The 57671-nt window shown below is 58.5% G+C and carries 48 protein-coding genes, 1 tRNA gene and 1 pseudogene (2 of these 50 cut by a window edge); 23 read left to right on the plus strand and 27 right to left on the minus strand.

The features are described from left to right. Positions 1–605: the 3' portion of a hypothetical protein gene (locus AV929_RS09665; protein ID WP_064288109.1), read on the plus strand. It extends 115 nt beyond the left edge of the window; the window shows 605 of its 720 coding nt (coding positions 116–720); its start codon lies off the left edge, out of view; the stop codon is at positions 603–605. A 4-nt stretch (positions 606–609) separates the two neighbouring features. Here the strand turns inward: AV929_RS09665 and AV929_RS09670 are convergent, their stop codons facing one another. From AV929_RS09670 to glyA, 4 genes are all read right to left on the minus strand, one after another. Further along, a complete protein-coding gene (locus AV929_RS09670; RefSeq protein WP_064288111.1) occupies positions 610–1092 on the minus strand; it encodes an NUDIX hydrolase in 483 nt (160 codons plus the stop codon). Further along, on the minus strand, positions 1093–1986 hold the full coding sequence (locus AV929_RS09675) for a bifunctional methylenetetrahydrofolate dehydrogenase/methenyltetrahydrofolate cyclohydrolase (RefSeq protein ID WP_064288112.1): 894 nt from the start codon (positions 1984–1986) through the stop codon (positions 1093–1095). Positions 1987–2061: 75 nt separating this feature from the next. Further along, positions 2062–2649, minus strand: coding sequence for a hypothetical protein (locus AV929_RS09680; RefSeq protein ID WP_064288114.1), 588 nt, complete (start codon positions 2647–2649; stop codon positions 2062–2064). An 83-nt stretch (positions 2650–2732) separates the two neighbouring features. Next, a complete protein-coding gene (gene glyA, locus AV929_RS09685; protein ID WP_050038115.1) occupies positions 2733–3980 on the minus strand; it encodes a serine hydroxymethyltransferase in 1248 nt (415 codons plus the stop codon). A 153-nt stretch (positions 3981–4133) separates the two neighbouring features. Here glyA and AV929_RS09690 point away from each other — a divergent pair, with 153 nt between their 5' ends. The 3 genes from AV929_RS09690 to AV929_RS09700 all read left to right on the plus strand — a co-directional run bounded on the left by AV929_RS09690 (position 4134) and on the right by AV929_RS09700 (position 9152). After that, complete coding sequence (locus AV929_RS09690; protein ID WP_064288116.1) at positions 4134–6221, plus strand: hypothetical protein; 2088 nt, start codon at positions 4134–4136, stop codon at positions 6219–6221. Between the two features lie 371 nt (positions 6222–6592). Further along, entirely contained in the window at positions 6593–7411 is an 819-nt protein-coding gene (gene tbsP / locus AV929_RS09695; RefSeq protein WP_008309020.1) for a transcriptional regulator TbsP, read from the plus strand. A gap of 31 nt (positions 7412–7442) precedes the next feature. Further along, entirely contained in the window at positions 7443–9152 is a 1710-nt protein-coding gene (locus AV929_RS09700) for a YcaO-like family protein (protein ID WP_064288118.1), read from the plus strand. Between the two features lie 42 nt (positions 9153–9194). Here the strand turns inward: AV929_RS09700 and AV929_RS09705 are convergent, their stop codons facing one another. The 3 genes from AV929_RS09705 to AV929_RS09715 all read right to left on the minus strand — a co-directional run bounded on the left by AV929_RS09705 (position 9195) and on the right by AV929_RS09715 (position 11558). After that, entirely contained in the window at positions 9195–10343 is a 1149-nt protein-coding gene (locus tag AV929_RS09705; RefSeq protein WP_014040450.1) for a DUF63 family protein, read from the minus strand. Between the two features lie 102 nt (positions 10344–10445). Next, positions 10446–11285, minus strand: a complete 840-nt coding sequence (locus AV929_RS09710; protein WP_064288120.1) for an inositol monophosphatase — start codon at positions 11283–11285, stop codon at positions 10446–10448. A 72-nt stretch (positions 11286–11357) separates the two neighbouring features. Beyond that, positions 11358–11558 (minus strand): hypothetical protein, encoded by a 201-nt coding sequence (locus AV929_RS09715; protein ID WP_004518094.1) that lies wholly within the window; start codon positions 11556–11558, stop codon positions 11358–11360. A gap of 119 nt (positions 11559–11677) precedes the next feature. On the opposite strand from AV929_RS09715, the gene AV929_RS21860 reads away from it, so the two are divergent. Together AV929_RS21860 and AV929_RS09720 are read left to right on the plus strand one after the other, a co-directional pair. Then, positions 11678–11857 carry a hypothetical protein gene (locus tag AV929_RS21860; protein WP_129755198.1) on the plus strand — a complete coding sequence of 60 codons (180 nt, stop codon included), beginning with the start codon at positions 11678–11680 and terminating at the stop codon, positions 11855–11857. Positions 11858–12452: 595 nt separating this feature from the next. After that, positions 12453–13667, plus strand: coding sequence for a glycosyltransferase family 2 protein (locus tag AV929_RS09720; RefSeq protein ID WP_014040453.1), 1215 nt, complete (start codon positions 12453–12455; stop codon positions 13665–13667). 28 nt (positions 13668–13695) lie between these two features. Here AV929_RS09720 and AV929_RS09725 read toward each other — a convergent pair whose 3' ends face one another. Next, entirely contained in the window at positions 13696–14682 is a 987-nt protein-coding gene (locus tag AV929_RS09725) for a hypothetical protein (RefSeq protein ID WP_050007609.1), read from the minus strand. Positions 14683–14908: 226 nt separating this feature from the next. Between AV929_RS09725 and AV929_RS09730 the strand changes: the two genes are divergently transcribed. The 3 genes from AV929_RS09730 to AV929_RS09740 are packed head-to-tail and all read left to right on the plus strand — an operon-like array spanning position 14909 to position 17804. Continuing rightward, positions 14909–16354, plus strand: coding sequence for a DUF58 domain-containing protein (locus AV929_RS09730; RefSeq protein WP_064288122.1), 1446 nt, complete (start codon positions 14909–14911; stop codon positions 16352–16354). Next, on the plus strand, positions 16351–16851 hold the full coding sequence (locus tag AV929_RS09735; protein WP_014040456.1) for a hypothetical protein: 501 nt from the start codon (positions 16351–16353) through the stop codon (positions 16849–16851). The genes AV929_RS09730 and AV929_RS09735 overlap by 4 nt, the downstream gene beginning before the upstream one ends. Beyond that, entirely contained in the window at positions 16848–17804 is a 957-nt protein-coding gene (locus AV929_RS09740) for a hypothetical protein (protein WP_050038121.1), read from the plus strand. Before AV929_RS09735 ends, AV929_RS09740 begins: the two co-directional genes overlap by 4 nt. Positions 17805–17818: 14 nt before the next feature. Here AV929_RS09740 and AV929_RS09745 read toward each other — a convergent pair whose 3' ends face one another. The 7 genes from AV929_RS09745 to AV929_RS09775 form a co-directional block, all read right to left on the minus strand. Next, complete coding sequence (locus tag AV929_RS09745; protein WP_064288124.1) at positions 17819–18829, minus strand: MoxR family ATPase; 1011 nt, start codon at positions 18827–18829, stop codon at positions 17819–17821. Beyond that, entirely contained in the window at positions 18822–19916 is a 1095-nt protein-coding gene (locus AV929_RS09750) for a DUF4350 domain-containing protein (protein ID WP_064288126.1), read from the minus strand. The genes AV929_RS09745 and AV929_RS09750 overlap by 8 nt, the downstream gene beginning before the upstream one ends. Next, the gene (locus AV929_RS09755; RefSeq protein WP_014040460.1) at positions 19916–20191 is read right to left on the minus strand and encodes a hypothetical protein; all 276 of its coding nucleotides are present in this window, start codon (positions 20189–20191) and stop codon (positions 19916–19918) included. The genes AV929_RS09750 and AV929_RS09755 overlap by 1 nt, the downstream gene beginning before the upstream one ends. Positions 20192–20275: 84 nt before the next feature. After that, the gene (locus AV929_RS09760; protein WP_064288128.1) at positions 20276–23341 is read right to left on the minus strand and encodes an FtsX-like permease family protein; all 3066 of its coding nucleotides are present in this window, start codon (positions 23339–23341) and stop codon (positions 20276–20278) included. A gap of 7 nt (positions 23342–23348) precedes the next feature. Continuing rightward, positions 23349–24050 carry an ABC transporter ATP-binding protein gene (locus AV929_RS09765; RefSeq protein WP_014040462.1) on the minus strand — a complete coding sequence of 234 codons (702 nt, stop codon included), beginning with the start codon at positions 24048–24050 and terminating at the stop codon, positions 23349–23351. Between the two features lie 99 nt (positions 24051–24149). After that, positions 24150–25832, minus strand: coding sequence for a hypothetical protein (locus AV929_RS09770; protein WP_064288129.1), 1683 nt, complete (start codon positions 25830–25832; stop codon positions 24150–24152). A gap of 157 nt (positions 25833–25989) precedes the next feature. Then, complete coding sequence (locus tag AV929_RS09775) at positions 25990–28068, minus strand: hypothetical protein (RefSeq protein WP_064288131.1); 2079 nt, start codon at positions 28066–28068, stop codon at positions 25990–25992. A 209-nt stretch (positions 28069–28277) separates the two neighbouring features. Between AV929_RS09775 and AV929_RS09780 the strand changes: the two genes are divergently transcribed. Both AV929_RS09780 and AV929_RS09785 read left to right on the plus strand, forming a co-directional pair. Next, positions 28278–29291: a DUF1616 domain-containing protein gene (locus AV929_RS09780; protein WP_064288133.1), complete on the plus strand. Its 1014-nt coding sequence runs from the start codon at positions 28278–28280 to the stop codon at positions 29289–29291. Between the two features lie 118 nt (positions 29292–29409). Next, positions 29410–29943 carry a metal-dependent hydrolase gene (locus AV929_RS09785; RefSeq protein ID WP_023843273.1) on the plus strand — a complete coding sequence of 178 codons (534 nt, stop codon included), beginning with the start codon at positions 29410–29412 and terminating at the stop codon, positions 29941–29943. A gap of 474 nt (positions 29944–30417) precedes the next feature. Here the strand turns inward: AV929_RS09785 and AV929_RS09790 are convergent, their stop codons facing one another. The 3 genes from AV929_RS09790 to AV929_RS09800 form a co-directional block, all read right to left on the minus strand. After that, a complete protein-coding gene (locus AV929_RS09790; RefSeq protein ID WP_080510068.1) occupies positions 30418–32082 on the minus strand; it encodes a PGF-CTERM sorting domain-containing protein in 1665 nt (554 codons plus the stop codon). Positions 32083–32408: 326 nt separating this feature from the next. Beyond that, entirely contained in the window at positions 32409–33686 is a 1278-nt protein-coding gene (locus AV929_RS09795; protein ID WP_064288135.1) for a hypothetical protein, read from the minus strand. A gap of 628 nt (positions 33687–34314) precedes the next feature. Further along, positions 34315–34398, minus strand: a tRNA-Leu gene (locus AV929_RS09800). Positions 34399–34604: 206 nt separating this feature from the next. Between AV929_RS09800 and AV929_RS09805 the strand changes: the two genes are divergently transcribed. The 5 genes and pseudogenes from AV929_RS09805 (at position 34605) to AV929_RS09820 (ending at position 37503) form a co-directional block, all read left to right on the plus strand. Continuing rightward, entirely contained in the window at positions 34605–35087 is a 483-nt protein-coding gene (locus tag AV929_RS09805) for a DUF309 domain-containing protein (RefSeq protein WP_008308981.1), read from the plus strand. Between the two features lie 45 nt (positions 35088–35132). Further along, positions 35133–35921, plus strand: a complete 789-nt coding sequence (locus AV929_RS09810; RefSeq protein ID WP_014040470.1) for a succinylglutamate desuccinylase/aspartoacylase family protein — start codon at positions 35133–35135, stop codon at positions 35919–35921. A 147-nt stretch (positions 35922–36068) separates the two neighbouring features. Continuing rightward, positions 36069–36182 (plus strand): annotated as a pseudogene (locus AV929_RS22860) (IS200/IS605 family transposase); the annotation flags it as partial. Between the two features lie 57 nt (positions 36183–36239). After that, positions 36240–36725 carry a YbaK/EbsC family protein gene (locus tag AV929_RS09815; RefSeq protein WP_064288137.1) on the plus strand — a complete coding sequence of 162 codons (486 nt, stop codon included), beginning with the start codon at positions 36240–36242 and terminating at the stop codon, positions 36723–36725. Positions 36726–36936: 211 nt separating this feature from the next. Then, entirely contained in the window at positions 36937–37503 is a 567-nt protein-coding gene (locus tag AV929_RS09820) for a hypothetical protein (protein ID WP_050038131.1), read from the plus strand. Positions 37504–37555: 52 nt separating this feature from the next. Here the strand turns inward: AV929_RS09820 and AV929_RS09825 are convergent, their stop codons facing one another. Together AV929_RS09825 and AV929_RS09830 are read right to left on the minus strand one after the other, a co-directional pair. Continuing rightward, positions 37556–38323 carry a hypothetical protein gene (locus AV929_RS09825; protein WP_175055158.1) on the minus strand — a complete coding sequence of 256 codons (768 nt, stop codon included), beginning with the start codon at positions 38321–38323 and terminating at the stop codon, positions 37556–37558. 58 nt (positions 38324–38381) lie between these two features. Then, positions 38382–38903, minus strand: coding sequence for a metal-dependent hydrolase (locus tag AV929_RS09830; protein ID WP_050007775.1), 522 nt, complete (start codon positions 38901–38903; stop codon positions 38382–38384). A gap of 369 nt (positions 38904–39272) precedes the next feature. Here AV929_RS09830 and AV929_RS09835 point away from each other — a divergent pair, with 369 nt between their 5' ends. Continuing rightward, positions 39273–39512, plus strand: coding sequence for an antitoxin VapB family protein (locus AV929_RS09835; protein ID WP_050007776.1), 240 nt, complete (start codon positions 39273–39275; stop codon positions 39510–39512). 712 nt (positions 39513–40224) lie between these two features. Here the strand turns inward: AV929_RS09835 and AV929_RS09840 are convergent. Further along, complete coding sequence (locus AV929_RS09840; RefSeq protein WP_050007777.1) at positions 40225–40812, minus strand: hypothetical protein; 588 nt, start codon at positions 40810–40812, stop codon at positions 40225–40227. Between the two features lie 1351 nt (positions 40813–42163). Between AV929_RS09840 and AV929_RS09845 the strand changes: the two genes are divergently transcribed. Continuing rightward, positions 42164–43381 carry a Cdc6/Cdc18 family protein gene (locus AV929_RS09845; RefSeq protein WP_050007823.1) on the plus strand — a complete coding sequence of 406 codons (1218 nt, stop codon included), beginning with the start codon at positions 42164–42166 and terminating at the stop codon, positions 43379–43381. A 94-nt stretch (positions 43382–43475) separates the two neighbouring features. Here the strand turns inward: AV929_RS09845 and AV929_RS09850 are convergent, their stop codons facing one another. After that, on the minus strand, positions 43476–44615 hold the full coding sequence (locus tag AV929_RS09850; protein ID WP_064288139.1) for a glycosyltransferase family 4 protein: 1140 nt from the start codon (positions 44613–44615) through the stop codon (positions 43476–43478). Between the two features lie 285 nt (positions 44616–44900). On the opposite strand from AV929_RS09850, the gene AV929_RS09855 reads away from it, so the two are divergent. After that, entirely contained in the window at positions 44901–46166 is a 1266-nt protein-coding gene (locus AV929_RS09855) for a sulfatase (protein ID WP_064288141.1), read from the plus strand. Between the two features lie 16 nt (positions 46167–46182). Next, positions 46183–47295: a glycosyltransferase family 4 protein gene (locus AV929_RS09860; RefSeq protein WP_255359474.1), complete on the plus strand. Its 1113-nt coding sequence runs from the start codon at positions 46183–46185 to the stop codon at positions 47293–47295. Positions 47296–47311: 16 nt separating this feature from the next. Here the strand turns inward: AV929_RS09860 and AV929_RS09865 are convergent, their stop codons facing one another. Beyond that, complete coding sequence (locus tag AV929_RS09865) at positions 47312–48919, minus strand: alkaline phosphatase family protein (protein WP_080510072.1); 1608 nt, start codon at positions 48917–48919, stop codon at positions 47312–47314. A 54-nt stretch (positions 48920–48973) separates the two neighbouring features. Between AV929_RS09865 and AV929_RS09870 the strand changes: the two genes are divergently transcribed. Next, complete coding sequence (locus AV929_RS09870; RefSeq protein WP_080510069.1) at positions 48974–49894, plus strand: glycosyltransferase family 2 protein; 921 nt, start codon at positions 48974–48976, stop codon at positions 49892–49894. Positions 49895–49926: 32 nt separating this feature from the next. Next, complete coding sequence (locus AV929_RS21400; RefSeq protein WP_230458874.1) at positions 49927–50844, plus strand: hypothetical protein; 918 nt, start codon at positions 49927–49929, stop codon at positions 50842–50844. Positions 50845–51136: 292 nt separating this feature from the next. On the opposite strand, the gene AV929_RS09875 is transcribed toward AV929_RS21400, so the two are convergent. Further along, the gene (locus tag AV929_RS09875) at positions 51137–52765 is read right to left on the minus strand and encodes a hypothetical protein (RefSeq protein ID WP_064288147.1); all 1629 of its coding nucleotides are present in this window, start codon (positions 52763–52765) and stop codon (positions 51137–51139) included. Positions 52766–53152: 387 nt separating this feature from the next. On the opposite strand from AV929_RS09875, the gene AV929_RS21405 reads away from it, so the two are divergent. After that, the gene (locus AV929_RS21405) at positions 53153–54331 is read left to right on the plus strand and encodes a glycosyltransferase family 4 protein (RefSeq protein ID WP_080510070.1); all 1179 of its coding nucleotides are present in this window, start codon (positions 53153–53155) and stop codon (positions 54329–54331) included. Positions 54332–54502: 171 nt separating this feature from the next. On the opposite strand, the gene AV929_RS09885 is transcribed toward AV929_RS21405, so the two are convergent. The 3 genes from AV929_RS09885 to AV929_RS09895 form a co-directional block, all read right to left on the minus strand. Further along, on the minus strand, positions 54503–55966 hold the full coding sequence (locus AV929_RS09885) for a flippase (RefSeq protein ID WP_064288151.1): 1464 nt from the start codon (positions 55964–55966) through the stop codon (positions 54503–54505). An 88-nt stretch (positions 55967–56054) separates the two neighbouring features. Further along, a complete protein-coding gene (locus AV929_RS09890; RefSeq protein ID WP_230458875.1) occupies positions 56055–57155 on the minus strand; it encodes a polysaccharide pyruvyl transferase family protein in 1101 nt (366 codons plus the stop codon). A gap of 393 nt (positions 57156–57548) precedes the next feature. Next, positions 57549–57671, minus strand: the 3' end of a protein-coding gene (locus AV929_RS09895) for a UPF0179 family protein (RefSeq protein WP_064288153.1). It continues 330 nt past the right edge of the window; the window shows 123 of its 453 coding nt (coding positions 331–453); its start codon lies beyond the right edge, outside the window; it ends in the stop codon at positions 57549–57551.

Here is a 57671-nt window from a genome sequence, read left to right on the forward strand (position 1 = left end):
AGCACACCGAACACACCGACTCACCGGCCACCCTCGACCTGACGCCGGTCCGGAGCCGGATCGACGCGGACCCGACCCGGGAGCTCGCTGACGCGGCCGCCGAGCGCTGTCGGGAGTACACACGCAAGCGGGGGTTCATCGACGCGGGCGAGCTTCGCTCGCTCAACCCGACGTTCGTCGCCGCGGTCGAACTCCAGCACGTCGGTGCACACCTCTCCCGGGAGTTGCGCAGCGGCGACCCGGCGGAGCGGTACTTCTACGAACTTCTCGGCAGTGCTGACGACGGCGACCGTCCGGCTGTCGAGTCGGTCCCGTCGGAGCTTCGAGTGCCGTACGGCCTGGCGATGGCGGCCGCCGTCGATAGCTATCAGCGCGACGTACGGACGTATCTGGACGCCAATTCGGAGCCGACTGCACGACAGCTCTCCGGACGGATTCGCGACCATCGAAAGCGGATCGAGGCGCTGGACGGCGATGTCGACCCCGCGGACGCCAACCGTCTCGTTCACGCGGCGCGGAACCTGGGGTCGTACATTACCGGCGACGAGAGCGCCTTCGTCAGAGCCGAGAACTGGCTTGCCGGAATCGAGAACGACACGGTCTAAGCGGTCACTGGAGCCGCCGTACGAGGGTTTCGTCCAGACAGTTTTCCGGAACCGCATCCCGCCACGCTACGGTCTCTATCGACTCGCCGTCGAGTCCGGGGTCCGACGCGAGGTCCGTGGAGTCAGCCGTCGCGCGATAGGTCCCGAAAAAGAACATCGCCTCTCGGCCGCCATCGGTCACCGTGACCTCGGTGACGGCACCCAGTTCGTCGACGGTACTCTCGACGCCCGTCTCCTCGCGTACCTCGCGGCACACTGCTTCCTGACGCGTCTCGCCGGTTTCGACGCCGCCGCCCGGGAGCTTCCAGATGTCGTCCTCGTAGACGAACAGCAGGCGGTCCGCCGGGTCGGTGACGAGCGCGCCGACCGCCCAGTGGAGCCCCCGGTCAGCACGGGCGCGGACCCCTTCTACACCCGCTGTGTCGGTCTCGCGAGTCACCCGACGGGTGAGCACGTCACGGTTCTCGAAGGCCGCAAGCGACGGCATTCAGGGCAGGTCGACGTCGATGTCGTGTTGCAGGCCCGTCGCTTTCACCGTGTTGTACAGGAGCATTGCGCGGGTCATCGGGCCGACGCCGCCGGGAACCGGCGTGATCGCGCCCGCGACCTCCTTCGCGCTCTCGTATTCCACGTCGCCGACCAGTTCGTACCCCTTCTCGGTATCAGCGTCGACGCGGTTGATGCCCACGTCGATGACCGTCGCGCCCTCCCCAATCATTTCGCCGTCGATCATCTCCGGGACGCCGGCCGCAGCGACAAGAATGTCGGCGTTGCGGGTCCGCTCGGCGAGGTTCTCGGTGCGGGAGTGACACACCGTTGTCGTCGCGTTGCCGCCCGGTGCCTTCTGGATGAGCAGGTTCGCCATCGGCTTGCCGACGATGTCCGACCGGCCGACGACGACGGCGTCCTTGCCCTCGGTATCCACGCCGGCGCTCTCGATGAGCTTCTGGATGCCGTGGGGCGTGCAGGGCTTGTAGCGGGCGTCACCGGCGACGAGTCGGCCGACGTTCTCCGGATGGAAGCCGTCGACGTCTTTCATCGGGTCGATGGCTCGCAGGACCGACCTGTCCTCGACGTGGTCGGGGACCGGCATCTGGACCAGGATGCCGTTGACGTCGTCGTCGGCGTTGAGGTCCTCGATAGTGTCGTACAGTTCGGCAGCGTCCGCGTCGGGGTCGATGTCGATGTCGATTGCCTCGATACCGACCTCCTCGCAGTCGTTCTGTTTCATCGAGACGTAGGTCTCGCTGGCCGGGTCCTCGGACATCAGGACCGTCGCCAGCGACGGGCGCTCGCCCGCGTCGGCGAGGTGGTCGATGGACGCGACCAGATCGTCCCGAATCGACTGTGCGACGGCGTTGCCGTCGATAATCTCTGTCATTGGGTACAACGGCGGCGCGGGGCGGTATGAACGTCCCGGATTTCGGCCGGCCGCGACAGGCAGGCGCGCGCTCGCTCAGGGACAGTCCGATTCGGTGACTGACTGGCGCTCCGCTCCCTGCTCGACGGCCCGCGTTTCGCCGTCCGGGACAGTTACGGTCATCGCCTGGCCGCCGTAGCCGTGGGTCTGGTCGTGGCCCCGGACCACGACACAGGTCGTATCGTCGGGAACAGTAATGGTCTCGGACCGGGTGAACGGAGCCGTCGAGTGAGCGTGCCGGAGATCACGGCGGCCGAGTCGGTCGCCCGCCAGCGTCTCGACCTGCCACCAGTTCGCGTAGCCGTCCTCGCCGTCGTCATCGTGATAGAGTGTTACGTCGAAGCGGTAGTCGTCGCCTTCGTCCGTGAGTTCGACCCCGACGACGTTGGCCTCCCGCAGGTCGAGTTCTGTGGCTGTTTCGGTCTGTCCAGCAGTCGACTCCTGGCCTGTGGGGGTAGCGGCGTCTGTCTCCGCCGCCGTAGCCGTCACTGTCGGCTCGCTCGCGCCGCCGTCGCTTTGCCCGGTTTCCGCCCCTGACTCGCTCTCGAACTGCGTACAGCCAGCGAACACCGACAGGGAGGCACCCAGTGCATAGAGCGTCCGGCGTCGGGTTGTGCGGGGCATACCAGTCGTATCGGAGAGAGATGCCAAAAAGGAGGATGCCAGTGGGCGGACAGCAGAATCCGCGCTCCAGGGCTAGCCTGTCGCTACTCGTACAGCGTGTACTCGTCGGTCATCTCGTCCACGCGGTCGCTGACTTCCGCCACGACATCGTCGTCGTGGGGGGCGTCGACGACCTTGTAGATGAGATCGGCGACCTCGCGGCAGGCGTCCTCGTCGAAACCGCGGGTGGTGAGCGCGGGCGTACCGGCGCGGATGCCCGAGGGGTTGAACGCCGAGCGGGTCTCGCCGGGGACGGTGTTGGCGTTGAGGACGATGCCGGCCTCTTCGAGCGCTTCCTCGACTTCCTTGCCAGTCGTATCCGGATGGGACGGACGGAGGTCGATGAGCACGAGGTGGTTGTCCGTGCCACCGGAGACCAGATCCAGACCGTGTTCCTTGAGTCGGTCACCGAGGGCGACGGCGTTGTCGACGGTCTGCTGGGCGTATTGCTCGAACTCGGGGGCCAGCGCCTCGCCGAAGCCGACGGCCTTGCCGGCGACGTTGTGCATCAGCGGGCCGCCCTGGGAGCCGGGGAACACCGCGCTGTCGATGTCGTCGGCGTACTCCTCGTCGCACATGATGATGCCACCGCGGCCGGCGCGGATGGTCTTGTGCGTCGAGCCGGTGACGAAGTCGGCGACGCCGACCGGCGACTCGTGGACGCCGGCGGCGACGAGGCCGGTGATGTGGGCAATATCCGCGAGGTGGTAAGCATCAACTGCGTCGGCAGCTTCCTGAATGCGCTCGAAGTCGACTTCGCGCGGGTACGCGGAGTAGCCCGAGACGATGATGTCCGGCTCGAACTCTTCGGCGTGGTCGTGCAGTCCCTCGTAGTCGATGTAGCCGGTCTCCTCGTCGACTTTGTACTGTTCGACCTCGTAGACCTGCCCGGCGAAGTTCGCCGGGTGACCGTGCGAGAGGTGGCCGCCGTGCGTCAGGTCCAGCGAGAGGATCTTGTCGCCGGGTTCGAGCACGCCGAGGTAGACGCCCATGTTGGCCTGCGAGCCGGAGTGTGGCTGGACGTTGACGTGGTCCGCGCCCCACAGTTCCTTCGCGCGGTCGATTGCCAGCTCCTCGACGTCGTCGGCGTACTCGCAGCCGCCGTAGTAGCGTTCGCCGGGGTAGCCTTCGGCGTACTTGTTCGTCAGTTCGGAGCTCTGTGCCTCCATCACAGCTTCGCTGACGTGGTTCTCGCTGGCGATCATCGCCAGCGTGTCGTTCTGCCGGCCTCGTTCGCCCTCCAGGGCGTCTGCGACTGCCGGGTCCGCTTCCCGTACGGTTTCGTAGCTCATGTATCCGAGTCAGGACCGATACGACAATAATCTACCCTTTGGCCCACGCATGTGTAATGTTATCGCACATTGTCCGGTGCCGCGGGTACAGTTGGGGTGACGACGTCCTGACACCCGTACGTATATATCAGATGACGTTCCACATGTCTATGCATGGTCACCTGGGGGGTGGCAGGCGAGCGGGTGGACCGGAACAGCAGTAACCCGCCGGAGTGGGATGGAGAAACGGTCGACCCGAGCGCACTGGTGCGCCAGTTACACGATCGAGAAGTTACGGACGGCGAACAGTTACCACATCGTGTCGACGACTGCTACAGCGGGTCCGTCACCGAGTTAGCACTGCCGGCGGTGGATGCCACGGTAACCCGAGTCGCTACTGACACGAATACTGGAGCAGTTGATTCACCGACGACCCTAGAGGAGGGGGAGTACCTGCTGACGATGGAGGCCCGTGCTGCGGATAGCGACCGAGGGTCGCCGTTGGGCGTCGTTGACGACATTCGGATCCACGTCCGCTTCGACGGGCCGGCGTCGCTCCACTCGGCCGGCATTACCTCTGTCCTCGGTTTCCAAGAGCCGACGAGTATTACCGTCGGGTTCGTCTGGGAGACGAGCGCGGAGCGGCCGCATCTGCAGGTCCCCGCGACACCTGCCGGACTCGCAACGGCGATTACCCATCTGAGTGGGGCCCATCATACGATGCAGCCGTCCCGCTCACATCCGGAACTCCGCGGCCATCCGCCGATAGTCACGACCGGCGAGACGACCCGTATTCCCGAACCGGTTCGGCAGAACCGTCCGGAGACTGGCATCACGCTCCGTGTTCCGGAGTGCGAGGCGGAACTGCTCGTCAGCGCCCCGCTGGCGTACTATCTCGGGGCCGAAGTGGTAGTCGAGTCACGGGATGCAGCACTGTTGACGGCCGACGGCACGTCGGTACACCGCTCTTTCGACGCGTGGCCGTCGCTACAGGCCGGCGTCGCGGCGCTGCTCCGGAAGGTGTTCTACCTCGACTGTCTGGTCAGACGCGTCGATCCAGCCGAGAGTGGCGCTCGTATCACGTCCGCGCTCTCGCTCGACCCGGACACAGTTCGGTCGCTGTCGCCGGCTGGACGGCTCGAGCGGTACATCGATGTCTCCGACGAGGCCGTGAACTCGATTCTGCCGGAGTGGCCACTCTCGACGTACGTCTCACCCGAACCGGAACGGGTCCGATGCCTGCCGTTCCTGCTCGACCGACTCAGTCTCATCTACCTGCCGGACAGCTCCCGGCTCGACCAGGATGAGCTTCTCGACAGGACGCTGTCGGATTCGTATCTGAGCCGCGGTTCGGCCGAGCGCCCACCGGTCATCGAGCCGAACCTACGCGAGGGCCAACTGCACTCGTGGCTCGCTCCGGGGAACCCGATAGACGCCTGTAAAACGCCGGCGGAGGCGTACGTGAACCGCTACCGGAGTCAGAACCGGGATGCCGACAGCCAACGGGTCGCGGTCGTCCTCAACGACGAGGAGATGGCCGGCGAACACACGGAAGTCACAGAGATATACCGGGCCGCGGACCTGCCGATGGACGTCCAGGTCAGCGAACTGCTGTCGGTCAACGAACTGGCCGACGTGTTCGAACAGCCGGCCGATTTCGTCCACTTCATCGGCCACTGCGACGAGGAGGGACTGCGCTGTCCCGACGGCAATCTGGCGCTGTCGTCGCTGTCGGAAGCCCGAACGCAGACGTTCTTCCTGAACGCCTGTGGCTCCTATGACGAAGGGCTTGACCTCGTCAAACAGGGCGCGGTCGCCGGTGCGGTGACACTTACCGACGTGCTGGACAAACACGCCGCCCTGGTCGGGACCGCCTTCGCGCGCCTGCTCAGTAACGGATTCAGCATTCAGCGAGCGCTGGAACTCGCTCGCCGACGGATAATGATGTGCAAGGACTACGCGGTCGTCGGCGACGGGACCTACTCTATCGTTCCCAATCCCGCACACCCCGCGGTCGTCTGGGTCTCCAAAGGGGAAACGGGATTCGACGTCCAGTGTACGGTCGTGTCCCCGGAACGGCCCGGTGAGAGCTACCGCCTGCCGTTCGACGACAGCGCCGCGCTGAACGGCGAACAGACGAGCCACTCGCTCGGCGCTACGGAGTTGGCCGACGCGCTGGGCCAGACCTCACTGCCCGTCATCTTCGACGGGGAGTTTCACTGGTCCGACGACCTCGCTGCGCGTCTCCGGACGGACTTCTGACGAGCGCGAAGCTGTCAGACTCCGTGACGGAAGCCGAGACGGCCGTCATCTATTTTCGAACCGGCCACCCGAGGAGCCGTATTGATGCGACACTCTCCGTACGCACTCAGGTACAGATTTGATACTGTGCTCCAGTCGTGGCTTCCGGCGGGTAGGAGACAGTGACAGTAACCACTGATTCGAGCGAATTCGCGTGACGACGACGAGCAGAACAGATGGTTCAGTCCGTGAGACGAACGGCTTCTGCTTAGGACAGTTGACCAATATTTTATCGCCTCTCATCGGTGGGTGTTGTCGGATTGTTGGCGAAATCAACACAGTATGGCCGGTAAAATTAAATATAATAATACACTATATACTTGGAAGGGACAATGACTGAAAATCTCCTGCAAGACGACGTTGGGTCTATGTTGACCACGGTGTTTGGGGCAACTGACGAGCCGGTGTACGTCGTGAACCCGTCGCGGCGGACCATCTCTGAGCTTGTATCGACACTGGACGCGGATTCGGGCGCTCCCGAAGTTCGGCTGCTCGCCGACGAGCGCGCACTGAAAGACGTCATGGACGACTTCCTCGTTGCGAGCACCGCGGCCGACCTCATCGACGAGGAGCGGCTCACGATGCGACTGCTCGACGACGTGCCGAACCACTCGGTCGCGGTAACTGTCGATACGGTGTACGCACTCGTCACCATCAGCGACACGGTCGGCGGTCTCGGGACCGACGACGCGGCGTTCGTCGACAACGCCTACGACTACTACGGCTCGACCTGGGAAGACGCCGACGAGTACTCGCTCCGGACGCCGCCGCTCAACCGCGTCCAGAGCACGCTGGAAGCCGACATCGGCCCGGAAACCGCGTCGGACTTCAACGACGTTCTCAGCTCTCTGTCGACGGCTCGTGGCGACGGCGACGGTCTCGACGAGGTCACCATCAGCCTGCTCGTGGCCGCACGGAACGGCGAACTGCTGTACGACATCAGCAAATGGGGCGAAGACGTCGGACTGGCGAGCAAGGCGACGTTCTCGCGGACGAAGACGAAGCTCGAAGACATGAACCTCATCGACACGGAGAAGGTCCCGATCGACGTGGGCCGACCGCGGCTCCGCCTGATGCTCGGTGACGACCGGCTCAAAGACGCCGAGCCGGACGAGCTGGCCTCCGTGGCTCAGTCGATCCTCGCCGCGTAGGTTTTTCCCGCTCCACCGCGAGGGGTTCGGCATGCAAACTGTCGAAGTCGTCGGGCGTGGACCGGCCGTCGACGCACTCACTGCGTTTCTCGCTGATATCGACGTTACAGTAGCACAGCCGTCGACACCGGCGAACAGTAGTGGCGACCTCGCCGTCGTCGTCGATACTGTCGGGTCAGAGACGTTTGCGGCGTGGAACGACCGAGCGAAAGGCGATGACGTCCCGTGGGTCGCCGTCGAACTGGGCGGCGTCGGCGGCGTCCCGGTGACTGACGCCGCGATCAGCGGCTTCGGACCCGAAACGGGCTGTTTCGACTGTCTGCGGACTCGGGTCGAGGCGACGGTCGACGAGACCGAGGAGATCACAGAAGCCCCGGCGGCGGCCACGCAACGATTCACGGGAGCGCTGGCGGGCCGACTGGTAACCCAGTTTCTCGACGGCGACACTGCCCTCTTCGGGACAGTTACGGAACTCCCACATACGCAGCGCCGGTTCCTCCCCGTCCCGGGCTGTGACTGCAGTGAGACGCCGAGCCGTACCCTCGGCGACGGTCGCCGAACGGCCCCGGACAGCGAGGCGCTCTCGCGGGCGGAACTGGGCCTCGACGACCGGGTCGGTATCGCCACGGAGGTCGGCGAAGTCGAGTCGTTCCCCGCCCCGTACTACCTGTCGACGCTCGCCGAGACTGCCGGTTTCAGCGACGTATCGGCCGCCGCCAAGGCCGCCGGTGTTGCCATCGACTGGGACACGGCGTTCATGAAAGCGCTGGGCGAGAACTACGAGCGGTACGCGGCCGGGGTCTACCGAGAAAGGAATCTGCGGCACGGGACGGTCGTCGATGTTCCGGATGCCGTCGCACCCGACGCGTTCGTCAGGGACGAGGCCGAATGGGACGACTCGACGGCGCTTCCCTGGGTCCCGGCCGAAAATCTGCTGACCGACGAACGGCGGTCGCTTCCCGCCGAGACCGTCCACTATCCGCCGCCATCGAACGTGGTTAGACCGGCAACGACGACCGGGCTCGGGCTCGGAAACACCGTCACCGAGGCGCTGCTGACCGGGCTCTACGAGGTCATCGAGCGCGACGCCGCGATGCTGTCGTGGTACTCGACGTTCGAGCCGCTTCGAGTTGCCGTCGACGACCACGAGCGGTACGACACGCTCCGGCGTCGCGCGGCGTCCGAGGGGCTCGAGGTGACGGCGCTGTTACTGACACAGGACGTGGACATGCCGGTCATCACCGTCGCACTGGAACAGGACGAGTGGCCTCGCTTCGCACTCGGCACCGATGCGGATCTGGACCCGGGTACGGCCGCCGTCGGTGCGCTGGAAGAGGCGCTCCAGAACTGGATGGAACTCGACAGCATGGGTCCCGAGGCGGCCATGGACGCACAGGGTGCAATCGGGCGCTACGCCGAATCACCCGGCGAGGGGGCCGACCTGACGGCCACCGAGACGGCGGTCCCGCTGGACTCGCTCGGCCCGGACGCAGACCTCTCCGGCGAGGCGGAGCTAGAGACGTTGTGTGACCGGGCAGCTGACGCGGGACTCACGCCCTACGGAGCGCGGCTGACGACGCGCGACCTCGAACAGCTCGGGTTCGAGGCCGTCCGTGTCGTCTGTCCGTCGGCACAGCCGCTGTTCTTCGGTGATTCGTTCTTCGGCGAGCGGGCCGAAGCCGTGCCTGCTGACCTGGGCTTCGAGCCGCGGCTCGACAGGGAGCATCATCCGTTCCCGTAGCAACAGCCGACGAGCGAGAGTCAGATACCGGACAGTCCGTATTCAGATGCCGAACGTCGCCCGCAGCATGTCCCGCGTGCCCGGCCCGAGGCCGACCGCGGTAACGGCGATGAGCAACAGCAGCGCGTACCGCGGGCTGTCGTCGATGAACTCCTGGTTGAACAGCGAGACGACCAGCGAGGCGACAGCGAGCTTGACAATCAGGAACGGCCACGACGTGCCGATAGCAGCAGTCAGACCGGCTGACTGGAGAGATTCGGTGGCTTCAATGATGAATGCGTTGGCCGGGTGTTTCGGGTAGTACGTCAGCGGGACGTTGAGCGCGTCAAGCCAGTCAGCCAGCAGGACGTTCGCGACGCCGTCGATGGCGTGGCCCCAGATGACCAGCAAGCCGATATAGCCGGTTCCGTCGTTCAGCGCCGGTCGATAGGACTCGAACAGGCGGTACAGACCGTACGACAGCGCCGATGCCAGTGCGACAGTCGTGATGAGGACTGACGGGTACAGCGTCGCGTACTCGCGTGTGAGCGCGACAAACGTAAGATAGAGTAGCGTCACGGCGACGAAAATGCTACCAACAGCGCCAGTCGTCCGGTAGTAGCTGTCGACGATGCCGCGCTGTTCGAGGTCCACGCAGACGACGAGGACGAGCAGCGTCAGTAGGAACACCGTGCCGTAAATAACGGGACTGATGATGAGTGAACTCAGCGGATACTCGACGATGGGTGAGACGCCGGCATCCACCGCGCGGTCGGTCGCGTCCTCGACAGTCCGCAACGCGCCGCCGAGCAACATGAACGGCACGAACGCGAAGTAGAGCTTCGGGTCCTCGGCGATGTCCAGTCGCTCGAGGAGGAAGTAGACGCCGACGAGCATATACACCAGAATCAACATGTAGCCGATCTCGGAGACGATAGTGTATCCCGGCTCGGCGATGAGCCGTCCCTCCTGAATAGCCGCCCTACAGCCATCGTACAGCGGTTGTGGCCCGGATGCAGTCATCTCGGCACAGCTGGCCGCCTTGGCGTCCGCGTACACTGGCCCCCAGAAGTACTGCCAGAGGAACCGATCCCAGACGGCCTGTGGAGCGGCCATAACGGCTCCGACCGCGACGAGGAGGACGGCAGCGAAAGAGCCCACCCAGAGCTGGCCGGGCCCGTACTCATCGACGGCTCGCTCGAACGTTTCCATGGCCGAGTGACCGGTGGCAGGCGGTTTTAGCGTTCCGGTCCCGTGTGCGTGGAGCGGACTTCCGCGAGCCAGACGCGGCGGGATTTGATGGCGAAACTGTGTTCAATCCTCAGCGAGTGCCTCGTTGCCGGCCGCCACGAAGGCCTCGTGTGCCTCGCCGTTGGAGGCGACGACGGAATCGCTGTCGTGGGTCCAGGGCTCGCCATCGAGGTCAGTGACCGTGCCGCCAGCCCGTCTGACCATATGGACGCCAGCGAGCGTGTCCCAGGGGGCCATCGGGCGCGTGCAAACGAGCCCTTCGAGCGCCCCGTCGGCAACGTGTGCCAGCGTGGCCTGGAACGAACCCAGACGCCGAATGTCGCCGAAGCGGTCGCCGACAGCGCTACACAGCCGACCGAACTCGTCCCTGTCGTCGCGATCCCACCAGCCGACAGGAGCCACGGCGAACGTCTCCGGGTCGGTTCGACCACTTACCGACAGTTCGGTCCCGTCTCGTGTCACGCTTTCGGGGCCAGCCGCGTAGAGGTCGCCGTACGAGGGGAGATAGGTCACCGATGCGACCGGCTCGCCGTCGACAACTGCGCTGACGGCCGTCCCCCACAGACGCATCCCACGGACGTAGTTCGCCGTCCCGTCGATTGGGTCGATGACCCACACAGAGCCGCTATTTGGGATGCTATCGACCGCTTCAGGCTCGGAGTCAGTGTCCGGGCCAGCTAACGTTGAGAGGTCCTCCTCACAGAGGAACCGGTCACGGGAGAACTCCGCTCGAATCGTGGCGACGACTTGCCGCTGGGCGTCACGGTCCGTCTCCGTGACGAGATCGTTTTTGTTGGCCTTCGACTCGACACTGAGGTCGCCCCGGAACTGCTCCCGAGCAACGACACCGCCAGCGCGGGCCGCTCGCTCGGCGACCGCCGCCCGGTGGCTTGCATCTGTCATACCTGACGCTGGACCTCCCTTGTTCAAACCATCTCGCCTTCCAGCAAAACAGGGCCGACGGATGGCGATGGGTTACTCTTCTTCGACAGCCTCGTCAACAGCGTCGAGAATGGCTTCGGCGATGTCCCGCGCCTCATTGGGCGTGTACAGGACCTGGTTCCCCAGTGACTGTTCAATACGGACGTAGCCGTCGTCGTCCTCAATGGAGAAAAACGCTGTATTCTCCAGCGGTGGCACATGCAGGCTCGCCCCCTCGGACTGATCGGTGGCCATGTTATCGTTTAGCACATAGGGCGGCTTAAATCTACGGCTCTGGACAACAGCGGCCGCCCAATTACAAATATTAATAATCAGACCCCAACGGCTTATACTCAGTCCAGGTATGTACGTATATGGCATCGATACGTGGGGCACTTCGGTTCAGCAAGGACATCTCGGTTATCATGCTTTTGGGAGTCGTCTACGTCCTTGGGCTGAGCGTCGCAACGCTGATCAGTGCATCGGAGGAGCGACTGCCGCGGATACACGCTGTTAGTGGCGAGATACGGAGTCGGCTTCGTCGCCCAGTGTGAGACGCTCAGCAACCATGACGCCAAAGCCACCGACCGGTACATGGAATCAGGTGGCTGTACCCGGAACGCGCTACTCGAATTGACGCATTTTCCCGATTACAGACTATCCGAAACGACTGCCCAGTGCCTCTCGTAGTAGTTTCCCGGTGTAGTTCGACATTCGCAGACGTGACTTCCTAGTGATGGTTCCCGTTTTATCACCTTGCTTGAGATATCCGGCGCTGAAACCGCGGGAGACATAGTCTACTAGTCTGATAGATATCTGCTTCACAACGTACATTAGTGCGTGAATAATGTGCTTTATTGATAGATGGCACGCCACACTGTGGTCATGGGTCGAAGAAATCGTGTACAATCAGGGGAGGAGAGGGATTCTCATGACAACTATTGTTATTAATGATGGATTATCCCACCCGACAGCTTTATTATATGCTGCTTTGACATGACACTCTGTGTGGAAGCCGTGCGGTACATATCAGAAATTCGGCATTGAACTCAGATAAAATGGGGCCTACTAGCCGTGTTCATCGGAAGCCGCTCAGGGGAGTGGAGAGTGTATGCTACCAGACGCACCAGCGATAGCCGAGGTACGGGAATGACGATACAAGCAAATCAGGCAAATCAAGCGGGTCAACAGGGGATCACGAAGGCTGTAGACGAGTTTCTCGTCACGCCGGAGAGCGAAGTCACGCCGGTTTTGAGCGTCGTGATGCCCACCCTCAACGAGGAGAAAGGGATCGTCGAATGTATTGATCGGATCAAGACAGCGATCTCGGAGTTACGTGTGCCGACCGAGATCATCGTGAGCGACAGTTCGACCGACGCGACTCCGGAGTTAGCTCGCGAGCGGGGTGCGACAGTCGTGACACCTGATGAACCGGGCTATGGCTATGCGTATCGCTACGCGTTCGACAAGGCACGGGGAGAGTACATTGCGATGGGTGATGCTGACACGACGTACGATTTCGAGATGATTCCCCAGCTCCTCGAACCGGTCCAGAACGGCGACGCGGACATCTGTATGGGGAGCCGACTGGAGGGCGAGATCCGGGACGGGTCGATGCCGCCACTCCACAAATACGTCGGAAACCCGCTGTTGACGCGGTTCCTGAACACGTTCTATGGAGCCGGTGTAAGCGATGCACACAGCGGCTTCCGTGTGTTCACCAAGGACGCGCTCGAAACGCTAGAGCTAGAGACGACCGGGATGGAGTTCGCCAGCGAAATGATCATGGAAGCCGGTGCGAACGACCTCACCATAGAGGAGGTCCCGATTATCTACCACGAGCGGGAAGGCGAGGAGACGCTCGATAGTTTCAGTGACGGCTGGCGACACGTCCGCTTCATGCTCGTGAACGCGCCGGACTACCTGTTCTCGTATCCGGCTCTGTTGCTAGTGTCGGTCGGGGCAGTGTTGATGTCGCTATCAATCGCTCGGCTGTCGATCGGTGGCGTTAACTTCGGCATACAGACGATGGTCGGCGGGTCGTTGCTGGCAATCGTCGGGTATCAGGTCTGGACGCTCGCGCTGTTCAGTTCCATCGCCGCGAACCCGATAAACAAGCCCGAGGGTGTGCTTGTCGGCATGATACGGGAGCGGTTCCAGTTGGAGCACGGCGCGTCCATCGGCATTCTCGCGGCTGCAGTCGGGATTCTGTACCTCGGGAGCGTGTTCGGACAGTGGCTGCTCGCCGGCGAGGCGGCGTTACCGTCAGCTACAGCGACCCTTCTGGCCTCGACAGTCGTAGTGCTGGGGCTACAGACAGTGTTCGGGTCGTTCTTCATGAGTATGCTAGCAGACAGCAGCTAACCGTTGACAGTCGCTTTAGCGGAATTGGTCAGTTCTGGGTACACCTGCTAGGGCACGTTCCGTTCTCGACGCAGTCGATGTCGGGCTGTGTTCGGTTCTCGGCAACGAACTGCCACTCGTTTCGGCCTACACTGTCGGTGCCGTTGGAATAGGAAAGTTGTCTGTACAGCCCGTTGTAGTTCATCACGCTGTCGTACTCTGTCTGGGAGTACCGCTCCTCGTCGATACCGTCCTGATGGGCGTCGAGCCCCATCGCGTGCCCGAATTCGTGCATGAACAGCGAGGCGGTGATCTTCGGTGAATCGAACCGCTCCATCGCCGCGATTTCAGGTCGGCCCGCACCGACGAAGTAGTCGTCCCCGTTGTAGGCGACGTCGTCAGTTAGCAGGACGTAGTAGTAGCCGTCAGCACGGTGCTCGGAGTGGTTGGCCCGGAAGTCATAGATGTCGTTCCCGGCACCAGCACGGGATTTCGAGTGTACCGTCCCGTTGGCCGAGAGGTTCGTATCGTCTGTGACGAGATGGATATCGATCCCGGTGGAGCCGTCGGGGTTCGAAACGGGTGCATTCTCAAACGTCTCGACAATAGATGTCCGGACCGGGTCGCTGAGCGTCGTTGACTGTGTAGAGTCGACTTCGACGTAGATGTCCGTTCGGAGCGGGTCTGCATCCGGAAGAGCCTGCTCACAGCGGACTTCCATGCCGTCCGGATAACCGTCGCCGTCCGTGTCCGGGTCCGTCGGATCAGTGCCGTAAACGGAGCGCTCTAGCGAATCCGCCAGCCCGTCTCCGTCTGTATCAGTGGCGTTCGAATCGGCCTGAGCCTGCTGTACGTCCGGAGTATCGGCCCCGCCACCGCTAGCAGTGTTCACCTGCGGCGACGTCCCGGCGACTGGAAACACGACACCGGCGAGAAGCAGCGCCACGAGGACGACGGCACCGGCGCGAACCGTCGGCAGGCGACAGAACCAGTTGTTCGCGAGACGGCGGGCGCCAACTAAGATGTCTGTGAGCATAGTGCTAATATTAATACTGATTCCAATAGCTACATTTAGCTGAGTTCTCGAATTCCGATCTCTAGTGAACTCAGACCATCCATGACTAAGGATTTTTGAGTGACGGTTAAGTAGGTAATCCCCCAAATATCAATATCAATTTCGATATTAACGATAGATGCGAACTCCCAGCACTCGGCTGTGTCTGTCGGTATCTTCAATGGGCTCGGTTCAGTAACCGAAGCTAATGCGTGTCACCCGGCGGTTCTGGCTCACGATCACTGCTATCGGTAGTCTCGTCGTGGGTGGTGGGCTGCTCGATGCGCCCCTGTTAGTCGTCGGGGCCGTCGGGCTCGCAGGCTGGCTGCTCGCAATGCAGTTTGCGTTCGTCCGTGGCGTTTCACGACTCGAGGACGAACTCACCGTCAGCCAGTCGCTCGACCGGTCCCGAATACGGACCGACGCCGAAACGAAGTACACTCTCGAAGCATCAGTTGCCGCCGCCGGCGATCACCTGCCGCTCTCCGTCGAGGCAAGGATTCCACTCGCAGCGCGGATGGAAGCGGGTTCCTCTCCGGATATCCATCTCGATACGTCGATGCAGTCCTCGTCGGTGACGCTTCCGCTCACCTGGGAGACTGTTGGCAACTACACCGTTCCCGGAGCCACAGTAACCGTCAGTGACGGCACCGGGCTGTTTACCCAGTCGTTCACGACGGCTCCCGGCCCCGAACTAGCAGTCGAGTCGCCGTCGGTCGGTCCGATTCACGTTGGCCAGAGCGGGAAACAGTTGCTACGCGGTGTCGGCGAGCACGATGCCCGGGGGCGGACGGGTGGCCTGTCAGCTGAGGAGATTCGAAAATATGTCCCGGGTGACGCACTGAAATACGTCGACTGGAAGGCGACTGCCAGACTAGACGAGACGCACGTCCGCAACTACGAGGCTGAGAGTAACCGTAGCGTGGTGCTCGTCCTCGATCACCGGCAGACTCTGGGTGATGGGACACCTGGCGAAACGAAGCTAGATCACCTCAGAGCGGTCGCCGCAGCGTTCCAGCAACGTGCCGAAACGATCCGTGATCCCCTGGGCTATCTCACTATTGACGACGCGGGCGTGACGGAATCGAGAATCCCTGTGGCGAGAACCGAGGCCTACAGGTCGTGCCGGCATCGGATCAACGACCTCGACACCGAAACTGAGACGCCGGCAACAGCTACCACGACAGCGTCTCACACCGGCAGGATGACAGGGACGGTGAACCCGACGGCGGACACACAATCACCGATGGAAACGACGTTGCTCGCGTATCGAGATGCCGCCGGATCAAAACGACACCTTCCCAACCAGCCGCTGTACAACGGGCTCCAGGCGGCACCACACGAGATACGCAGCGCGAACCTGCTGGTCATCTGTACTGACGACAGCAACCCGAGTGAACTACGGAACGCGGTTGGACTGGCGAGACGCAACGCAACGGAGGTCGTCGTGTTTATCGCTCCATCAGTAGCCTTCGATACGGACCTCCTCACCGATCTCGATACCGCATACGAACGGTATCGAACCTTCGACCAGTTCCGGCGTGAACTGAACGAGGTCGACTCGGTGACGGCCTACGAGGTTGGGTCCCCGGACCAGATCTCGGCTATTCTGTCCGGCAGCCCAGCGAACACAGACCGGAGGGAGTACGCATGAGCGTCGCACTGAAAACGGCACGCTCGCGCCGATCACTACCCACCGTGCTCGGCCTGCTGGGCATCGTCGTAGCTACAGGCGGACTCGTCTGGGGCGGGCCGGTATGGCTTGGTTTCGTCGGTGTTGTCCTCGGCGGTCTCTACCTGTCCGGTACACCCGTTCTCGCGGTCGTGCTCGGACAGGTAGCGCTCGTCACAGTCGATACACCATCACTGCTACCGCTCGTCATCGTCGAAGGCGGCCTGTTCCTTGCGTTGCTTTCGGTACCTATCGAGACACCCGACAGGCGAGTCGCCGGCAGCCTCGTCGCACTTGTCGTTCCGCTGCTCGGCAGTCTCGCCTGGCTGTCGCTCTGGCGCTGGGACTTGGCCCCCCTCAGCGTCGGGGCCACCGTGGTCATCGGAATTGCCATCGTCGGCTATCTCTTCCATCGCTATCTGCTGATAGAACTCGACATCGTGACTGAAGACGCAGCTTCGGACCGTGATTTCCTATGAGCCAACCCGAGCCTACGCAACCGGACGCATCAGCTGATGACAGCACCCGACAGACGGATATTGTACACGACCGCCAGACACTCGAAGCGGAGCTGGAAGTGTTACGGGAGGAGAACCGCCGGTTGCGCGACTCCTACGCGCATGCGAAGCGGGCAACGTTCAGACGGACCGCAGTGGGCTTCTTTGCGGTCGGTGGACTATCCCTCATAGCGGCACTCCTCTTTCCAACCCTGCAGACCATCTTCGTCGCGTTCGCAGGAACCGGTGTGTTTGCGGGCATCGTCACGTTCTATCTCACTCCCGAGCGGTTCGTCTCGGCGTCGGTCAGTGACACGGTGTTCGACACGTTGGCCGATGTCGAACAGCACCTCGTCAGCGAACTGGAACTCCAGACCGAGACGGTGTATGTCCCAACGGCATCCCGTCCGGAGACGAATGCGCGCCTGTTCGTCCCCCAACACGTCGAGTACGCGGTGCCCGATCCAGACCAGTTGGGAGACCTGTTCGTTACGAGCGGTGCCGAGGCGGAACAGGGCATATCGCTTCCCCCGACTGGAGACCGTCTGTACACCGAGTTCGAGCAAACGATCTCCGGCAAATTCGGTAACGACCCCGATGCAATAGCGGCGCAACTGACCGCAGCCCTGTCCGAGCAGTTCGAACTCGTCGATGACACAACAATCGAAATCGATGGCGGGAACCGAACTGCTACTATTGCCATCAGCAATCCCGCGTTCGGCGACGTTCACCAGCTAGATCACCCAGTGGTGTCCTTGCTCGCGGTGGGGTTTGCCACGGGACTTGATCGACCGGTTACTGTCGATACGCGCGATGACGACCGGTTCAGCGGTGTCGTGACCGTTTCGTGGAACGCACTCGAACAACCATCGGCGCAGTCCAATGGCGCGGCGACCCGAGAACGAGAGACGACACCAGCCCCGGAAAACAGCTAACTGCGGTCCAGTCGCTACTCGAACTCCCGTTTCGTTCCGCCGTCGCCGACCGCTGTCTCGACACCCGTACTGTGGTCGGTGTCGGACCCGGGCGGCGTAATCGACTGAAGGATTTCTTCGATAACCGTTTCGGCGCTGATCTGGCTTAGTTCGGCATCGCTGTTCATAATGAGACGATGCCGCAACACCGGGAGCGCCATCTCTTTGACGTCGTCCGGAATGACGTACTCCCGGCCGTTCAGACGAGCGACTGCTTTGGCCGTATTCTGCAGGGCGATTGTCGCCCGCGGTGAGGCCCCGTGAACGACGTTTCGGTGGTCCCGTGTCGCGCCGACGATAGCGAGAATGTACTCCTTGATGCTGTCTTCGATATGCGTCTCGGGGATGACTGACCGGGCGTCCAGAAGTTCGCTCCGGGAGATAACCTGCGAGATAGAGTCCGCGTCAAGCGTCGGGTTCGCGTCGAATCGGTCGAGGATCGCGCGCTCCTCCTCGGAGTTGGGAATCTCGGTGACGAGTTTCATCTGAAACCGGTCGCGCTGGGCCTCCGGGAGTTTGAACGTCCCTTCCATCTCAAGAGGGTTCATCGTCGCAACGACGGTAAACGGCGTCGGGAGTTCGAGCGTCGACCCTTCAATGGAAACCTGTCCCTCCTGCATCGCTTCGAGGAGTGCGCTCTGTGTTTTCGGCGGGGCGCGGTTGATCTCGTCGGCGATGACCAGATTGGTAAACACTGGGCCTTTCTGCAGCTCGAACTCGCCGTTTCGCTGGTGATACACCGTTGTTCCGGTGATATCCGCAGGGAGGAGGTCGGGCGTCATCTGGACCCGGGAGTGCTGGAGATCCGTCGCGTTGGCGACGAGCGTGGCGATCGTCGTTTTCGCGACACCGGGGACCCCCTCCAGAAGCACATGACCGCGTGTAAGCATGGCGACAGTAATGTGTCGGAGAACTTCCTCGTTACCGATAAGAACTGTCTTCGTCTCCTCCTTGAGACGGTCGTACAGCACCGACGGATCAGTCATTGCGTTGACGTTCGGCCCGCTGTTTAATAATGGCTTCCGTTACTCGCTCTACCTGTGCGGTCTCCCAGTCTGGATGACTGGCTCTGAGATACTTCTCAACGCCGTCCCTGGAGAGATTCGGGTCCGGATCGCCGCCACTGTATTCCCGGAGGCGATCCCGGAGATGCTCGTCGAGACGGCGGTCGTACGCGAGCAGCGCCCCGACCAGCACGACGCCACAGAGCAGTAACAGCGCGTCTGACCGCTGGACGGCCAGGACGGCAGCGGCCACCGGCGGGACGCTACTGGCGTGTGAGTAGTCCAGCAGTGCGTCGTCGTGGCTGGCGACGAGGTTCCGGACGAACCGTCGGTTGTCACCGCGTTCGAGCATCGCGTTCACGAAGATGCTCGGGTCACTGACGGCGATAACCCGGCCGTCGCCGACCGGTTCGCTCGTGACGACGGGTCGGGACGCTAACTGCTCCTCGCCGTCGAGTTCGCCGTTGCCGTTGGTGTCGAGGTAGGCGTATTCGGAGGTGTTGACGAGCGTCGTCGCGTCTCCGGCTCTGACAGTCGTCCCGTAGTTGAGGACGACAGTATCGACGCCGGCAGTCTCCGGATAGTCGCCGGCAGGCGTTGCTTCCGGGAGCGAGGAGTTGCGGTAGTAATTTCGGTTGTCGTACACCGGGCGACCGTCAAAACGCGCGTCAGCACCGACGGCAGCGAGCAGGGCATTCCCTTCTGGGCGGTAATCCTCGGCAACGACGAGTGTCCCGCCGCTTCGAACGAACTCCGCGATTCGTGCCCGCTCGCTCGACGAGTACGGCTCCGCCGGCGAGAGAACGACCGCAACGGTGGTGTCCGTGTCACTCGTCGGATACTGACTTACGTTCGTTCCGACGGTCACGTTTGCACCGGCGTCAGCTGCGACGGTTCGAAGTTCGCCCGCCCCGTCCCACTGGGAGTTATACGCACCGAACGCTGCTGAGGACGTGCTTGCGGCGTAGACGAGCGCGATGATCGTGAGGACGGTGTAAGCGGCCAGCAGGAGCTGCGGGAGAGTGAGCGACGGTAGCCAGGAGTCCTCGGAGAGCGGTGTCAGCGCCATCAGACCAGCCCCGGCGGTAGAATCTCGAGGATCCGTTTGATGACCACGTAGGCAAAGCCAACCAGTCCGAGCCCGATGAGCCACCAGAGCCGCCGTCGCCAGCGCGGCGACACGGCCTGCGGTGCGACCAGTTCGACAGTCACGAGAAACCCGATCAGCGAGACGACGAAAAACAGCTCCAACGTCAGCGCATCCAGGAGGGTCAACACGAGGATGGTACCAAGCACCCACATGAGATGCCCGTAAATGAACTGTTGGCGCTGTCGGGTCGCCATGGTACGGCGTTCTCCTCGGCAGACAGTCAAAGTTCCGACCGACGGCCGCTGACTGAGCCATGGGGGAACGGCTAACCTAGCAGTTCAGTCGTCGCTAGGCTGTCTCTCGTCGACCGACTCCTCGTCGGGCGTTCGCGTTCGGTCGCCGCTCGGGAGCAACGAGACCGGTGACGCCGTCAGATACGGCACCGTTGCGACGAGGGCACCGAACAGGGCGAGTGAGACGCCGCCGAGGAATATCGCTGCGAGGATAGCTGGCGGCGTCCGCGCGGAGAGGCGGAAGCCGAAGAAGACGAGCCAGCCAGCCCGCTCCAGCAACTGTAACGCGACGACCGAGAGGCCGAGAGCGAGCGCCGTCGCTGGGATCGCGATACGAGCGATGTCGGCCAGAATCGTCCGCAGGACCCGCCACTGCGTCGCGCCGGTCGAGCGATGGATGCCGATGGCCTGCCGACGCGCGTGGACCCCCTGGGCGAACGTCGCCGTGGTACTGCCGACGGTACTCAGCGCCGAGAGGACGACGAGGACGCCGAGGATCAGCTGGACGTTCCCGAACACGCCCTCGACGGAGCGTTCGATGGGCGTTCCGGACGCGTACGACCCGCTACTTGCCACGGCAGACGCCAGCCGACGATCCCCGGTCACCTCGTACTCCGCCGTGGTGAGGGTGGTCCCGTTGGCCGTCACTCGGTAGGTGTAGGTTCCAGGCTGACTTCGTCCGCCGTCCGGGGAGAACCGCGTCTGTGTGACGTTTCCGGGCGGCATGTAGACGGTCCGGTTCCGGGAGACACCGGGGCCGATGACACCGACATTGCGTGTGATCGGCTCCTGCCAGGGGTTTGCGAGCCCGATCCTGAGGGTTGGCGTCGTCAGGACCGAGCCCGAAGACGGCGATATCGACAACTCCCCGTACAGTTCCCGCTCGGTACCACGGACGATCTGGATATCGTGTGTCGCCGTCTGGTCGCCCGAACGAGCTGTTATCGTGTAGTTCCCCGGCTCGCGTGGCAGGGGAACGACGGCGACACCACTCGATCCAGTTCTGAGCGACGGCCCGTTCACCGTGACGGTGGCGTTCGAAACGCGGTCCCCCGTTTTGGTGACGACAGGAACTGAGAGACCCGATCCGGGCGGGGCCTGTGACGGCAGCTGGCTCGGAATATCGATAGCGTTCGGCGAGACGACGGTCACGGAATGGGTGTACTCCCCGGCAGTGGCGTTTGCAGTCCCCAGTTCTGTCGCGGTAAAGGAGACGGACTCGGTCCGCTCCTGTCCCGGCGGGACGGCGACCGTCGTCGTTCGCTGTTCGCCCCGATATCGGACTGTGACCTCCCGGTCAGCCCGCTCGGTACCGACGTTTCGCACGGCGACTGAGAGGTTGACTGTGTCGCCTTTCGTGACGCGTTTCGGACCCGATAACCCCGTCACGACAGCGCCTGACCGGTTGGCAGCGACGCCGTCGGCGCCGTCAATCTCCGAAACGGACCCTTTCACGCGGATCATGTGGACCTCCCCTGGTCCGGTCGCCAAGTCGGCCGCGGAGTCGAGCGGCAGAATGAGCAGGTCATCGAGCGTTCTGGGGGCGTCGTACCGCCCGACGATAGTGACCCGTCGAACCCCGGGCTTGACGCTCCCACTGACAGTCAGTTCGTCACCGACCTCGACATCGAGCGTCCGCGCGAGGTCGCTCCCGATGACGGCCTCGTCGTACCGCTGCGGTCGCTTTCCGTCGACCAACGTGGCCCCGGTGACGTTCGCGAACGCGTCGTACTCCGCTCCGTGGGCCATGTACGGCTGGCCGTCCGACACCTGGGCGTAGATGATTTCCGGGCTGGCTGGCGTCCCGTCGGCCCGCAGGGCTGCGGCGTACTCAGCGTCGAGGCGACTGTTCAGCGGATGGGGCGCACCGGCTTCGGTGATGGTCCCGGAGCCCCCTCCCCCACCCCCAAGCGGAGACGCGAGACCGGCCAGGGAGACGACCAGCAGGAACGTGATGCCGAAGACGGTCAGCGTCGCCGCCGTCGGCACGACCGAGCGCCACGACAGGAACGTCGGCGCGACCCAGTTTCGGATCCTCCCAAGCGTCGACTGCTCGGACTGGCCGGACCGGGCGTGACGGCTCCCGAGCGCGGCTGGTGGGCGGGTCGCCGCGGGGTAGGCCGCGAGCGCGCCGGCAGCGAGGCCCATCAGAACGAACACACCGGCGACGCCACCGACGACGGTCGCGCTCTGGCCCGTGACGGTAACGTCGAGTGCGATGGGGAGACCGACGTAGATCGCGACGTTGACCAGCGCCTTGATGAGGATCAGTCCGACGGCGTAGCCCAGCACCACGCCGGTCGTCACGAGGAGGCCGGCCCGAAGTGTAAACAGGAGTCCCACGCGCCACCCCGGTGCGCCGGTCGAGCGGATGACCCGTATCGCGTCGAGTCGGTCACGGACGCTCATCCGCGTGACGTTGTAGACGACGATGAGGACCAACAAGCCACCGGCGGCCGCCGCGATGCCCAGCGCCCAGAGTACCTGCTCTAAGCCGCCGAGGACGTACAGGAGCGCGCTGACCAGCGGTGCCCCTTCGCTTGGGAGGCTTCCCAGCCCGGTCCCGCTCGGACTGTGGTCGATGACGAAGTAGCCGGTGACGCCGACCTGCTGGGCGGTCGAGGCGTTCGTCGCGTACCACTGATTGGAGAGGAACGTCGTCCCCCGCTCCTGTGGGACAACGGTAAGCGAGACGGTACCGTCTGACCCGCTAACCGTTCGGGTCCGCTGCTGAGAGACCGGTCCCCGGCCGTCAACGCCGTCGGGAATCGTCGGTAATCGTCCCTCCTGCCACTGGGCCGACCCCTCGATGAGCACCCTGGGCGTATCGGGCGGGATGCCAACGAGCCGAACATCAGTCCCGCTTGTGGTCGCCGTCGCTGTCGGGAGCACGGTGACGTCCCCACCGGTTTCGGGCGGGCCGTTTTCCGCGTCGTGGTAGGTGACCGTCCCGGAGTTCGCGAGCGGCTCTGCGAACGTTTCCGAGTACGTGACTGCGGTGAACAACAGCAAGACCGTACCGATGAGAAACGCGGCCGTCACGGCGACGACGACGACGGTGAGCCGGTCCCGTCTGGACCAGCGAAACAGGAGGGCGTTTCTGTATCCCATCGGTTCGTTAGTTCGTCTCCGTGGACGGGCTCGCGTCCGGCGTCGAGGCGGCATCGGAGACGAGCGTGCCGCCGCGGATGAACAGCCGCTCGTCGAACCGCTGGGCCAGTTGGGGGTCGTGGCTGATGACGACGAGCGCGGTTTCCGTCGATTCCTTCATGCTGAACAGAAGGTTCAGCACCGACTCGGCCGTGTCCGGATCTAGCTGCCCGGTCGGCTCGTCGGCGAGGATCACCTCGGGGCGGTTCGCGAGCGCCCGTGCGATGGCGACGCGCTGTTTCTCGCCCCCGCTCAGCGTCGCAGGGTACTGGTGTTCGAGCCCGGCGATACCGAGGCGGTCGAACAGCGTGTCCAGCCAGTCTGGGTCGCGGTCGCCCGCGTGTTCCTGCGGGAGCGACGCGTTCTCGCGAGCGGTCAGATCGCCGATGAGCTGGAAGTCCTGAAAGACGAACCCGAGCGTCGTCCGCCGCAGGCTCGCGCGCTGGCGTTCGGACAGGGTACTCGCGTCCCGACCGTCGATCTCCAGTCGACCGCTAGACGGTGATTCTAGCAATCCGAGGACGTTGAACAGCGTCGACTTGCCGGCCCCGCTAGGGCCCTGAACGAGCATCGCCGCATCGGACCCGACCGAGAGTGAGACGCCGTCGAGAATCCTGGTGCCCCGTCGTGTGACACACAACTCCGAGCCGACGAGGACGGGGTCAGTCATTGTCGGCCTTTCTGCCGGCCCCGTATTGTATGCCACGGTTACATACCCGGGAGAGGTGAGGATGGGAGAGACCGTCGAACCGGGTCCGTTCAGAACTCGTCAACAACTCGTTCGGTTCCCGCCGGGCCGAACGAGGTACACGGAGTCGAGGCCGCGCGTGTCATAGACCACGTCGTTCTCGTAGCGCCACTCCGCCAGCGCCGCGGGCGTGGTCTTCTCGCTCGCTGCCGGGAACAGGTGCGCCCCTGTCGTCCCCCACGACGCCCGCGACAGCGTCGGGCAGTTGGGTTCCGTCCCACCACCGAGCCACCGGGCGGTCGGCTGGTACGTTCCGTTGGACGCGCTCGGATAGTACAGATCGACGATACGGCTGAACGGGTGGTCGGACGCCCACTGCTCGTCGACGTGGTCCGCGGTAAACGTCGCGGCCGCGAACTGCGATTCGGTCGCCCCGGTCGGGAACGCGAGCGTGTCGAGATTGACGAAGGCGATAGGCATCGTCGCAACTGCGGCAACCACGACGACGACCGTCAGGACTGTTGCGAGTCGGTGGCTGTGAGTCTTCGGCGTTCCAAGCCCGCCGTCCGGCGACCCCCGGTAGGCGACCGACGCGACGCCGATGCCGGCGAGGACGAACACGGGCAAGTGAACGAACGTCTGGCCGCGGAGCGCGGTCCCGTAGTACTCCGGCGTCAGCGAGGCGGTCAGCGAGAAGTACACGATGACAATCGGCGCCAGCAGCAACGCCAGCACGACCGGCCCGGTCAGCCGGCGGTCGCGGCTCGCAAGTGGGAGGCCGACGACTGCAAACACAACCGGGACAGCGAAAGCCGCGACGAGCACCAAGAGGCCGGCTGGTGTGGTCTGTGTCCCGGGAAACACGGTCTGTACCGCGTTCGCACCCAGCGTCAGGAACCAGAGACCGACCGCGCCGCCGATGGTCACCCGCTGCAGGCGAGCGCTCGTCCGCTGGAACCAGACCAGTGTCGCCACCAGAACGACGACCCAGGCCAGGAACAGCCCCGGATACGCACTGACACGGTCGACGTACGGGACCTCCAGAAGCGAGCGTTCTGCAATCCGGTAGTACCCCCACATGTACACCCAGAAGCCCGCGACGGCGACGAGCGCAGTGACGGCGTCACGACGCGACGGAATCCTGGCGAGATGGGCGGCTAGCACCCCCGTCAGTACCAGCGCAGCGATGAGCGAGCTGAACGTATGCAGGAGCGGGAAGGCAGCGAACAGGACGACCACAACTGCGCCCCATCGACGCCTGTATCGCTCCGTCGTGAGCAACCGATGGACGGCAATCGCAAACAGCGGCAGCAAGAGAAACGCCAGCGCTTCCTCGTCCGTTTGTCCGGTCCGCCGGAGATAGATGCCTTCCACCGCGAGCCCCATCCCGACCACGCCCATCGCCAGCGTCGTCCGCGAGTGACGCCACCGACTCGACTGTGCGAGTCGTTTGACCAGCGCCATCGCCGTCAGGCAGGACGCTGCACCGGTGACCGCGACGACCAGCTGTGCGATGTACAGTGGCCGCTCGCCGGTGAGTGCGCCGACGACGGTCAGAACAGCGGTAAACACGATGTTGTCAGCGCGGAAGCGTCTGAGCGGAAACGTCCCCGTTTCGAGCGTGTCCCTGGCCAGAGCGACGTAGCCGAACCCGTCTAGCGTTGAGGGCAGCGGCGTCCAGTGGAGCGTCGTCAACCGGGCCGCGACTGCCACGGCCAGCACAGCCACGATGAGCAGCAATCGCCCCTTCCGGCCGTCACTCATTGGCGGGTCCTACAGCGGGTGGGTGTAAGATAGTTACCGCATTTCGACGGCCGACTCGGGAGCCCTGACAGTCTCTCGGTCTACCGCTAGCCCTGTCGAAAATCCGGGATTGCTGCCGGGCTCTAGACACACCTGGAGTGTCCATGACGATTGGCGGTCACTGGTCCCCGTTCGACTTGATCTTGCGGGCGCGTTCGACGGCCGCCTCCGCGCGTGACGGATCAACCGATGTCGGTGCGAACGCCGCCGTCTCGAAGGCTTCGACCACCGTTTCGATATCCGCCATGCGTTCCTCGGGAACGCCGTGTTCCTGGCTCTGCTGGAGGAGTTCCCAGTGTGTCGCCCCCTCGTCAATACCGTTTTTCACCGCTAGCTCATCGTGGACTACAGTGTACGCTACCATCGCTGCGGCGTCGTAGTCCCCGCCATCCAGATACGTATCGACGCGGTCCGCAAACGTCGGACTCGTCGCGTTCGATGGCGTCGTCGCCTGGTCGGGTCCACTCATCGATACCTCAGTTGCCTCCACTGAGGAAGTCGCGTTCACATCCTGGGATTGGCGGCGCCGCGACACGATAAACCAAGCCCCGACGACAACTGCAAGCGCTACCCCGCCGCCCAGGACGGGCAGCCAGCTGTATCCGATGATCCCGTTCCCAAAGGCTACTTCCGGGTTCTCGTCAGAGCCGAACAGTATCGCTACCAGGGTATCGATAAGCAGATCCCTGTCCGAATCGGAGCCGACCGGTGGGTTTCCGCCGCCGGCTCCTGCGGCCAGCGTTGTCGTTGCGGTCGCGTTACCGAGGTTCGAACTCGGTTCGTCGTACGTAGCGGTAACGGTAACTGTCTCGTTGTTCTGCGGATATTCGAGGACGGTCTGGAACGACCCGTTCCGGTTCGTCTCGACGAGTTGGGTGCCGCCAGCACCGACCTGCAGGCGTACCGGGCGACCCGCGACAGGCTCCCCGGCAACGGTCTGGAGTTGCCCCCTGGCAAGGGCCCCATCATCCGTGCGTGACGCACTCACGGAGAGGGTCGTCTGAGTCTCGACGACGACAACAGGGGTCTCCGACTGGACGCCCGCAATCGCTCGGTTTTCGTACGGAACCCGAGCGACAACTACACGCTCACCGTCGTTTACCGACGCTGGGGCTCGGGTCGATGCTGTCGCCGTTCCGTTCGGTCCGGTCGTCGTTCGTGCAACGACAGTATCACCAACGGTGAACTCGACCGGTACTCCGTCGACACCTCTCGACTCGACTGTCACGGACGCCGTGGCGTCGAATCGGTCGCCGTACCCTACCGTCCCCGGTGCGATGTCGCTCGTCGCGTTCGGCGTCACCTGTTTCACGTCAATCGTGAACGTGGTGTCGTCGGACAGGTACACTGAGTCGGTATCCGGGACGTACTTGACCGGGACGGACTGCGACCCGAGTCTGGCTGAGCGTGGCCGGTACTGGGATTCGAACACACCGCTGGCATCAGTTCGAACAGTTTGTGTCCGGTTCCCGATCCTGAGTTCGACCACCTCGTCTGCGATGACCGAGCCGTTCTCAGTCCGTATCTGGCCGGAGACCGTTCCGGGATCGCTGAACGATGCAGTCGAGTCTATCGCCTGAACTGTGAGCGTCGTCCCAACGAGTGTCTCTTCGCGGATAACCGCCTGCGTCGTCGTAATGTTCTCTGTCGTCTCATTGATCTCGGTCTGTCCCGAAGAGAGGTCGACAGACGTGGTGTTCTCTATCCGTTCGAAGTTCCGGTTCAGTTCTCGGCTCCTATCGCTGATGTTCGACGCCGTTCGCTCCATCGCACGCGCAGTGATGCGGGCCTTGCTTTCGTTACCGCGCTCGCGTGCCGCCTGATACGCCGTATATTGCTGGCGGTACCGCTGTACCTCGTTCGTGAGATTCCGCTGGTTCTCGCTCGCGGCCTCGAACTCCCTTGCAGCGGTGTCGTCCGTATCCGAGGACGTGTCACCGGCAACGTCGACGTACTGCTCCAGACGCTTGTCGTAGTCGTCGCCGAGGACCGACCGAGCCTGGTCGTACTGGTCGTTCGACAGCGCAATACTGCTGTTCTCCAGCCGCCCCCCCATCGTCCGAGCCAACCAGGCGGCCGTTTCATCGCCGTACTCGCCGTCCGACACCGAATCCGGGTTTTCCTGTTGCGTCTCGTTGTCGTCCGTCGGCGTCTCCACCTGCCGGTTCAGAGCCGGACCCCCATCGTCGGTCCCCATCGCTGCCACCCCACCAGCGCCCGCTGTAAGTCCAAGTATTGTCAGGGTGACGAACACGGCCCACGACTGGCTCCGGAACACACCGAGTTATTCCGCTGGTTTGATAAAATGCGTTCGGTTGACTCACCGGAGTCGGTCGCAGTCACGTACCGTGGCAGAGAGGGACGCAATCAGCTATTTTTTTACCGTGCCGACATGACTCATTGCCAATGGCTGAAACCCAGACGTGGAAACTACTCTTGCCACGTCAACTCCGCCACCTCCCGGCCGATCTGGCAGGCGTTATCGGCGTGGTGATTCTGACGAATCTGGCTGCCCTGCTGCCGGTCATCTCCGACACGCCGGTCCGCATCGTCGCCGGGCTCGTGTTTGTCCTCTTCATTCCCGGCTATGCGTTCATCGCAGCGCTGTTTCCGGAGGCCGGGAGCGGCCCCACGGCCGACGACGAGACCGTTTCGGATCCACGAGCCGACGGAATCGACGGTATCGAACGGGTCGCACTCTCGTTCGGACTCAGTATCGCCCTCGTTCCCTTGGTCGGCCTAGTGTTGAATTTCACGCCGTGGGGTATCCGCCTGCTTCCGATTCTCGTGTCGCTCAGCGGGCTGACGCTCGTGTTGACCGCTGTCGCGGCTGTTCGACGCTGGGCGGTACCCGCTGACGAACGGTTTCATGTCCCGTATCGCGCGTGGCTCAGTGCCGGACGTGCGGAGTTGTTCTCGCCGGCCTCACGGACGGACGCGGTCCTGAACGTGCTGTTGGTCCTGAGCATCCTGCTTGCGGCCGCCAGCGTCGGATACGCGGTCACGGTACCAAAGGACGGCGAGCGGTTCAGCGAGTTCTACCTGCTGACCGAAGACGAAGACGGGGAACTCGTCGCTGACGGCTATCCGACGGAGTTTCAGCAGGGCGAAGGTCGCTCGTTGATCGTCGGTATCGGGAATCAGGAACACGAACGGACAGAGTACACCGTAGTCGCCGAGTTACAACGCGTCGAGCGCGTCGGCAACGAAACCCAGGTCCGGGAACGGTCGGAACTTCGGCGCTTCCAGCCGACCCTGGGCCACAACGAGACCTGGCACCGCCAGCACGAAGTGACGCCCGAGATGACTGGGGAGGGGCTTCGGCTCCAGTACCTGCTGTACCGCGGGTCACCACCTGAGACCGTGGACCAATCGACTGCGTACCGGGAAGTCCACCTCTGGGTGAACGTAACCGGCTGACCCAGGTTCTCGTAGCGAGCAGCGCTCCCCCAGGTAAAACAGGGACCGACTTACTGCCCATTCTTTTGAGATCTAACCCGGCAAACAGCTTTTCCTTGCCTGGATCATTGGTTTCACCGTGTACCCCGCAGGCCACTTCCTCCTCGCAGCCGTCCCGCTGACGGCATACATGGTGGCTCGGTGGCGTCGACTCCCGTCTGGGCCGATGGTACTGCTCTTGCTTGTTGCGACGCAACTCCCGGACGTAATCGACAAGCCGCTCGCGTGGACAGTCGCTATTCTTCCGAGCGGGCGTATGCTTGCCCATTCGCTGGTCGTCTCGCTACCCGTCCTCACCATCCTTGTACTGCTGGCTGCACGCCAGAGCTACGGACGGCACGCAGTGGTGTTTTCCGCCGGCTACCTCTCACACATCGCCGGCGACTTCTATCCGATTGTGCGGCTCGGGACGGACTACTACTTCTTTCCGAACCTGTTCTGGCCGCTGTTGTCAGCAACCCCCGATAGAACGCCGTCGTTTGCGGCGCATTCGCCCGACAGTCTACTCTCGCTTGCCGTCCCTGTGATCGTCTTCGGACTGGCCATCAGCTACAGCCTCGTGACGGTGTACTGGAGATACGAGCAGGTCTCAGCCGAAATACCACAACGGTAAAGCGTTCGCGGCCAACGGTCGTTGCTACTGAAGCAGTGGGTCTCAAGCGGCGGATTTCGAACTACCCGTCAGATATCAAAGCTACCGTTCCCGCCTCTGGAGATCGCGGAGTGAAGCTGAAACGCCTGTCTCAAACTGGGGTCGCCGATTCGATCGGTGCTTCGCCGCAGCTGACACAGATATACTCTTCGTCGACGGTGAGCACGACCGGTGAGTTACACTTGATGCACTTGATTTTCGCCGCACGGGATGGCTTTGCGTAGTCCCCCATTGTATGTACCTTACATAGCAATGTTATATGTAAAATGACATAAAATTACCCCTTTCAGCAATATTGTATCCGCAGCCGCTAGGAGGGGATAACTCAGTTATGCAGGAAAGCTAGCTCCGGCTAGTACACAACAGGAGAGAAATCCGTCAGAGAAAGAGATTCGTCAGAGAATAGACAAATGCCGCGTAAACTGTGGCAGTTCCTCAGTCCCGACGTGCCAGGAATCCAGCGCCTAGCAATGCTAGCACCGCGACGAGGACGGTGAAACCGGGGCCGCTCGAACTCGTGGTCTCGACCGAGCCCTCCGTTCCGGTTGTGTCTGTCTCATCAGGTTGCTGTGCCCCACCACCTGCGGTCGTGGCTGCTTCCGTTGGCACCTCTCCGTCTTCAGTCTCGACTGTCTCAGTGTCGTCGGTGTCGGTCGTAGCTTCGTCCTCAGTGTCTTCTTCAGTCCCCTCGGTATCGGAGTCGTCGTTCCCACTATCGTCATCGCTATCTCCGCTATCGCTGTCATCGCTCCCGTTATTGTTGTCGTCGTTGTCGTTGTTGTCGTTGTCGCCGTCACCGTTGTTGCCATCACTCCCGTCGTCGCCGCCGCCGTTGTTGCCATCACTCCCGTCGTCGCTATCGTCATCATCGTCGCCGGAATCGGTTTCATTCGACTGTGATAGCGTGACTGTCCCGGTCGCGGAGTTGATATCGTTTGAGTCTTCGCCAACAGCGACGTGAACATACGTGTACGTCCCGTTTGGCCAGGAGTCGAGTGTTTCGACGTCGACGGTGGTATCGGAGGCACCGGAGACCGTCGTCGACGAGGCGTGCATCACGTCATCACCGGTCGAATCCGGCGATGCTTCGGAGAGAACGAACCCGAACAGCCCGATCAGTCCCGCTGACGGCATCGCTCCTGCTGCCGTCGAGTCCTCACCGGTGAGGGTAGCGTCATCGTCGGCCGACGAGACGCCGTTGACGCCGTCGAAGGAGTTCTCGACCGTGACCTGGTCTTCCGAGAAATTCTCATCGATTTCGCCGGTCACACGGACGGTGCTCGTCCGCTGTTGGAGTTCGTCCTCGTCGAGTAGCAACACAGCGTGCGTGACAGAGTCGTCCTCCAGTTCGGTCTCGATATCGAGCGAGACGTTATCGCCAGCGGTGATATCGTCGGAGGTCGCATCGACCGTCGACGGGCTTTCCTGAACCAGCGTCTGTTCGACGCCGACGACGGTCACGTTCCCATCGACCGAGACATTGTTGTCCGAAACGGACATGCCCTGTCCGTCATCGACAGTGACCAGGACGAAGCCGTAGGCACCGCCCGAGTCAGGCGTGTACGAGGTTTCGAGCGCACCGTTGTCATCTATCGAACCGACACCGTCTCCGTCGTCTAGCAGTTCGACCGAGTTGGCGTTGGAGTCGTTCGTAAAGATACTGGCCAGATCGGTTCTGATGCTACCTTCGCTAAACCCTGCTGAAGATGGGTTCTCAGAGAGTCTGACAGCGAGCAGTTGCGCCTCGTCACCAGCAAGTCCCGTCGTTCCAGCCCCAGTCGTTGATTCGAACCGAAGGTCTACTGATTCGCCCGTCTCGTGAATCGTGTACTCCTCCCTGTTGAGAGGGACGTCACCTGTCTGGGCAGACTCGATGTTGATGTACGTCTCCGGGGCTGCTATCGCCGTTGGGCCGGTGGAGGACGTCCGAAGCGGGAGCAGCGACCGTTCCCAGACATCCACGTTTTCCGTCACCGCTGTCGTTTGCCCTTCATCGACTGGCGTTGCCGCCGCCGACGTTACCGACAGGGGGGCGGCTAACACCAGCAGCACTGTCATCGCACAAATTACAGTGCGTTTTCCGTTTGTTGTTTTATACATTACTGAATTTTTTCGGAGGGGTGCGGTATAATTCTTATGCAGTGACATTCGACGCTACACAGTGTCATATGACGGTTACAAAACACGTACCTGCTGTCCGGGGATTTACAGCGCGAATCGTGAGTCGTGTCTCGGTAAATTACCTATTCGCATTCATGACAGGTTCCCGAGTTGATGGATTCCTTATAGTAAATGCTCGACAGCGGACCCGGGTTTAACAGCAATCGGCCAACAGTCGGCCGTGTCATCGAGTAGAATCTGCACACGTCGGCGCACAAAGAGGTGCTGTGTCCGGTGAACACCACCAGTAAAGGCCGCCCGATCAGTTACTCTCCGTCCTCTTCGTCGTCGTCCCCAGCATCACTCGGTCCGCCAGCGTTGTCCGGGGGACCGCCACCGTTGCCCGGGCCACCACCATTATCAGGGCCGCCGCCCGGACTCACTGCCACCGTGCCGGTATCCGAGTTGAGAGTCCCGGTTTCGTTACCGACTGCGACGTGGACGTACTGATACGCACCGTTTGGCCAAGAATCCAGGGTCTGGACCGTCACGTTGGCGTCAGCGTCACCGCTGACAATCGTTGCAGAGGCATGGATAACGTCCCCGCTAGCGTCCGATTCGGCCTCGGAAACCACCGTGCCGAACAGCCCCTGCAACCCGATTGCAGGTATCGACTGGTTCTCGGAGAGGGTGAAACTCCCCAGTCCAGTGTTGCTCTCAACCGTCCCAACACCGCTGATGTTATCGAAAGAATTCTCGACGGTGATCTGGTCAGCCGAGAAGCTCTCGTTCAGTTCGCCCGACACAGTCACCGTGCTCGACTGCCGCTGGAGTACGCCCTGTCGGACCAGCAGGACCGCGTGGGTGGCGTTTTCGTCTTCCATCTCAGTGTCGACAGCCAGCGTGACGTTGTCGCCGGGGTTGACTGGGTTCTGGGTCCGCTCGACGTTCGAGGCGTTGTCCTGCACCACGGCCTGTTCGACACCGACGACGGTCACGTTCCCGTTGACGGAGACGTTACCGTCCGATACCGATAGCCCTTCATCGCCCTCGTCGACAGTCACCAGAACGAAGCCGTATGCGCCGCCCGATTCAGGGGTGTAGGACGCCTGCAGTTCGCCATCCTCGTCTATCGTGCCGACGTCTTCCGCGTCATCGAGTAGCTCCGATGACGTAGTGTCCGAGTTATTTGCGAAGACATCTTCGAGGGAAGCGCGGGAGATGTTACTGGCGTTTGCCCCTGCCGTAGTCGGTGCTTCATCCAACTTGACAGCCAGCAGTTGCGCCTCGTCGCCGGCGAGTGCCCTCGTTCCGGCACCGATTCTGGGTTCGAAGGACATGTTTATTGACTCGTTGCGCTCGTGGATCGTCATCGTCCGCTTGTTGAGCGGCAAGTCGCCAGTCGCAGCTGATTCGACGTTGAGGAACGTCCGCGGTGCCACTATCGTGGTCGGCCCTTCTGACGTCGTTCGGAGCGTGAGCGGGGACCGGTCCCACACGTCGACGTTTTCGGTCACCGAGAGCGACTGGCTCTCAGCGACGGGGGTTGCCCCAACAGTGGTCGTCACTGATAACGGACCAGCGAGTACCAACGCGACTGCCATGACGAAGATGACAGCCGGCGTTATTATTGGTGTTTTTACCATTACTGAAACATTACTGAAGCCTGTGGTATATTTCTTGTGCAGTGATACTATTCTGAGGCCTTTAGAAGCCTTCTGGGCCGAGATAGTACATGAACTGAGGTATAATTGATTGTTTTCCTGTATTTATTAGTTTTTGATATATATTCACAAATAAGATGGTAACTAACCGATGCTAAAAGAGTCTAAATAATGTCTCAGTAACTGTAGTCCGCGTTTAGAGCGGTACTTACTGAACTGATCTGGGGCAATTCACGGGAGAGCCAGCTTCATCGGGGAGGTGTCACAGGGTGCCGCATCGCTGAGACACGTCTCTAGCAGATCGGTTCGGAGAATTGCGAGGGAAGATCGCTCCGTGCGAGTCTTCCGGCACCGGTCGGCCGTCGTCTTCACAGCGAGACACCATCGGGGTCGATGGCGTACTCGCGACCGTGACGAGGGCCGCTCACTGTTTGCGAGGGACCGCGTCGGTCCAACAGTGCGAGGGAAGGGATTTGAACTACGCGGAGACGGGCAACCGCCCCGCCTTCTCTCGTTCAAACCCTTCCGTGTGCATCCTTCGGCGCCGCGTTGTGCGGCCCCTATACGATGCGAGGGAAGGGATTTGAACCCTTGGACCCCTACGGGAGCGGATCTTGAGTCCGCCGCCGTTTCCTGGCTTGGCTACCCTCGCACGCGTAGTGCATTCGGTACACATGGCGGTACGGTATAAATGTCGTACGGAAGCGACTCAAGGCCGGTGGGACAGTATGTCAGTAATTGAAAGCGTTTGCGTACTGGCCGCACTGCCGCCGCGCGATCAGGTGTGCATTGCGTTCCAATGGCGACTGTCGCCGATAGAACCGGTGGTTTGACCCACCGTGAACCAGTAGCGTAGGCATGGACGACCACACGCGCGACCCGACCGTCGAGGCCCCCGACGGGAACCCTTCGGGCTGGCGAACCGACGGTCAATGGGAACACGAGACGCTCAGGCGGGCCGTCGTCCACGGCGTCCGTCTGTACAACTCCGGGGAGTTCCACGAATCACACGACTGTTTCGAGGACGAATGGTACAACTACGGCCGCGGGAACACGGAGAGCAAATTCCTCCACGGGATGGTGCAGGTCGCCGCCGGCGCGTACAAGCACTTCGACTTCGAGGACGACGACGGGATGCGGTCGCTGTTTCGCACATCGCTGCAGTACTTCCGTGGCGTCCCTAACGACTACTACGGCGTCGACCTGTTAGATGTGCGGACGACGGTGACGAACGCGCTGTCGGACCCGTCAGCGCTCCAGGGCTGGCAGATCCGTCTCGACGGCGAGTGCCCGACGTGTCGCCCGGAGGACATCGAGTTCGCGGAGTCGCTCGAACATTGACCGAATCCGGATAATTCTAAAGGCTGGAAGCGTTAGCACGGACAGATGCGAATCGAGCAACTGGGAGACGGGGTTCCGGAGGTGGCCGTCGTGGGGAGCATCCACGGCGACGAACCGTGCGGTCGGGACGGCATCGAAGCCGTCCTTGCCGACCCACCGGAGGTCGAGCGACCGGTCAAGTTCATCATCGCGAACGAGGCCGCCCTCGACGCAAACAAGCGATATCTCGATACGGACCTCAACCGATCGTTCCCAGGCGACGCTGACAGCGAGTCCCACGAGACACGGCTGGCCGCGGCTCTCGCCGCAGAACTCCACGATTGCACCGTGCTTTCGCTGCACTCCACACAGTCCTACGACGGAATGTTCGCCCTCGTCGACGACCTCACGCCGGAAATGGAGGCACTCTGTAGCGCCCTCTCCGTGGACGCCGTCGTTCAGACGAAAGGCGCAAATGAGGGGCGATTGTTCGCGACGGTGGACTCAGTCGTCGAAGTCGAATGTGGCTATCAGGGCTCCGCGGAAGCCGCCGAGAACGCGGAGCAGGTCATCCGGGAGTTCCTCGCTGCCACTGGAGTCACCGCGGAGTCACCTCAACAACGGGAGACGTCACTCCCAGTGTTCCAGCTTGGCGAGCCGATTCCGAAGGCAGCAGCAGAACAGTACGAGGTGTTCGTCCGGAACTTCGAGCCGGTGCCAGAGGGTGACCCTGTGGCAGCAGCCGACGACGAAACTGTCGTCGCGGAGGAGGCCTTCCACCCGGTGTTGCTCTCAGCCTACGGCTACGAGGACGTGTTCGGCTTTACCGCGGATCAGATCGGGATGCTTGACTGAGACGGGTTTGCCGCGGGGTTCCGGTCCGGTCGTGACTTCACCGTCGGATTAGGCATCATTCTGGGCGACGACTTCGTACGAGGTGTACTCGATCTTGTCCGAGTCGCCCGAAAGCACCGGATCGAGTAGCTCGTCCTCACAGCATGAGAGATGCGGGAACAGCACGAACCGTTCTTGCAGGGGTATTTGTGGGGCGGTTGATTCTGGGAGGAATCGTGCTACGTTAGGACGGCAGGCGACGTTTCGACCGATACGATTGAGCTATCGTCCTGTTCGTCTTCGTCCCCGTTTTTACAGAGAGAGGTGTACAGAAGAGGTATGCACGAACGCGCTTCGGAATTTGCGGACCGGGCCCGTGACCGATACGGGGTTGACCTCGATGTCTCGGAATTCGAGTCGGGAACGGAAACAGCCGCAGCGGCCGCCGAGGCCATCGGCTGCGAGACGGCCGCCATCGCATCGACCATCGTCGTCGCACTTGCAGGCAGCAATCGCGACGGTGACCTCGTCGCCGCAATCACGAGCGGTGCGAACCGTCTTGACCTTGACGCGGTCGCGAACCACTACGGTGCAGAAACCGCGTCGATGGCCGACCCGGGCGACATTCGGAGCGTCGTCGGCTGGAGCATCGGCGGCGTCCCCCCGATCTGTCACGATACGGCCCTCCCGACCACGGTCGACCCGACACTGACCCACTACGACGTTGTTCACGCTGCCGCCGGCACGCCGAGCGCGGTGTTTGCGGTCGAACCGGACCGGTTGGGGGACCTCGCCGACGCCGACGTCGTCGACCTCACAGAGTAGCGCCGACGGTGCGACCATCCGTCGTTTCAGGCTTGTTGGCACTCAGACCGGGGGTCGAGTACTGGCCGCGGAACCGGCCGGTCAGTACCCGGGGAAACAGCCGACAGACGGACGAAACACAGCAGGAGCGGTTGTATCGCCAGCTGCGATGACAGATCGCGAACATACAGAAGAGGTTTACAACCGCAGATGAAACCGAGAAGACGCTACTATGCCCTCCAAGCAAGCCGTTAGTAGTCTCGGGAGTCTACTCGCCGTACTCGGACTCTCCGGGGTCGCAACAGCACAGCCTACAGCCTCGGGTGGGAGTCTTAGCCCGGCGCTCGAAGTCGTTCTCCGATTCGGTGTCGGGTTCGTTATTCTTGCAGTATTAGGTGCTGCAGCCGCCGCTATCGGCCCGAAGTATACGACTAACGCCGTGCGGGAGATTCAGGACGACCTCGGCGGCGCAATCGGCTGGGGAGTTCTCGTCGGCATTTTCCTCCCCATCGGGCTGGTGATACTCGCGCTGACGGTTATCGGCGCTCTGATCTCGATCCCCGGGCTGCTTCTCATCGGCATCCTGGGTATCATCGGTACCGGCATTACTGCCGTCTGGGTCGGGAACTCGGTTATCGGCGATGACGGGACCGTGAGCGCAACAGATGGCGTCGCTGGCGGACTACTACTGGCCGTCCCGTTCGCAATTCCGGTCGTCGGTGGCCTCCTCCTCAACCTCATAACGCTCGTCGGCCTCGGTGTCGTCGGCCGCGGGCTGTACGAGGACTGGACGGACTGAGCGAGTTTCTCGCCCACCGTTCAGCGGTTTCTCTCTGTTGCTGACGAGTGGGTCAGCTGGCACCGGGACAGCCGAGTTCGTAGGGGTCGTCGTACACCTCCGGTGGTACCGAGATTTTGGTCGGTTCGTCGAAGTCAGTGTACCTGAGCGTAATTGTCGCGGTTGCGGTCGCGCCTCGCTGTGAGATTTGTAGTCGGAGTTCCGATTTTACTGGCCTGTTTGTTTCCGGGTCGAGCCAGAGTCGCGCCGTCGCGTTCTCAAGCGAGCCGCGGTTGAGCGCCATGTCGCCAGCCTGTCGGCGATTCATCAGTGACTCGATGGTCTCGGCGCTCGGGGACGCCGTGACGAGGACAGTCCGGTTGCCGTCGAGCGTCTCGTTGCCCCGCCAGTAGACGTTCGAGCGTTCGAAGAGCAGGACTTGCCGATGGAGCGGTGTCGCGGTTGCCCACGGCTCGGAGCGCGAAACGTTCTCGACGCCGTAGCCGTCCCAGGGTTCCTGACAGCCCTGGTACGCTTTGTACCCATCGACGAAGGACTCGACCGTCTGGTCTTGCATCCGTGTCGTCGCCTGCATCCGTTTTTCCGAGACGTTCACCGCACCCTCACCGTCGACTCTCACGGTCCGTGACTGCTCACCATCCGACGCAGTTACGTGCATATCCATTCCGAATCGGTACGCTTTGACGGTGGCGACAGTGCTGTTCGCCTCCTCGACGGCCGCGACGGCTCGTTCGTCACTCGGCGGCGGACTATCACCCACGAATGTGCCACACCCAGCGAAGAGGGCAACGAAGCAGACGGCGAGGACCAATCGTCGCATACGATACTGTCGTTCGCCCGTCGGTCTAAAACGTCATGGCTCCGGCTGGTGATGCCCCTCAAAACAATCTGAAGTCGAGTTGGGTCTGCAGGTCCACTACTAGAATGTACGCCGCCAGTGCGAGAACGAGCACCGAAAACCCGGTCCAGAGGTGGAGATTTACTGCACCCTCGCCGACCCACTGTGGGACCGCCGGGCGCACAACGGGCGGCTGGAGCGGCCAGAGCAAGTCCGACGACACGTACGGGTCCGGGCGAAGGAGCTGTCGGTTATCGGCCACCAGATGTGAGAGATGGGCGAAGGCAAACGCCGCCCCAAGTCTAGTCCGATCCGTTCGGACCGCGTATGCGACGACGGCAATCGAGAGCGGAATCGCGAACGGAAGCGAGTGCATAAATACCCGCCCGGAGGGGATCAATTGGAGTTCGTACGCCAGTGGCTTGTCGATGAGATCCGGGAACTGGCTGCCGAAGAACGTCACTGCCAGTAAGTGAAGCGTTGGGAGCTGTCGATCGCGGAGGAGGGCGTATACTGCGACGGGAAGGAGGGCGATGATGAAATGTTCGATTGGGAGGACCATTCTCTGACTCGGTAGTAGTGCTACGTTGATGTGGGAGGAAATACCTTGTGTGGGAGGGAAGACTGCGTGTCACATGGCATTCTATTAACGAACAGCCAGTGCGCCCGCTGTAGTGATTCCCCACCGTGTCGAGTGCTTTCCAATTGATTCATACGGGCCTCGTGGGAAGCGGTACTCTATCGCTCTCCTACCCAGTCGCCGTCTCGTCGAGTGTCTCGAATGTCCTCTGTATTGGTATCTGAACCCGGGACACTCGACGTAGCGTAGTACTGCAATCACAACCTTGTTGCAGGATATCAGGTCCCTCAGCCAACTCCACGACAGTACACAGTCGCCCAAATAAATAGATACACAGAAAGTCAGACACAGATGCCGAGTAAAACAATCAGTCTCAAAGAGGAAACATACGAGCGGTTGCGTCGTAAGAAAGGCGAAGGTGAGAGCTTTAGCGACGTTATTGATCGTATCCTTACCGAAGAGGAACATCCACTGTATGGATTGGTCGGGTTGGCAGAAGATGACGAAGTAGCGCAGATTCAAGAGAAATCCCGCTCATTCCGTGATGATGTCGATAGACGCATCAACGATGAGAGCCAGATTGAACAGTGATTCTCGATGTATGCTTTTTGACTGATTTACTCGCTGAGGACGCCGGAGCAGTTGCAAAACTCGATGAGATCTCCGATGAACTACTTGTTGTCCAACCCTAGTCTATACCGACGTCGGGATCGGTATCGACCCAACGACAACGACTGGCCAACAGTTCGATGAGATTCTCGACGACAGTCCGTTAGTGCCATACGATAGCGAAGCTGCGTGTCGTGCCGTGGACGTTCAACGTGATCTTGCTCGCTCCGGGGAACAGATTGGTGCTGTCGAGGCAATGATCGCGGGGATTGCTGTTGGCCGTGATGAACCAGTCGTCACGCGCAATGCCGGTGAATTTGCTCGGACGCCTGTTCGCGTCTCGCCGTACTGAGGATGGTGTTTAGATTTCGAACGACGGCCGCAGAGAGACAGAAAGCCCTGGCTGGTTGAGGTCGGGGGACTTGCTCAGTACAGTCGTGATGGTCAACAAGCGCAGGTTCGAACACCAGATTTCCGGAGTGTTCTGGTAGCAAATATACCCGATCTGATGGCTGGAACTAGCTCGATAGCACCAGGGATATCCATTGACCGTTGAGACACACACCCGATTCGGAGTTAGTTCAGTTCTCAACTTCGTGAGGCAGGGCTATGCTTCAGCAGCTATCTTTGTAGACATCTGAGCGTCTAACTGGGTGTCAAGTGTGTCTCTGGGCACAGGAATTGAACTGAGGCGCTACGTGTCCTTCTGAATCGAACCGCCGAACTCCTCTTCGAATCCCTCGACGAGACGCGCGACGCCCGACTGAAGCGAGAATTTGGCGTCTTCTTTCGCTTCACGGAGGTGCTTCGCCTGCGTCCCCGACGTTTCCCCTGCCATATCGTCAAGTTCGATGACAAGCGCTTCCAGTGTCTCCTCATCGTCAAGCGCGTCGTAGGTTCGAAACACGTCTTTCAAGCCACGCTTGGCCGCTTGTCTAACACGGCCATCGTCGTCCGTGAGCGCCTCTAGTAGAAAGCCACACAGTGCATCTGTCTGGTCTTGGAAAGTTGCTTCGTCGATAGCGATAGATCGGTCGTCATTGTCGAGTGCCGCTACGATCGGAAGTCCAGGTACAAGCTGGTCTGCGACGCGGACAACTGACTGCCGGACGTATCCATCGTCGGCCGCCTCATACAGTTGGACTACCTCGTCGAAGCAGCTGTTGAAGAGTTCGCTCCGCTCGCTGAGACTCATATCGCTAATATCGTCAATAACGTCGTTGACGCGGTCCGATTCACCGGATTCGAGTTCTGGTGCGAAGTCTGACCACCGCTGGTGCATGGTTAGTGTTACTCTTTCCACTTACTAACACCTAATCAATAAGGCGTCAAGCGTCTCCGTGTACGAGTCAGCCGTGGGTTATGAACAGCTATAGTAGCCATTGCAAATCAATGTACACCTGATCGCACGATGGCAGTGTGATCTGTGTACATCGTTTCAATTGTTACTATAGGGACAACCGGAGCAGTACGTTGTAATCACATACTGGCTCGAAAAGCGATAACGGTCCGTATGACACATGGCGACCAGAAGCCTGTTCCTGCTACCACATGTCCAGTGTCTTTTGTAGCAGTTGGACGACCTCGTATCGAGGACAGCTCAGTGACTCCGATCAAGACGCTGTTGTACTTCCTTGAAGATACCCATGTGGCCTACCGTTTTGCTGATTGTCTCGATACAGGGAGTGGATTCGCAGCAAGAGCGTACTCGTAGTACCGTCCTCCAACGTCGTCTGTATCCTACTCAACCCAACTGGTGATTCCCAGCATGGCGAGCTCGTGTAGGTAACCTTGCATCCACCGAGGGAAGAGTGCACCTGTCACCGCCCGGTGGTGAATGACGTCGTACCGCGCTCGAATCGCTCGTGTCCGGACTGTCGTATCGCTTCCCTCGTGAGCTCTCATATGGACTACGCGGCTGCTGCCGTGGGTGGTGCTTTGGGGTTGATCTGCCGTTGGTACAGGTGTGCTGGTCCTGCCTGACTGGCGGAAAGCTTGTCCCGGACACACCTGATACCGAGTGTACTGGCTGGTTGTCATTGTCTGTCCGATAGATTCTCGTCTCAGACACACCCCACACCGAGTGAAAGATCGGATCTCCACAGCGTCTCTGATGAGCGGCAAGTAAGCGGGTTTCGGGACGAAAAGCGGACTGAGACAAAAGCCGCGAAGTTGCGGGTTGCATCGAATATGCAACCCGACTGCGTTTTATAATAGTCCACAAATGGATCTCGCAGGCACGCACCAAGTACCGAGTGTACTGACCGCTGATCGTCGTTGACAGAGAGATACTCGTCATGAGCGGATCATGAACCGAACGTAAGCTGTGTATTCTCGGCCAGTCGTTCGGCGTTTACTGTAAGTAGACGCTGCGCCAGTGGTGAAATGAGGGTAAGGGACTCCGATCTAGATATAGTCCATCGTGGACTGCATGCCTTCCCGCGCGTGACTTCAAGTAGCCTAGTGTGGGCAGTAGGCGATTACACTCGGTAGAGGGTGTGTGACACCCCACTCAGACATATATAAATTTATGTGAAAAGCTACTAAAATGGTTTTAGACGGGTTTTACTAAACTTCACTCGTTGCTTGGTCGCTACACTTATCATACAGGGACGGATTTGATAGAGTAAATAATGTCAGACTCAGATGAAGATGATAATATCTTCAAAACCGGCGGAATATTTGCTAACAGGGAACTGGTACGCGTCGGCCACGTCCCCGATCTGGAGCGAGTCGTTGGGCGGGACGACGAAGTCAGCGCTATCGGGCAAGCACTCGGTCCAGCAACGGTCGGCGGCCCACCGGAGAGTACGATCATATACGGCAAGACCGGAACCGGAAAGTCACTCGTTGCGAGGTGTGTGTCTCGTGAGGCTCACTTCGAGGCACAGGCAAACGATATCTCGTTTCAGCAGGCGTACGTCGACTGCTCCGATTATCAGACCGACGCAAAGGCAAGCCGGGAGATGGCACGCAAACTAGTGGCGAGCCTCGACGCAGATATCGACGTCCCGCGTGTCGGGATCGGAGCCACCGACTACCGTGACATCACCTGGGACCTACTTGAGGAGTACAACATTAACTCACTGGTCGTCATTCTCGATGAAATCGACAAGTTAGACGATGATGAACTGTTACGCAGCCTCTCTCGGGCTCGCGAGAGCGGGAAAGCAGAGACACACGTCGGCGCCATCTGCATCAGTAACAAGATCGAATATCGCGAGCGCTTGAGCGAACGCATCGACTCAAGTCTGCAGGAGAACGAACTCGTCTTTGACCCCTACGATGCTGGTCAGTTACGAGCAATCTTGGACAACCGGACGGATGCCTTCGAACCGGACGTGTTGGAGCACGATGTGATCCCAAAGGTCGCTGCCCTCTCAGCCAAAGAACACGGGGATGCACGGAAAGCGATCGATACGCTATACGAAGCTGGTCGTCTCGCTGAGAAACAGGGGACGGAGACAGTCACAGTCTCGCACGTCGATGACGCCGTCCAACGAGCGGAGGTGAACCGCTTCGAGAAACTCGTGCGTGGGACGACGCCGCATGTGAAATACATCCTCCGAGCGCTGGCGCTACTTACCGTCGACAACCCAGCTCAGGAAGCTTTTCGAACTCATCAGATCTATACGCTTTATTTAAAGGTCGCTGAGCAGGCTGGAGCGGATCCACTCTCCGAGGATCGCGTGTACCGGCTGCTGAAAGAACAGTCGTTTCTCGGGGTGACTGAGTCGAATCACACAGGGGGTGGACAGGGTGAAGGGAGCTACCTGGAACATCGACTGCTTCGGGATCCAGAGGTTGTCATCCAAGCCATTGAGTGCTCAGCGACGGGCGGGGACCCATGACGATGTTTCACTCGTTACGAGGTGTGTGGGTCGGCTTCGATATTAAACCGCAGAGGGGAGCCAAAGCGCAGTTCCGTTTCCGCTAGAGTTCATGTTACCACGACCCGTCAATAGCTCGCTGATAGACGGTTTCGGCCTGATCTGCAACCGCATCCCAGTCGTATTGCTGCGCACGTTCGACGGGATCCGTCGCTGGGCGGTCACCACCTAAAATATCATCGAGCGTTTCTGTGAGCGAGGCAATGGTAGGTTCTACGAGGAAGCCGGCGCCGTCGATGACCTCGTCTGCCGCCGAATCTGGGTGGTCAGCAGCAATCACGGTGCAGTCGGCGGCCATCGCCTCGACGAAGGTAATTCCGAATCCCTCTCTCGTTGAGGGAGACGCGAATATGTCTGCAGCCCGCATATGGCCGAGAACATCCTCGTACACTTCGAGAAAGCCTAACATCGAAACGCGGTCGGCGTGTTCCAGTGATTCGCGTTTGGTATCCAGCCGGTCACGCTCCGGGCCGTCACCGATGATCCCCAGCGTGACGTCATGCCTGTCGGCGACTGCATCGAAAGCCTCTAGCAGAATGTCAACGTTCTTGTGCTCGATCAGTCGACCTGCGAAGACGATGTCGTAGCCGGTGTCGGGGCGGGGGGCCGTCTGGACCTGCTCGGTATCGAGCCCGTTTGGCACGACTTCGATGTGCTCACGGCTCGGGCCGATGGCAGCGAGGTTGTCCGCTGTGATGCCTGAAACCGCGATCGGATGCTGGGGCGTCTTGGCCGTGAGTTGTTCGACGAGTTTGCCACCCGGAGCGAGCGGGCCAAGGTACTCCTCCCAGTAGTCGCCCCAGACCTCGTGCCAAGTCGTGACCACTGGTGTGCTAGTCCCGAGGCTAGCAAGCTTCGTCGAGAGAACTGGAAAATACGGGAAGACGCTAGCGATCGCGAGGTCGTGTTCATCGTCGCTGAGACGTCGACGGAGCGGAGGGAGTGCGCGAGCCGCAAAGTCGATGGCCTCGGTGATGGACCGGCGGTCGTCTTCGTAGAGCTCTGCTTCGGGGGCGACCGCACGGAGGGTCATTCCCTCGTGTGTGGTCTCTGCCGGTCCGTCCCAGAAATGTCGGCCGTAGATGGTGATGTCGTGGCCCTCGTCAGCGAGGCGAGTGCCGATTTCGTGGATGCGTTTCTCAGCGCCGCCTTTCACATAGGGAAATACCACATTACTGATAAAAGCGACATCCATCGTAAGGTAGCCGTATCGTCACGGGGCGGCATCTTGAACGCAGCGTTTCAAGAGTGCCGTTCAGTTTGTCACACTCCGACCGTGACAAGGGACAAGTAGAGTGCTCTTTCCGAAACCTCACAACTGCTAGTTGGATCAAACAACTAAACAAAGGCAGCCTGCACGAGTGCTTTGCCGACCCACGGAACTGATGGTTTGTTTCGCTAATTGGTCACCTGATATTCAGGACACAATAACTACTAGCTTCGGAAGAATAAAATCATATCCGGAGAAAAGGTCGGATACATGACTTCTTCCCCGCGGAACATCATCCTGCTTTCTGCGGATGCACTTCGTGCTGACCACCTCTCCTGTTATGGCTACCACCGTGAGACTTCACCTGTACTTGATGAGTTTGCTGAGGAGAGTATTCGGTTCACAAATGCCTACAGCGCGAGTTCACACACACGCGAAGCGGTCCCTGCGCTGTTGACCGGGGAGTACCCCGATGTGGCAATCAACGATAGCTACCGGCTTGCAACGGAGACAATCGCTTCCCAACTTTCGGAAGCTGGATTCGCTACTGGTGGATTCCATTCCAATCCATTCGTCTCGAGAGCATATGGATTCGATCAGGGCTTCGATAAGTTTGACGACGATCTTCATTTCGGCCAGCACAAACTCGTCGCCCTAGCCCAACGCGCACTTGACAAACTACGAAATCGCCATTATGCTCGGGCCGAAGAGATCAACGAGCGGTCGCTGTCGTGGATTGATTCGCTGGATTCTGACGACCCGTTCTTCCTCTGGAACCATTACATGGACACCCATGGACCGTACGAGCCACCAGGTGAGTACGCGACGCTGTATGCAGACAAGAAATTGTCTGGCCGCGACGCCCAGTCGCTGTACCAGCGTGCTATTGATAAGCCGGAATCGATTACCGAGGAAGAACGTCAGCTGTTGATTGATCTGTATGACGCTGAAATCCGTTACAACGACGAGCATATCGGTGAGTTCCTGAACGAACTCCGAAGCCGGGATTTGCTGGAGGATTCGCTACTGGTGGTCACCGCTGACCATGGGGATGCGTTCGGTGAACACGGCTACTACGAGCACCCGCGATATCTCCACGATGAGATAACGCATATCCCGCTGTTCGTTCGGGAACCCGACGGGGCTGATAGAACAGTAGAGACGCCGGTAAGCACGTTAGATATCGTGAGTACATTCAAACGGATTGCAGGGCTGGATATTGATTCTGAACGTGTATCGTTGCTAGACCAATTGGATGCTGACCGAACGGTGTTTCTCCAAGCCCGCGGTGAGGACGAACACAGCCACATTCGTCGATACGCGCTTCGGACACAGGAAGGGTCCTGCTTCTGTGAGCGCGATCGTGAGAGCGGTTCGATTGAGTTCGGAGCGTGTTCGAACCGCTCACTCCGCGAAGATCTGGAAGCACACGTTACCGAACGAGTTCAACTGGAAAGTGACGAAGAGGAAGGTGACGAAGATGAGGTAGATGAGGAAATCGAACGTCGGTTGAGTGCACTGGGTTACAAGGAATGATTCGATGAAAATCGCGATGTTACAGGACGACTGGTGGCCACGAACAGGTGGAGGCCCTGTTCATGTGAAGGAACTATCAGTGGCACTTGCGGAGAACTTCGGCCACGAGATCGATATCTACACCCGCGCTCTCCAGCAAGACGGAGACCAGTATAAACAAACAGAACAGTTCGCGGGCGGTGCAGTTACGCTGCATAGACTTGGCCCCTGTACAGAGTATTGGAATCCCGTTGGCCGTATCGCCTCGATGGTGACACCACTCCCCAAACTGCTCGCCGGTGATTATGATATCATCCACGGCCACACATTTCTACCCGCGATGCCGACTCGCCTCGGAAAGGTATTAACGGACGCTTCGACCGTATTTACCGTACATGGAACTGCAATCACGTCCGGTGTTGGTCGAGACACGTCGAAGCTCGCCGGTGCCAAACTACGTATCGAACGGCAGTTCGTCCTCGGATTCGACTACGACCACGTAATTTCGGTCAACAACGAACACGTCGGTCTGCTTGCTGACCACCATCCAAACGTGAGCTGTATTCCCAACGGCGTTGACCTAGACCGTTTCTCAGGTGATTTGGAGCGGAGTTCAGATATCCTATTTCTTGGTCGCCTCGCACCGAAAAAGCGTGTCTCTGACTTGATCCGTGCATTTGCACAGTTTGAATCAGAGTTCCCGGAGACGGACCTGATTATCGTTGGGACCGGGCCCAAACAAGAGGAGCTGGTTGAGCTTGCAAACGATCTGAATGTGAGCGACCGAGTAATATTCGAAGGTCGCGTTTCCGACGAGGCAGTCACGAGACACTATGCATCGGCAGGTGTCTTCGTACTGCCATCTGTCTGGGAGGGACACCCTCTTACGCTGCTGGAGGCTTGGGCTTCCGGTGCGCCGGTCATTGCGACCTCAGTTGAAGGAATCGAAGAGTTCGTCGATCATCGAGAGACAGGCTATCTCGTCCCACCCAAATCCCCCGATGAGTTGGCTGACGGACTTCGATTTGCGCTTGATAATCCTGATAAAGCCTGTAAGTGGGGAGAGAACGCACGGAAGTTAGTTGAAGCGGAGTACTCGTGGGACGGTGTCGCGGAGCGTACACACCAACTCTACACTGACATCGCCTGATAGTTCTCCTCTGTATTTACTCCATATACCCGAGGTCGGCAAGTCTATCTTCTACATCGTCGGTCGGGCCACTCTTAGAGTCCGCTACTTCACGATACTCTCCAGCGAGTTCATCCCAATCGACTCGCTCGTCCGCCTCAAACGGACCTAGCACTTCTCCGTCGGTTTCACTATCCACGGGCAATCCAAGTGCAGCCGCGACAGTGGGTGCAATATCATAAATAGACGCACCTGTTTCGGGGTCTATTTCCAAGTCCCGATTCGAGATGAGAATTCCTTCGGGCTTGTGATTTTTGTGAGGATACCGACGGAAGGTATCTACGATGGAGCCGCTCACGTCGTACTGATAGTCCCGTGGAACAAGTACGATATCTGGAGCGTCCTCCAAGTGTTCGCCTTCGTAGACTTCCTCACGGGGGAGGACGTCGTCGAACACAAGGTTTTCATCTGGATCTCGGACTTTCGAGAGGTCATTGATCAGTTCCTTGCGAACATCATCGTATTTCTCGGGAGAGACCTGCCCATTCGATTCCCGCCCTTCAACGTTCAGATGGACGCCAAGACTGTTGAACAAGAGCTGGTAGGCGACCGAATCCTCGTGGTCAACGACCTGATTCTGGGCGGCCACTAGCGCATCTTCTGGTAACAGTCGCTCAACGGTCTTATCTAAGCCGACCGTACCGAGCCCTTGATGAATCCGTCGGGGGGAGAGGCCAACTGCTGATAGGGCAGAAGCAGCGGCCCCAACAGCTGAAATGATGCTAGAGGAGCCTTTCTCTCCGCTTTCGCCTTTCAGTTCGTCTTTAGCCTGTCTGAAATACTGTTCCTCTCCGGTCGTGGTCTCACAATAGCCGTTCTCAGCGAGCCAAGAATTGACGTAGAAAGTCCAGTCGTAGTCACCCATCCCGTGGTCGGAAGCGATGAAGACCAATGGATCCTCTCCGCCGAGGTCAATGATGTCGCCGACAAACTCGTCCACGTTTTCGAGTACCTGCCGGATCTGCTCACGATCATCAAGATCATGGAAGATCGAGTCGGTGACCTGGAACTGAATTGCCATCAAGTCCCAGTCGTAGCGCTCGTCGAGGAAGCGGGCCATGTCGCGGCGGTGGCGAGCAACTTCCGTGTACTCTGCGACCGGATCATCGTCAGTGCCGTATGATGGGTAGATCCGATACTTTCCGTACTCAGATTCGTACTTATCTCGGAGTTCGGGGGGCGAGAACTCGACGTCTTCCGCGGCCAGATAGCCGGGGACGACGGCGCCGCGTTCGAGTTCCGGAGCGGGATGGGTGACGGGATAGTTGATCGCGATTGGCGTCTTCCCGGCTTCCGCGGCAGTTTCGAAGATATACGGTGCGTCGACGGCCGGTCGATCGATGAGGGCCTTCTCGTAACTGTCGTTCGTGAAGAAGTCAAAAACGCCATGCGATCCTGGGTTGCGACCACTGAGCAGGGAGGGCCACGCGCAAGGTGTCCAAGGAGGTTGAGTGCTAGATAGTTCACTCTGACAACCTGTCGCCACCAATGAAGAGAGATTGCTCAGTGAGTGGTCATTGAGCCAAGGCGAAATCTCCGCAAAGTCGAGGCCGTCTAGCCCGACCAATATCGCTTTTTGCGCCATTATTGTCTTCCAGAATGTATATTCATTTGTACCTTGAATAACTTCTCGCATTTGATGAGTTCGGAACCAAAAGTTAGCGTGGTTATTCCAACATATAACCGCCCCAATCGATTGCGGCGCGCTTTGAGCTCTATCGAAAGACAAACCTACAGTAATATTGAAACTATCGTCGTTGACGACCATTCGAAACAAGAAGTGGAACCCATAACTCAGGAGTACGCGTCTTCCTGTAATGTACAATACGTACGACACAAGGAGAATCGCGGTGCGAATGCGGCACGAAATTCAGGAATCGAAAGGGCATCAGGTGAGTTCATAGCCTTCCTAGATGATGATGACACCTGGGAGCCAGAGAAGGTTGAGAAGCAGGTGAGTGCAGCACAGGAATCTGGATCAGGAGTTGTCTATACGGGTATCAGGCATATTGGCGGTGATGGGAAAACTATTAAAGAAGCCATTCCGGACGAGGTAGAAGATATCACGACAAAACTTCTCTACAAGAATGTGGTTGGTTCGTTTTCTGCAGTCATGGTTGATGCCGATGCAATCGAAGTTGCAGGTCTGCCCGATGAATCGTTCCCAATATGGCAGGACAAAGAATGGTATATTCGACTATCCCAGTACTGTTCATTTATTCCGGTCTCGGAACTTCTGGTCAATCATCATCGCGGTGACGAAAGCCGGATAAGCGAGGATTTCGGTTCAATTGAGAAGGTATTGCCGAAGTTTCTGAATAAATACAGTACCGAAATCCAACGACGTGGTGCCCTGAAGAGTCGAAAGATATATTCTGAAAACTTCTTCAATGCAGCCAGATATGGTCTTGCTACGGGGAATTTCGATAAGTCTCGTAAGTACGCAATTAAATCAGCTAAATATTATCCAATGAATTACATGGCGTTCATCGCCTTTGTGTTTTCTCTCGGTGACGGCTTATTATATTCCCTCTATCAAAATCAGTTGAAGCAGAACTAATTTGTGATTTTACTGAGTTCTATCGGTTAGAAATGGTTTCGGCCAAGCAAGTGATACGGAACACGGTACGCCCGTCCGAAGGGATGATGATGGTTAATAGATTAATTAACAGATTTCGCGGAGATACTGACTACAACACTGAAGGCGTCGATGTGATGACAGAAGACTGGGATACTCTCATTATTCTTGATGCTTGTCGATATGATCTCTTCCGTGATCGATATGATCTGCCTGGTGAACTGCGGTCAAAAGTTTCGCGTGGCGGTGGAACTGTCGAGTTTCTTCGGGGTAATTTACGAGAGCGTTCTTTCCCTGACACAGTATACGTCTCGGCAAATCCACAGATAGCGAGACTCAAGGATGAGCTCAATACTGAGTTCCATGATGTTGTTTCGCTGTGGGAAACAAAGTGGGATGACGACATTCAGAATGTTCCGCCAGATCGGATGACAGAAGCAGCAATTGACGCGTTGGAGACCTATCCCAATAAGCGGCTAATATTCCACTATAATCAACCGCATGGTCCGTTTCTTGGGCCTACTGCTAGCGATTTAGTAATCGGACCAAATCGAACACAGGACGAGTCTCTCTTCGAATTTACATGGGACCAGATACAGCACAATTTCATCTCACACGACGAGTGGTGGGATGCCTATACAGAAACATTCGACATTGTCCAAGAGTACATTCAAGACCTGCTACCGGAGATTGATGGGCGAACGGTGGTCACATCTGACCACGGAAAACTAATGGGGGAACGGGGATCCCCCATTCCAGTCAAATACTACGGTCACCACATTGGGGTCCACGACAACCCTCTTGTCAAAATTCCGTGGTTGGTTCACGAAACAGGGTCAAGAAGAGAAATTACTGAAGGAAGTGTGACGGCAATTGGGGAATCAGACGAAGGTCGGGTGCAAGAACAGTTACGAGATCTGGGATATGTGTAGCGACTTCAGCATACTAGATTCTCTATGACCGTTGAGGCGGGCAATCTCTGCCATCGACCAGCAAGAAATTCGTCCGCCTCACTTTTCATCGCTAAGTAAACAGCGCTGATTTATCCTAACAGAGCCTGTCATACAATAGTTCTCGACAGTTATGATCCACTGTCTCTATATTGAATAGAACCGGCGAATAGCGAAAGCACAGTCTTAAACGAAAGTTTATGACTGTATAATCGCCAAGTAGAGAGCGTGAGATGCATTCTATGACACACTGCTAACATCTATTAATTGTGATTCAACTGTAGGTTTGTAATCCTGGGGGAATTGTACATTTCGAAAGGGAGGTCTGTCCCGCCGAGTAAAACTTATTATACGGTGCTTCAATATGACCGCGTTCCACGCCGAACTCGCCTTCCAGTGCTTCCTTCCAAATGTAGACTGCATTCTCACATTGAACAAACGGCCAATCTGGCTCAGTAAATCGTTGGAAGAAAGTCCCTGTTGTTGTCCTCCAGAGTTCTCCTTCATATCCAATAACCTCTGAATTAGCAGGGCGATACGTTGCATAGGTTTCGGTTGCTTGGTGTGTCTGAGCGGTATAATGGCCGTGGTAGGGGTATCCTGTTGACTGATCTGTGTAAACAAGTGCCGGTGCCAGCGCAAACACTTGTGGCACGATAAAGATCATAAGGACACTGTAAGTCAACAGTTGCTTTGATCTCTGTGTGTCGCTCCAAAGATACGAAACTGCGACTGGGAGCAGTGAGAGACAAACAAAAAAGTAAAATCGAGTCGCACTCAGATTGACTAGTTGGCCCGCTACGAGAGCGAGAACATAGATAACAGCCACACCACCACCAAACACCGCCCACGAGAACTCCCAGTCAGTGATTTTCTTTCGGCTGACAACTGCAAGACAGGCTACAGAGACGAGTAAAACAGTTGCAATCCGCCCACCAATTGACTCAATTATTTCTATTAGTGATGACGCAGACGTCGAAACCACGGCTCCCTCCTGTTCTGTCGGTCCCTCAATGACCAAACTAGTCACAATGCCTCTTAAGATCACTTCAGCAAATGGATAGAGGAGATAAATTACGATAGCAATTGAGAGGACTGCAGCCAGGAGATAGGACGGCGTCTGGTAGTTAGATGGGGATGACCTGAGCGCGAACAATCGAGTGATGACCTCATAGTCACTCCAATCTGCGGTCCACCAAATCGCAAGGAATACAAACATCATGAAAGCAGTGTAATGGTGGGTAAACACGACTGCAACTATGAGAATATAAACCAAGACCCTTTTTTCCGTCCGAGCGGCTATAGCGGTAAATAAGACAAACATCGAGAAGTATGTCACAGCAAGCGATTCCTCGTGGAACATAGAGTGAAAGAATAAAAATGTTTGGATGCTCGCGACTCCAATCCCGGATAGATAGGCTTTCTGCTCACCTATATACTGTTTGAGCCCCAAATAGTAGATCGAGGGAATGCTAACAGCGAGAAGTGGGAGATACTTAGCTAGTGACTCTAGTGGAACACCCAAGAGTTCCCTTAGAAGCATTGATAATATAAAGAACAGCGGAAATGAGAGTACACTGTCGACAAATCCAGTTACAGAACCGTCTAAATCGAGCGCATTTTGCATTTTAAAATATGGATCGTGACCTACGAGACCAACTTCAATCGGGTCAATGACAATGAGAAAGGGGACGAGTGGGACAAGAACAAGAATGAAAAAATGTCGATAAGCAGGATTCGTTCGTGAGACCACATTGTTTTCTGCAAGTGCGAATCCGTAAATCGCTATCAAAAGGATATACCCTACAAGGATAGGTGGATTTGACCAATAGAACGTCGTGAAGAATGTCAGACTCATGAGCAGGAGGCCGATGATAGAGTATACTTTCAGATCTCGATTCACATGGCGTTTGTGTCGCCTAACTCATATAATGCTCACGGTGCTGTAGCGTGGAAGAGAATTTGTGAGGAGTAGTACCTTCTTTGCGTAATGGGGTACCCCAGCGATCTACTAAATAAGCAAAATACTGTATCGCTTGGCAAGTGGTAGGCCAGCCCCAGCTGTACTCTACTGGTCTGACCCACACTGCGTCTCTCGAGTATTGGTAAGTATTGATTCCGGCAGCTTAAGAATGGAATCACCACTCTTGCTACAAAACTCAGGCCTAGAGGCAACTCCCAGACATTGTGACAGACCACTCCGAAGGCTAGCGCTTGAATCCACGACTTAGCATCGGAGGCCGACACCTGTAACAAAAATCTTATTAACTCCTGCAGACAGGATGGAACAGTGCGTATTTGTATAACATCATTATCACTGGATACTTTTGGAGGGGCAGAACGTGTGATTGTGTCTGATGCAACTCACTTTGCTGAAGCAGGACATGAAGTGCACATTCTAACGGATAGCTTCGACAGAGAAGTACTGTCCAATTATGGAGAGTTGGACTCTATCAACGTCCATCAGTATCCCATTAATGAAGGTGGCACCGTATCAACACACCTATCACATGCACGACACATAAGGGAGCTGTTAAAATCGATCAAACCAGATGCTGTAATCGCCCATTATCGCGAGAAAGAGACTTGGCTGGCACTATCTACAATTTCTATTAGTCCGGTATTTGCAACACACGTCCACGGCTCTCTCTTTTGGTTTGAAAATAAAACGAATCGTACAGCCCATATGTGGAAGGATTGTACGAAAGATATCATTTCAGATGTGCCGGGACATTCTGAGTTCTGGTCCGTCAGTAGTATCTCTTTATCTGAAAGGTTACAGAAATTTAGCGAAGAGAAAATTGAAGCATTAGCGCTTCAAAGTTGCGACACTGTTTTCGTTAATACGTATCAGGTTGCTCGTGAATTAGAGTGTCTGTACGGGGTTAGTCCAATTGTAAATCCACCGGGGGTAAGCGACGTGAGTGTAGAGAAGGAACTGACAAACGAGGTCCCTGTAGACCAGCCTTTCATTTTTAGCGTCAGCCGCTTGGATGCCAGAAAAAGGATCGACTTGTTGCTCCGAACATTTGCCGAGTTGCTTAATTTCCGACAGAATATACGACTTGTTATAGGAGGGACAGGCGACGAGGAGCGTCATCTAAAAAACCTTGCTTCAGATTTGAACATAAGAGAGAATGTAGTATTTGCCGGATACATAAATGAGCAGATTCTGTCAAGTTATTACTCTGAAGCTGAGGTGTTCGCCTGCCCCGGGTGGATGTCGTACGGTCTAACTCCCTTAGAAGCAGTCCGCTCTGGAACAAAAGTAGCCCTCTCTACCGACGCCTTTGCTAAAGAGGTTATTGGAAACAAAGATGGAGTCAAAGTGATTGCGCCGAAGTTGGACGCATGGGTTAGTGGATTAGTCAAATTGATTGGATATGATAAAACCCCATCATCCACTCATGTACCCACCACAAAGACGCATGCCGAATCAAAATTGAACGAGATTCTTGGTTGTGAGTGAGTATATAAATGAAGAGATTACTCTGCTAGATCTGTCCAGAGGAACAGATTGCTCGGTGAAAATTGACAGTAGATGCGCTTCGACACGGAACTCGTGCTTCAGAACCAAGCGGCTAAGAGCGCTTCGTGAGTTACTGGGAATAGTGTTGGTCTCGGGAGAGGAACAAAGCGGCTAGCAAAAGTATTTTTTTACCCTCTCCAAGTGTGGCCGGACCCATTGGACCGGGATATAACCGGCGGTGACGTTGATTCCGAGGAACAGTATCAATCCTACTGGTGGGAACACAAGCAGTGAGACCCACGATGAAGTGTCTGAAAGTCCGATTATTCCGAGGAACGAAACTGCGAAGATTCCTTGTGCTGTTGCGAGTTTTCCAACCCACTTCAACGAAACGACATCAAACTGGGAATACTTCCACAGAGTCACATTCCCGACGAATATGGCGACGTAAGATAGTCCAGTTCCGATTCCAGCACCGACAATCCCGTATCGAGGTATGAGAGTCACGTTTAACACGATATTTATAAGTAGCCCGACTACGGTGACGAATTCGGATTGTCGAACCCAGCCCGTTGCATGGAGTACTGGTGTTACAACTCGTGTAGTTCCCAAAAAGAAAGTCCCAAATATAAGTATCTGTAAGGTCATTTTTGCTCCAACATAGTCTGAACCAAAGTAAACACTGAGAAACGGTCCTGCGAGTCCAAAAAGTCCCACTCCGAAGAGCGTTAACGACAATATCGCGTATTTAACGCCCGTCTGTAGCCTTTGGGTAATCTTGTCGGTTTTTCCTTCGGCCCAGAGACTTGCAGTATGCTGTAGAAACGCTAGTTGAATTGCTGACGGCACGAACCAGATCATCTCAGCGGGCACTATCGCACTTTGATATAGAGCAGCGGGTACCGTGCCATGGAAAAACTCAACCAGAAGTATATCAGATTTGTATAGCAACGTAGCACTGATTCCGCCGACTAATTGGTACCCCCCAAATGATGCGATTTGCCCACCGTATTGCTTGATTGGTATCTTTGTAGACAGATGGTATGACGTGTTCTTTATCAGTATAATTAGGCCGATTGTCCCCAAAAGAACGAAAGAGAATGCATATGCAGTAAATACACCTAGTACGTCGTATCCAATATACGCAAACAATAATGCAAGAATCGTATACGACAATCGGCGTCCAACCTGCAGGACTTCAGTAATTGATTCTCGCTGAAGTCCATAGAAAGATCCCTTAACGATACTGAACACGTTGCCGAAAATGATCACAACGGACAGCACTAGAACAAATTGGGCATATTTTGGGGGAATGATACCAAGGTCTGCAGCAAAGAAGGTGAATAATACGGCGACTATACTATAACCGACACTCAAAAATAGGGAAACTGTAATTACAGACGAAACTGCGCTCACATCAGTGGAGTATTCGGCGACTGTTTTCCTTGTTGCATCAAATAGTCCACCTTTCGCGAGGAGAGTTACAATACTGAACGCGGCGAAAACACTTGCATAGACCCCATACTGGTCCTGAGAAAGAAGGCGGACGAGAAGAGGAGTAAATACCAAACTGATTAAAATCCCCACAACTTTCCCAGAGAAAATAGAGAGAATCGAACGTAGCAGTGAGGTCATGGTGCGGGAAATACGTCGTTCTACCGATACTTAACTTGAATGAATTACTCTACAAATCGAATCCTGTCTGATTGACTAGAGGGGTATATTATAAAGATTGAGAAGCGATCTCGAAGTTCTTTCGCGCAGCATCCCGTAGCCGTTCGATATTAGAAACTTCCGCGAATTCAACGGTTACTTCCTTATGAGGTTTATAATAGGGTACGTTAAGTCGCTCAGCCACCTGTTCAACCTTCGGTTCATAGGCGATTGGTAGCACTGGTTTGCCGCAGATAGCTGCAAAGATGAGGGAGTGGTACCGGGTTGCAACCATTCGCTCAACACCAGATACCCGTCTGAGGGTTTTCTTCACAGAAAATTCGTAGTTATAGATTGGAATATCTAAGTACTTACGGGCGAATTCTTCGTCGCCCGGGGTAAAAGGAATGAATATAGGGTCATCCAATTGACGGCAAATTAGTTGGGCGTTCTTAATGTATGCTGTGGTAGCACCTTCGGTGTCGTCATAGCCGAAGTATTCTTTCAGAGCACTATCAGGCATATCTTTCTTCTCATCGAAGTACGGACGGAAATTCACGCCTGTACGGCCTGTCGTGTCAACTTGTGGATCCTCATACAGAAATACGGGGCATGCCGTTACTGTAATATCTGCGTCACAGACAGCTTTAATGTTCAATTTTGAACGTTCGTCGCGTACGGTAATCATATCCATTTCTGGGAGTACCTGCGACGCCAGTGACCGCGCTTTTTCTGATTTAAAGCCCGGTACTCCAACACCCAGAATCAATTTCGTTTCACCGCCGCTCACGTAATCCAAACGCCTTTCTAAGTGCTCGGATCCATACCAATCATGGAGAACCCCTCCCCCACCCAGAATCCGGATGGGAGCATTACTGCTAACTGTCTGATGTCCGAATAATTTTGTCCGATAACCTTCTTGGCTGAACTGTGATTTGAATTGCTCTCCAAGCGCTCTGTCTCCGATGTTCCCCGTTTCGTAGCTACCCTGAACTCCGACCTCATGGGGAATCCGACGTCTCACTTCGTTCTGGGATTTGTTCCAAAGATACTGGGTCGCAGCAGAAGGGTCACGCGCTGCCTTCCTAAGAGAATTCGTTGGAAACATGAGAATTTGCTCCTCAAGCGTACTATTAATCTTCACGCAATAATTGTTTTTGTACTGATCCATTTGCTTCGTTCACCGGTGAGGCAGTGTTCAGGGGTGGATCTAGTGTCGATATCCTCCACTGCGTTTCGGGAAAATCCTTCGGAGTAGCGCGAGACCGTGTGTTTCGAGGTCGGAACGGGTTTGCTGACCGCCGCCACACGTCCGCCTGAGTGAGTATTTTCCGGCGTAAGCCGACCCGCCGCATAGGCAATGCCCTGACCACTAATTCGCATACTTGGACTGACCGGAACTGTATCGGCTACTATCAGGGGTCGCTCGCCGATGCGTACCGATTTGATCCCTTGGTCCCAGATCAATGCTAGCTTTACAATAGCCGTCACGACTCTGCCCGTCCGCGAGCTAACAGTGCACAAAGTCTGAATAGATCAATATAATATATGCTTGAGGGAGTATTCAACCATCCTCAGCTGCCTCCAACTCAACCAACGTCAAGTCACGATCTAGCATACAGTAGTCGTGGGGCGGATCGCCGATAATCTCGTCAATCCGATACTCTTCATCAAATTCAGCACCGGC

It is taken from the genome of Haloarcula sp. K1, assembly GCF_001647155.1.
Taxonomy (GTDB): domain Archaea; phylum Halobacteriota; class Halobacteria; order Halobacteriales; family Haloarculaceae; genus Haloarcula; species Haloarcula hispanica.

What these genes read in the sequence shown, in the direction of transcription:
- AV929_RS09740 (WP_050038121.1), top strand. Translation starts at nt 16,848, where the DNA reads ATGAGCCAACCCGAGCCTACGCAACCGGACGCATCAGCTGATGACAGC.
- AV929_RS09830 (WP_050007775.1), bottom strand. Translation starts at nt 38,903, where the DNA reads ATGGTCCTCCCAATCGAACATTTCATCATCGCCCTCCTTCCCGTCGCA.
- AV929_RS09885 (WP_064288151.1), bottom strand. Translation starts at nt 55,966, where the DNA reads ATGACCTCACTGCTACGTTCGATTCTCTCTATTTTCTCTGGGAAAGTT.
- AV929_RS09790 (WP_080510068.1), bottom strand. Translation starts at nt 32,082, where the DNA reads ATGTATAAAACAACAAACGGAAAACGCACTGTAATTTGTGCGATGACA.
- AV929_RS09815 (WP_064288137.1), top strand. Translation starts at nt 36,240, where the DNA reads ATGCACGAACGCGCTTCGGAATTTGCGGACCGGGCCCGTGACCGATAC.
- AV929_RS09810 (WP_014040470.1), top strand. Translation starts at nt 35,133, where the DNA reads ATGCGAATCGAGCAACTGGGAGACGGGGTTCCGGAGGTGGCCGTCGTG.
- AV929_RS09675 (WP_064288112.1), bottom strand. Translation starts at nt 1,986, where the DNA reads ATGACAGAGATTATCGACGGCAACGCCGTCGCACAGTCGATTCGGGAC.
- AV929_RS09730 (WP_064288122.1), top strand. Translation starts at nt 14,909, where the DNA reads ATGCGTGTCACCCGGCGGTTCTGGCTCACGATCACTGCTATCGGTAGT.
- AV929_RS09795 (WP_064288135.1), bottom strand. Translation starts at nt 33,686, where the DNA reads ATGGCAGTCGCGTTGGTACTCGCTGGTCCGTTATCAGTGACGACCACT.
- AV929_RS09770 (WP_064288129.1), bottom strand. Translation starts at nt 25,832, where the DNA reads ATGAGTGACGGCCGGAAGGGGCGATTGCTGCTCATCGTGGCTGTGCTG.
- AV929_RS09715 (WP_004518094.1), bottom strand. Translation starts at nt 11,558, where the DNA reads ATGGCCACCGATCAGTCCGAGGGGGCGAGCCTGCATGTGCCACCGCTG.
- AV929_RS09890 (WP_230458875.1), bottom strand. Translation starts at nt 57,155, where the DNA reads ATGGATCAGTACAAAAACAATTATTGCGTGAAGATTAATAGTACGCTT.
- AV929_RS09870 (WP_080510069.1), top strand. Translation starts at nt 48,974, where the DNA reads ATGAGTTCGGAACCAAAAGTTAGCGTGGTTATTCCAACATATAACCGC.
- AV929_RS09835 (WP_050007776.1), top strand. Translation starts at nt 39,273, where the DNA reads ATGCCGAGTAAAACAATCAGTCTCAAAGAGGAAACATACGAGCGGTTG.
- AV929_RS09765 (WP_014040462.1), bottom strand. Translation starts at nt 24,050, where the DNA reads ATGACTGACCCCGTCCTCGTCGGCTCGGAGTTGTGTGTCACACGACGG.
- AV929_RS09860 (WP_255359474.1), top strand. Translation starts at nt 46,183, where the DNA reads ATGTTACAGGACGACTGGTGGCCACGAACAGGTGGAGGCCCTGTTCAT.
- AV929_RS09700 (WP_064288118.1), top strand. Translation starts at nt 7,443, where the DNA reads ATGCAAACTGTCGAAGTCGTCGGGCGTGGACCGGCCGTCGACGCACTC.
- AV929_RS09680 (WP_064288114.1), bottom strand. Translation starts at nt 2,649, where the DNA reads ATGCCCCGCACAACCCGACGCCGGACGCTCTATGCACTGGGTGCCTCC.
- AV929_RS09670 (WP_064288111.1), bottom strand. Translation starts at nt 1,092, where the DNA reads ATGCCGTCGCTTGCGGCCTTCGAGAACCGTGACGTGCTCACCCGTCGG.
- AV929_RS09705 (WP_014040450.1), bottom strand. Translation starts at nt 10,343, where the DNA reads ATGGAAACGTTCGAGCGAGCCGTCGATGAGTACGGGCCCGGCCAGCTC.
- AV929_RS09850 (WP_064288139.1), bottom strand. Translation starts at nt 44,615, where the DNA reads ATGGATGTCGCTTTTATCAGTAATGTGGTATTTCCCTATGTGAAAGGC.
- AV929_RS09720 (WP_014040453.1), top strand. Translation starts at nt 12,453, where the DNA reads ATGACGATACAAGCAAATCAGGCAAATCAAGCGGGTCAACAGGGGATC.
- AV929_RS09745 (WP_064288124.1), bottom strand. Translation starts at nt 18,829, where the DNA reads ATGACTGATCCGTCGGTGCTGTACGACCGTCTCAAGGAGGAGACGAAG.
- AV929_RS09825 (WP_175055158.1), bottom strand. Translation starts at nt 38,323, where the DNA reads ATGCGACGATTGGTCCTCGCCGTCTGCTTCGTTGCCCTCTTCGCTGGG.
- AV929_RS09845 (WP_050007823.1), top strand. Translation starts at nt 42,164, where the DNA reads ATGTCAGACTCAGATGAAGATGATAATATCTTCAAAACCGGCGGAATA.
- AV929_RS09805 (WP_008308981.1), top strand. Translation starts at nt 34,605, where the DNA reads ATGGACGACCACACGCGCGACCCGACCGTCGAGGCCCCCGACGGGAAC.
- AV929_RS09855 (WP_064288141.1), top strand. Translation starts at nt 44,901, where the DNA reads ATGACTTCTTCCCCGCGGAACATCATCCTGCTTTCTGCGGATGCACTT.
- AV929_RS09755 (WP_014040460.1), bottom strand. Translation starts at nt 20,191, where the DNA reads ATGGCGACCCGACAGCGCCAACAGTTCATTTACGGGCATCTCATGTGG.
- tbsP (WP_008309020.1), top strand. Translation starts at nt 6,593, where the DNA reads ATGACTGAAAATCTCCTGCAAGACGACGTTGGGTCTATGTTGACCACG.
- AV929_RS09840 (WP_050007777.1), bottom strand. Translation starts at nt 40,812, where the DNA reads ATGCACCAGCGGTGGTCAGACTTCGCACCAGAACTCGAATCCGGTGAA.
- glyA (WP_050038115.1), bottom strand. Translation starts at nt 3,980, where the DNA reads ATGAGCTACGAAACCGTACGGGAAGCGGACCCGGCAGTCGCAGACGCC.
- AV929_RS09690 (WP_064288116.1), top strand. Translation starts at nt 4,134, where the DNA reads ATGGTCACCTGGGGGGTGGCAGGCGAGCGGGTGGACCGGAACAGCAGT.
- AV929_RS09820 (WP_050038131.1), top strand. Translation starts at nt 36,937, where the DNA reads ATGCCCTCCAAGCAAGCCGTTAGTAGTCTCGGGAGTCTACTCGCCGTA.
- AV929_RS09865 (WP_080510072.1), bottom strand. Translation starts at nt 48,919, where the DNA reads ATGGCGCAAAAAGCGATATTGGTCGGGCTAGACGGCCTCGACTTTGCG.
- AV929_RS09775 (WP_064288131.1), bottom strand. Translation starts at nt 28,068, where the DNA reads ATGGGGACCGACGATGGGGGTCCGGCTCTGAACCGGCAGGTGGAGACG.
- AV929_RS21860 (WP_129755198.1), top strand. Translation starts at nt 11,678, where the DNA reads ATGGCATCGATACGTGGGGCACTTCGGTTCAGCAAGGACATCTCGGTT.
- AV929_RS09760 (WP_064288128.1), bottom strand. Translation starts at nt 23,341, where the DNA reads ATGGGATACAGAAACGCCCTCCTGTTTCGCTGGTCCAGACGGGACCGG.
- AV929_RS09725 (WP_050007609.1), bottom strand. Translation starts at nt 14,682, where the DNA reads ATGCTCACAGACATCTTAGTTGGCGCCCGCCGTCTCGCGAACAACTGG.
- AV929_RS09710 (WP_064288120.1), bottom strand. Translation starts at nt 11,285, where the DNA reads ATGACAGATGCAAGCCACCGGGCGGCGGTCGCCGAGCGAGCGGCCCGC.
- AV929_RS09780 (WP_064288133.1), top strand. Translation starts at nt 28,278, where the DNA reads ATGGCTGAAACCCAGACGTGGAAACTACTCTTGCCACGTCAACTCCGC.
- AV929_RS09750 (WP_064288126.1), bottom strand. Translation starts at nt 19,916, where the DNA reads ATGGCGCTGACACCGCTCTCCGAGGACTCCTGGCTACCGTCGCTCACT.
- AV929_RS21400 (WP_230458874.1), top strand. Translation starts at nt 49,927, where the DNA reads ATGGTTTCGGCCAAGCAAGTGATACGGAACACGGTACGCCCGTCCGAA.
- AV929_RS09735 (WP_014040456.1), top strand. Translation starts at nt 16,351, where the DNA reads ATGAGCGTCGCACTGAAAACGGCACGCTCGCGCCGATCACTACCCACC.